The organism is Thioalkalivibrio sp. ALJ24, from assembly GCF_000377785.1.
Taxonomy (GTDB): domain Bacteria; phylum Pseudomonadota; class Gammaproteobacteria; order Ectothiorhodospirales; family Ectothiorhodospiraceae; genus Thioalkalivibrio.
The window spans coordinates 225,250-279,267 of sequence record NZ_KB898724.1; the positions used below are offsets into that span (position 1 = coordinate 225,250).

The following is a 54,018-nucleotide window of genomic DNA, read 5'->3' on the forward strand; positions in this document are numbered from 1 at the left end:
GGAGGTGGAGACCCCGGCGATCAATCGCATCCGCGCGTCGATGCGCGAGCGTGCCCCGCAGCTGGCCCCGCACTTTCGCAGCGGGGCGATCGGCTTCGGCGAAGAGGGCGAGGTCGCCATCCGCGATCTGTCCGAGGTGCCGCTGCGCGAGCGCAGCGATGTCCAGCGGCTGGTGAGCGAGGAGAACTCGGACCGCAGCTCGCTGTACCGCGAGATCGCCCGCGCCAACGACCGTCCGGACTGGGAAGACCGGATCCGCGATACCTTCGCCCGGGTCTGGGTGGAAGAGGCGCCCGCCGGTTACTGGTACCGCTCCGGCGGCGAATGGCGGCAGAAATGATGCCCGCGGCACGCGCGCGAGGGCCCGGCCTTGGGGGATAACGCCAGCCTGGGGGTGCGTCTGGAGGCCCGCCGGCGGCAGCTGGAACGCCTGGTGCTGGAGAGCGACCTGGCGGCCATGCCGCGCTGGAGGGCACTGGGACTGGGCATCCTGCGCGGACTGTACGGGCTGGTTCGCGAGGCGGCCGAGGGCCAGCTGACCCTGCGGGCGATGAGCCTGGTGTACACCACGCTGCTGTCGATCGTCCCGCTGCTGGCGCTGTCGTTCTCCGTGCTCAAGGGCTTCGGCGCGCACAACGCGGTGGAGCCGGTATTGCTGGAATTCCTCGAGCCGCTGGGTGAGCAGGGCGAGGAAATCGCCCAAAACGTGGTCAACTTCGTGGACAACATCCAGGTGGGCGCACTGGGCGCGGTGGGGCTGGTCTTCCTCGTGTACACCGTGGTGGCGCTGGTGCAGAAGATCGAGGCCGCGTTCAACACCATCTGGCGGGTGGAGACCCAGCGCAGCCTCGCGCAGCGCTTCACCAGTTATCTGTCGGTGATCATGATCGGGCCGCTGCTGGTCTTCGCGGCCCTCGGGATCACCGCCACGGTGATGTCCTCCGAGGCGATGCAGGCGCTCGCGGGCGTCGAGCCGTTCGGCCTTCTGATCACCGAGTTCTCGCGTCTGGTCCCGTATCTGCTGATCATCGCGGCGTTCGCCTTCATCTACATGTTCGTGCCGAACACGCGGGTACGGCCGGGTCCGGCGCTGGTGGGGGCGGTGGTCGCAGGCGTGCTGTGGCAGAGCATGGGCTGGGTGTTCGCCAACATGATCACGGAGTCGACCCGTTACGACGCGATCTATTCCGGCTTCGCGATCATGATCCTGCTGCTGATCTGGGTCTATCTGGCGTGGCTGATCCTGCTGATCGGGTCCAATGTCGCGTTCTATGTGCAGCACCCGGAATACATGAACGTGCGCGGGCGCCGGCCGCGGCTGTCGGCGGCGGCGCATGAGCGCCTGGGGCTCAATCTGATGCAGGTGGTGGCCCGCCATTTCGTGGAAGGGCGCACGCCGCCCACGGTGGATGGCGTTGCGGAGGCCCTGTACGTCCCGGGCAATGCCCTGGGCGGGGTCGCGCGGGCGCTGGAGGCAGCGGGGCTGCTGCGGCGGACCGAGGAACATGGTCTGCTGCCGGGGCGCGATCTCGACCACATCCCGGTCGCGGAGGTCCTGCAGGCATTGCGCGAGGATCAGGACGACCCGGCGCTGCGGACCCTGCATGGTGATCCGGCGGTGGAGTCGACCCTGGGGGAGCTGGACTCGGCGCGCCAGCGGCACCTGGGCGAGCGCACGGTCCGGGATCTGCTGGAGAACGGGAGCGGGGCCGCAGACAGGGCGGGGACCCGGGATTCAGCCGCGGAGGAACCGCTGGCCTCGTGACCCCTCCCAACCCAGGGCCCGGCGACGGGCTCGGCGGGATCAGGCGTCGGAAGAGTCCGCCTCCGCATCCAGGCGCTGCTGGGCGCGCTCCATCAGCTGGCCGGAAACGCGCTCCACCAGCGAACCGGCCGCCTTGCGGACCGCGGCCTCCAGCAGCGGATTGCCCAGCCGGTATTCCAGCTCGAATTCCACCCGGGTCAGACCCTCTCCGGCCGGCTGCAGCCGGTAGCTGCCGCGGTTGTGGACACCGCGGATCGAGCGCCAGGCAAAATGCTCGGGCTCGATCGCGCTGCAGACCTCGACATCGAAATTCATGGTGATGCCCGCCGCCACGATCGTCCAGCGATACTGTTCCTCGCCCAGCGGTTCGATGGTGCGGACGTGATCGCACAGATCGACGAAGTTGGGGACATGGCTGAGCAGGGCGAAGACCCGCTCGGGTTCGGCCTGCAGGGATGTTTCGTGGGTGATCCGGCGCATGCTGGCGACTCGACTCGATAAAGCGTGGGTTCGGGGAGTGAGATCCCCCGGAAAGCCCGCGGGTTCCCCGGATAATACGCGCCGGCCGTTCGCCCTGCATGCGGTTGTAGCCCCGAGTACGGCGTTCTACCATGTCGCCCGACCTCGCCGGAACCACCCAAGAGCCCCGTATGAGCTTTGCCCGAGATCACCGGCCGGACCCCGATGCCGGCTTCATGGAACGCTACGAGGCCGGTGCGCTGGGCGTCCTGCACTGGGAACAGCTGGACGCGTTGTGGGCCACGCTGCGCGCCGGTGCCCGCGACGCTGAATGGTATGTCTACGCGGTGGGGGAGAAGGTGCCTGAAGAACCGGTCAGCGCGGCCGAACTGGACCGTTTCCTCGCCGAGGTGGATGCCCTGCTGCGCGCCGATCACGACGAGAGCTACTGCGGCATCGTCTACGTGGACGACCGCGAGAACCCGCGCTTCGTGAAGATCTTCGACCCCAACAACCTCGGCTCCTCCTGCGGTTCGTCGGGCCTGCGGGTGCTGCCGGGCTGGATCCTGTCCACCGTGCCGCCGGAAGACCTGCAGGCGGCCATGCCCCCGCCGAACAGCCGCCGCCGCTGGTGGCAGCGGCTTTTCCCCCGCGCCGGTGCCGACCAGGAAGGGGCCGGGCGACCGGCGCTGTCACGGGCGAAATCCGGTACCCGGTAGGGACACGGGAGACGCCCCCGGGATCCGCGGTTCCGGATCCGGGTTCAGGCCCCGATGATGCCCTCGAGGCGTTTCAGGCATTCGAGATACTGCGCCTCGTCCGGCGGCTGGCCGCTGCGCTGGCTCTCCCACAGGGCCTGACCGAGACACTCCATCATCCGGTGTTCGGCGTCCAGTTCGCCGTAGCGGGCGCACAGCCGGTGGTGCAGGTCGCGGATGCCGGCCGGACGGTCGGTGGCGGCCTGCTCGCGCAGGCCCATGTGCATCGACATGTGCAGGAACGGGTTGGTGGCCCCCGATTCCGGCGGGAACTCCGCTGTCAGGGCCTTCTCGCGGTCGTTCAGCAGCGCATGGTATTCGGGGTGGTCGCGGATGATGCCGACCAGCACCTGTTCCATGTCGCTCAGGGGTTCCTCGTTGCGGGCCTTCTGCCAGGCATCCAGGAACTGGGTTCGCATGCGGTCGCGGTCGCCGTACATTGCATCAGGCCTCGGTCTTGTCCTTGTATTCACACAGATCGCGGATCACACACTGCCCGCAATCCGGCCGGCGTGCGCGGCACACGTACCTTCCGTGCAGGATCAGCCAGTGGTGGGCGTCGCGCAGGAACTCCTTCGGAGTGAATTTCAGGAGCTTCTTCTCGACCTCCAGCACGGTCCTGCCGGGGGCCAGTCCGGTGCGGTTGGCCACGCGGTAGATGTGCGTGTCCACCGCGATGGTGGGTTCGCCGAAGGCCGTGTTGAGCACCACGTTGGCGGTCTTGCGGCCGACCCCGGGCAGGGCCTCCAGCGCCTTGCGGTCGCGCGGCACCTCGCCGCCGTGGAGTTCCACCAGCATGCGGCAGGCCTTCATGATGTTCTCGGCCTTGGCGTTGTACAGGCCGATGGTGCGGATGCATTCCTTCAGGCCGTCCAGTCCCAGGTCGAGGATGGCCTGCGGGGTGTTCGCCACCGGGAACAGCCGCCGGGTCGCCTTGTTCACGCCCACGTCGGTCGCCTGCGCGGACAGGATCACCGCCACCAGCAGCTCGAACGGGGTGTTGTATTCCAGCTCGGTGGTGGGCTCGGGATTCGCCGCCCGCAGGCGTTCGAAGATCTCGCGGCGCTTGGCGGCATTCATGGGGCGGGGCTTCCGGCGGTTTCAGGGGACTCAAACGAAACCGGCCCCGCGAACGGGGCCGGACAATGCGCGGGACTGCGGCGCGATCGTGATCAGACGTGGCGGTACACGCCCACATCCGGCGCCGGCTCGCGCGGCTTTTCTTCCGCTTCCTTCGCGAGGTCGGCCAGCAGCTTGGAGTGCTTCTCCTCGAGATCGTGCATCGCCTTCTCGTCCATCTTGGGGAAGATGATGTCGCGGACGAACGAGCCCAGCTCGGCCATGCACTCCGCCCAGTACTTGTCGTTCAGGTGGAACGAGTGCTCGGCGTGGGTACCCATGGGGTAGCTGTTGAACCGGGTGATCATGGTGACGGACAGGTCGCTGTCCTTCTCGACGAAATCCTTGGCGAAGTCGTACCACCACTTGTAGTACTTCTCCTGCAGCTCCTCACCAAAGCCGTGGTTCTCGAAGAATGCGGCGATGGTGCCGCGCGGGGCCTGGCCGTAGCGCGTACCGCGCTTGCCGGCGAACGGGAAATGTCCAGCCATGCCTGCTCTCCTGGGACGATTGGAATTTTTGTAGCGACGGCAGTGTACCCGCTGGGCGCCGGGAATCAAGGCCGGGGCGCCGGCGCGGCCCCGGGGACTCCGGTGATCGGGCGCGCGACGGCCTGTGTCGCAGGCGCTCCCGCGCTACACTTCTCACCCGATCCCCACCGCCTGGAGCCCGCATCATGGCCGACCCCGATCCCGCCCGTCCGCAGGACCGCGAGACGGACACCGGGCGCGACGAATACACCCCGCTGCCGCGAAGCTTCCTGATCGGCTCGCTGATCACGCTGGCCCTGTTCATCTGGGGCGTGAGCCTGCTGTGGCCGCACATGGAGGACTGGCTGGCCGAGCTGTCGATCCTGCAGATCGGCCTGCTGGCCAGCTTCGTCGCCGGGCTGTTCACCGCCGTCGGGGCCATCCCCATCTTCTTCCTGCGGCGTCTGAAGCAGTCGGTCGAGGACGCGATGATGGGGTTTGGCGCCGGGGTCATGCTCTCGGCGACCGCCTTCGAGCTGGCGTTGCCGGCGGTGGAGCAGGCCGAAGCCCAGCACGGCAGCGTGGCCATGGCCATCTTCGTGATGGCCGGCGGCATTGCCCTGGGCGGGGGCTTCCTGCTGCTGCTGCACAAGGCCGTGCCGCACGAACACTTCGTGATCGGCCCGCAGAGCGGCGCCGACCCGGCGAAGATCCGCCGGGTGTGGCTGTTCATTTTCGCCATCGCCCTGCACAACCTGCCCGAGGGGCTCGCGGTGGGCGTGGGCTTCGGCGGCGACGACGTCAGCGACGGCATCGCCCTGGCCGTGGCCATCGGCCTGCAGAACATGCCCGAGGGGCTGGTGGTGGCCATCGCCCTGCTGTCGCTGGGCTACAGCCGGGCGGCGGCCTTTGGCGTGACCCTGCTGACCGGTCTGGTGCAGCCGGTCGGCGGGCTGATCGGTGCCGGTGCCATCACCCTGATGGAGTTCCTGCTGCCCTGGGGCCTGGCCTTCGCCGCCGGGGCCATGCTGTTCGTCATCAGCCACGAGATCATCCCTGAGTCCCACCGCAAGGGCCACGAGGCCCAGGCCACCACCGGGGTGCTGGTCGGTTTCGTGACCCTGCTGGCCATCGACCTGGCGCTTTAGGGCATCCACGTGCCGCTCCGCGTTCAGTGCGGGGCGGGTCCTGCATCCCCGAACCCCTCCGTTTGAAGGGGGCGGGTCGAGCGAAAAGACGGCACCATTCGGATGTTGCTGAATACGGACCTGCTTCACGTCGGCGCCGAAATCACCTACATTGAGAACCGGTTCGCAAACCGGCAATGCAGGCTTTCGCCCTTTCACCATGACGTCCCATCCGGAGGAACCTTATGCACAATCTGAAACGCTCCATCCTGCTGGCTTTAGGTGGCGCTTCTATCGTTGGAGCGGGGCCCGTAGTCGCAGAGACTTTGGAAATCGAGGCGAAGGGAGAACGTTGGGAACTCACTACAACTGACGAGTTGAACTTCGGATTGCTTGAACGTCAACCGTGGTGGGACGATGACGATGCTGCCAGCGACTTTGCGGAAGCGGAGCGGGGAAGACTTCCTGGTGACGCCCATTTCGCTTTTGAGGATCTAGGTGACGGTTTGTTCGACATGAAATTCTGGGATTCCAGAATTGAGGACGATACTCGTCCGTTTGTTGACTCTGAAGACGAGGGCGTGGTGACGGAGGGCGTGGAGAGGGATGTTTGCATTGCGGCCCCGCAGCCGACATCCGATGGAGCCTCCCTAAGCCCTGAAGAGGTGAGAGCTTGCTCGTTCGCGATTGCAGAGCGGATGATATCGCTGGCGTCGGTCTCGGAGAGTCTGGAGTCCAGCGGCCGCGCGGTGGCGGGGGCGCTGACCGCCAGCATGCTCAATCTGCATGGGGCGCACGGTCGGCCGATGACGCGCCTCACGGATGCCGGGCAGACGACCGCCTGGGTGCTGGGGGACTACGGCATCCGCTCGCATGGGCCGGCGGACGGATACAGTGGGGTGTTCGGCGTGGGCGCCGGGCATAACTTCGGTCCGGTACAGCTGAACGCGACGGTCGGGCAGTCGCGCACCCGGGACGATCTGGTCTTCGGCGGGCGCGTACGCAATCAGAGCGATTTCGTGATGCTGGAGGGCATCGTGCCGCTGCTTGAGGAGCGCGGGCTGTTCCTCACCGTGAACGGCTATCACCAGTGGGGTGACGTGGAAGTGCGCCGCGGCTACCTCGACAGCGCCGGCCAGCAGGATGCCTCCAGCGCCTCGCCCGATCTGCACGGCTACGGCGTGCGTGCCCGGGTCGACTGGGTGGATGCGTGGGAAGGCTCCAGCGCCCGCCTGAGCCCTTACGCCGATCTCAGCTACTCGCGCGTGCGTCTGGACAGCTACCGCGAGGCCGGTGGCTCGCTGCCGGCGGAATTCGACCGTCGGCGGGACAGCGTGACCGAGGTGCGCGCCGGCTCCGAGCTGGCCCTGCCCATCCCCGACTCGGTTTTCGAGGTCACGGCGCTCGCTGCGGTTGCCCATCGCTTCGACAGCGACGGCGCCCGCACCAGTGGCCGCATGGTGGGCAATCCGTTCGTGGAGAACGATTTCGACCTCGACGGCCGTGACTACGACCAGACCTGGGTGCGCGGCGGGATCGGCATCGAGGGCCCCATGGGCCCCGGAGACTTCTCCGTGATGCTGAACGGGACGACCACCGGTGAGATGGAATCCGGCTGGCTTGCCGCGTCCTACCGCGTCGATTTCTAGTCACTACCGTCCAGATCGGGTCGGCGACATCCGTCGCCGACCCGGCATGTCCGCTTGTCCCCGTCTCTTGCCCGCCTGACTTTTCTGACCTTCGCCGCTCGCGCGGACTCTCCATCAATTCCCCTGCCTGCTGTCGGTGGCGGCATCGCCGCCCATGCGCCCAAGCTATGTTGTGCCATTGCAACAGCGGTCCATCCTGGCACCCTCGGTCGCCAGTTGTTGCGCATTCGCAACACGCGGCACTGCGTGCCGCAAGCCCGATCAAACGCGTTTGCTCGGGGTTTTCCGTCTGCACCCGTGGGTAACCCCCGGCCCGTGTCTGGTCTGCCATATCGCGTCAAGAAGCGATTTGAAATCAGTGACTTGTGTGTTTTCTTCGGCACCCGGCGGCATGCCGACCTTTCCGGCCTCGGCCCGCAACCGACTGCCCGAGTTCACGAATACCGCATTTTTTCCGCCACAAGGGTTGAAATGCGACACCGTGGCGTATATAAAACACAGGACATCGCGGGGCCGACGGGTTCCGGGATGCAACTGACAGCAAGAATTCACCTCCTGGGAGAAGCATCATGAAGAAAAAGATCCTTGCAGTGGCCGTTGCCGGCGCCTTCGCCGTCCCGGCCTTCGCGCACGCCGATTCCTCCGTGACCCTGTCCGGCACCCTGCAGACGCAGGTCGTGGGCTATGGCTCGTGGGGCGACGCGGACAGCAACGTCGAAATGGCTGACGCGGGCGGCATCGTTGCTCGCGGCGACGGTGCTGGCCCCAACCGCATCACCTTCGACGTGAATCATGATCTGGGTGGCGGCCTGTCCGCGATCGCCCGGTACAACACCGATCTGAACGTCAGCAGCGCCGGTGGCCTGTCCGATCGTGACACCTACGTCGGTCTGAGTGGCGACTTCGGTACCGTCACCGTCGGCCGTCAGGCCACCCCGTTCAACACCGCCGGTCGGGATCCGCTGAACGCGACCTTCCTCCAGGCCCGCATGAACGCCGGCCGCACCGGCCCGCTGGGCGGTCTCGGTAACGGTGGCTTCCTGGATGACGCCATCGCCTACTCCAACGACTGGGGCATGGTGAACTTCGCCGGCGCTCTGGTCCTGGATCCGGCGGATGATTCCGATACGGCCCTGTCCGCACGCGTGGGCTTCAACGTGATGGATGGCCTGGAGATCTACGGTGCCTACACCCACGCCGATGATCACTCCTTCGTGGCGAACCAGCTTGACGGCAACGCCGGCGAGTTTGTCGATCTGATTCGCGGTTGGGCGGATATTATTGGTGTGAGTGGCGCGCTTGATGACCTCGACGGCGACGGTACGAGCATCGAAGACGCTCTTCTGGTAGGTGCCGGTGATGCGCGCCTCGGCAAGATCGGTGCGGACTGGAGCCAGGGCCCGTTCCGTGTGGTCGGTGAAGTCGAGCATGTCGACATCGAAACTGCCGCCGGTAACACGGTTGCGGATTACGAGGCCTACTTCCTCTCGGGTAGCTACACCATGGGTCAGCTGGACTTTGTCCTGAACCTGGGTCACACCGATAACACCGGTGGCAGCAACGGTCGCGACTACGTCGGTTTTGCCACGAAGTACAACTTCAGCAACAACGTGATGGCCTATGCCGGCGTTGGTTACCTCGACGATCGCGGCTTTAATGACGGCGAAGGTGAGGACACCACCTCCGTGGGTGCCGGTATGCGCGTCAGCTTCTAAGAGTCTCGAACTCTGAAGCAAGCGTTATAACAACGGGCGAAAGCCCGTTTTGCGGGGCCCTCCGGGGCCCCGTTTTTTGTGGAGGGCCGCGCATTGCGCGGCCTTTCGCGTTTGGGTATGAGGTTGGGGTGATGACACCCGAATGGCTACGATGGACCGGTCGAAGAGTTCTACCGAACGAAAGAGGGGGGCAACATGAAGATCGAAGTGGAGCATCGGCCGGCAAGCGAACGGCTGGAGGCACTGGGTGTGTTCGACTGGCCGGTGTGGGAGAAGGAGGCGTCCAGTTTCCCCTGGCATTACGACGAGACCGAGGTGTGCTACATCCTCGAGGGCCAGGTAACGGTGACCCCGGAAGGTGGCGAGCCGGTGACGGTGGGCGAGGGGGATCTGGTCACGTTCCCGGCGGGCATGGACTGCACCTGGGAGATCCACCGCGATATCCGCAAGCACTACCGTTTCGAATAGGCTCCGGCACGGGCATTCACCCGGGAAACGGATACAGGAACGGCCCTGGCCGCGAAGATCGGGGCCCGCAGGCAAAGGGGGGTGCGTGCGAGCACGCGGTGGGGGTGTCAAAAAAGAGAAAAGACCGAACAACATCCCTGTTGAACGGCCTTTCGGCAGGAACTTCCCTGTTCCTGATTGGGGATATTATCCGTGCCTCCGGGGTGAAACAATATTGATTGTGTGTTTTTGTGATTAATACCACAAAAAATGGATTGGAATCAGTCTAAATGTTCGGCAAAATCAACGAGGATAGGGATAAAAAGACCGAATAAACAGAAGTCTAGGAGGTCTTGCGCCGCGCCTCGGGTGGAAGTCTTGCGCACACGGGGCGGGGTGGTTCAACGGGCGAGCCACTGGGCGTCCAGCCGCGTGTCGAAGGTCTCCTCGACCCGGCGCAGGTAGTACATCATGTCCACCGGCAGGTTGATGCCATCGTGCATCTGCAGCGGGTAGAGATCGGCGGCGATCACGCAGTCGGCGATGGACGGGTGGCCGAGATAGAAGCCATTGGCGGCCAGGTGACGGGCGAGTTCGGGCAGGCGGCTGAGCCGGGCCAGTTGCTGGTAGCCGTCGTAGCGGTCGTTGGCGAGTTCTTCCAGGGTCATGCCGAAGCGGTGTTCCACGTTCGCCTTGAAGTCGGCGAGGGCATCGGCGTCCTGGCCGATGCCGTGGTAGCCGGGGGCGAGCGGGGCGTACAGGCGCTCGAGTACGACGTCCACGCGGGCGCGCCAGTCGAGCAGGGCCTGCCAGGCGTCTTCGGCGATGATCCCCGCGGACAGCGGTTCGCCGCTCGGGAACAGCTCGTCGATCGCGCGCAGGGCCGCCGTGGTGTCGGTGTACAGGGCGCCGTCTTCGGTGGCGAGCACCGGTGACTGGCGCGCGATGCCCAGCTCGAAGAAGGTCTCGTCGTCGAACCAGTCCACCGCGCGGGTCTCGAGTGCCGCGCCCTTGTAGCCGCAGGCCAGGCGGATCCGGTCGGCCTTCGGGTCGTGGGCGAAGTGGTAGAGGGTCGCCATCAGGCCGAACCCCCGTTGGTTCTGCCCTGAGCCTGCCCGCGCGTGGCGTGGGCGAGGATGAAGTCCCACTGGTCCTCGGTCAGCGGCATCACCGACAGGCGGTTGCCGCGGCGCACCAGCGGGCTGTCGGCCAGCTCGGGCTGCTGCTTGAGCCAGTCGAGGGTGAGGATGTCGTCGAATTTCTCCTCGAAGGCGACGTCCACCCGCAGCCAGCGCGGGTTGTCGGGATCGCTCTTGGGGTCGTAGTGCTTGTCCTCGGGGTCGAAGGCGCAGGAATCCGGGTAGGCCTCTTTCTCGATGCGCATGATGCCGACGATGCCCGGCGGTTTGGCGTTGGAGTGGTAGAAGAAGGCGAGATCGCCCTTCTTCATCTCGTCACGCATCATGTTGCGCACCTGGTAGTTGCGGATCCCGTCCCAGGGCTCCACGCCCACGCGTTCGAGATCGTCGATGCCGAACTCGTCGGGTTCGGATTTCATCAGCCAGTAGCCCATGTCGTCGCGTTCCTTGAATCAGTCGTTGTCAGGTGTCTGCAGGGTAGCGGTGGCCTGTCCGTGCCGGGGGAAGACATGCCAGCCGGTCTCGGTGACCACGGCATCCAGCGGCACGTCCCAGGGCTGGACCGGCAGGGCCTCGACCTGCTGCAGGTCATGGGCCACGCCGATCAGGCGCGGGCGGTGGATGCCGAAGCGCCGCCGGGCGAAGTAGCGGTCGTAGTAGCCCGCGCCCATGCCCATGCGGTTGCCGTCGCGGTCGAAGGCGACCAGCGGCATCAGCACCACCTGCATCTCGCGGCGCCAGACCCGGGGTGCCTCGGGGCAGGGCTCGGCGATGCCGAAGCCATTGGGGCACAGGCGGTCGCCGGGGCGCCACTGGTGGAAGCGCATGCGTCCCGGGCGTCGGGTGTCCATCACCGGCAGGGCGATGCGCGTGCCGCGCCGGGCGAGGGCATGGGTCAGGGCGGTCAGGTCGACCTCGCCGCGCAGGCCGCGGTAGGCGCCCACGCAGTGCGGCTGCCAGCGCTCCAGCCAGGCCAGCAGACGGCCGCTGATGGCCGCGTTGTGGGCATCCAGCCGGGCATCGGACAGGGCCGCGCGCCGGCGCCGGAGCTCGCGCCGCAGGCCGCGAGCGTCTTCGCGCGCAAGGGTGTCGGGATCGGGCGTATTCACCGTGGTGGACATGGCCGTGGGGACATGGGAGCGGCAGGAAATAAGAGGACGCGCCCCGCGGGCGCCGTCGTGACCTTCGACCTTGAACCAGCGGTTCAGGTGGGAGAAGTCTCCGAATCTTTAGGCTTTCCGCTCGGCGGCGGACCTGCACAGCGAAACGGAAGAACTCGGTCCCTGGGTGTTGCATTAAGGCTCAAGGGTACCACCCGGCCACGTTCGAACGCCGCAGCGACGCGTCCGGTTCCATTATGAACCAGATGGCCGGGGATTGCTCAAGCCGGCGCCCGGTTTTTCAGGAATTCCGGTGCGCGTCGCCGGTTCCGGAGCCGGCTTCGGGACCCGGCTGCGGTTCGCGCCCGAGGTTGCGCTCGATGTGGTCGGCCAGCGCGTGCAGGCGCTCCGGGGCGGCGCCACCGTGCTGACGGGCTTGCTGCAGTTCTTCCTTGCACTCCAGCATCTCGTGAGCGAGGTTCAGTGCCACCATCACCGCGATGCGTTCCGCGCCGACCACGCGTCCGCCGTCGCGCAGTTCGCGCATGCGCTCGTCGATCAGCGAGGCCGAGGCGAACAGATCGGCGCGTTCCTCCGGCGGGCAGGCGACGTGGTACTCCTTGCCCATGATGGTGATGCGGACCGGTTCGGACTGGCTCATTCGGACTGCTCCATCGACCGCAGGCGGGCGATCATGGTCTCGACCCGGTGCCGGGCCTGTTCATTGCGTTCGCGGTAAGTCGCACGTTCGGTCCGCAGCTGGCGGACCTGTTCATGCAGGGCCCGGTTCTCCTCGCGCAGTTCGGCGTTTTCGTCCAGCAGCCGCAGGATCGCGGTCTCCAGGCGGTCGAGCGCATCGGGTTCCGGATTGCCGGGAGCATCGTTCTCGGACATGGCGGGGCGGGCCTCGGGCATGAGAAAGGGGAGCGAAGTCCCTGAATCCCGGAGTCTAGGAGGGGGTTGCCGGAACCGTCAACCGGAACACCGCCGGGTTGTGTTGCGACCGGTGCGGGGGGTGGCCAGAATATGGTGCATGACACAGCCTCCCGAACCCGCACCCGACGCCACGATCATCGAAGGCACGGCCCACAACGGCAAGCCATGCCGAGTGGTGGACAACACCGGCACGATCCCGCGCGGCGAACTGGAACAGCTGCTGGAGGATCTGATCCGCGAAAAGCGCTTCGGCCTGACCGCGCTGTCCTCCGTCGGTTCCAGCGAGATCCGCCTGGGCGAGCCGCAGTTCACCCATCTGCAGCTGGGCGACGGCCTCTACCGCTTTCTGCTGTTTCCCTACGAAGCCCGTCTGGAGGCCTTCTGATGGCGCAGTCCCGGGAAGAACGCCTGGCCCACGGCCTGCGCACCATGGGGTTCGCGCAGACCCCGGCCTCGGCCCACGGCCTGATCACCGGCTGCCTGGTGGCCGATCCGGATGCCGGCAACGACCTGCTGATCAACGCCCTGGGCGAGGCGCGGCCGCTGACGGACAACCCCGCCACCGACTTCGAGTCGCTGGTGGATGAACTGCGCCGGCACCTGCTGGCGCAGCTGTACGACATCGAGCTCGGTTTCGGTCCGCTGGTGCCGGATGATGCGGAGATCGAGGCGCGTGCCCAGGCGCTGTCGGAATGGGCCGACGGCTTCATCAGCGGCCTGGGGCAGACGCCGCGGCTGGGCGGGCTCAAGCCCTCGGCCGAGTCGGCGGAGATCCTGCGCGACCTGGCCGAGATCGCGCGTCTGGATCCGGAGCCGGAAGACAGCGAGGCCTCGGAAAAGGACTTCGAGGAGCTGCTGGAATACGTGCGCGTGGGGGTGCTGCTGATCGCCGACGAGCTGGCCCCCGAGAACCCGACCCGGATCCCGATGCAATGAGCCGCGCGCCGCAGATCCCTGCCGGTGAGCTGGCCCGCCGTCGCCAGCGCCTGATGCGCGCGGTCGGGCGCGATGCCCTGATCGTGATCCCGGGCGCGGTGGAGACCACCCGCAACCGCGACGTCGAATACCCGTTCCGGCAGAACTCCGATTTCCTCTATCTGACCGATTTCGAGGAACCGGACGCGATCGCGGTGCTGGCCCCGGGGCGCGAGGCTGGCGAATACATCCTGTTCTGCCGCGATCGGGACCCGAAGATGGAGACCTGGACCGGGCGCCGCGCGGGGCCCGACGGGGCGATGGAACACTTCGGTGCCGACTGCGCCTTCCCGGTGGACGACATCGATGAGATCCTGCCCGGTCTGCTGGAGAACCGCCGCGAGCTGTGCGCGCCGTTCGGCCGCGACGAGGGCTTCGACCGGCGGCTGTTCGGCTGGCTGCAGCAGGTACGCCGGCGCGCGGCGCGCAGCGGAGTGCCGGTGCCGCACGAGTTCGCCGCGCTGGAGCACCACCTGCACGAGCAGCGCCTGTTCAAGAAGGCCCCGGAGCTGAAGATGATGCGCCATGCCGCTTCGATCTCGGTGGGGGCGCACAAGCGCGCGATGCAGGCCTGCCGCCCGGGCATGACCGAATACCAGGTGGCCGCCGAGATCACCCACGAGTTCCATCGCCACGGCACCGAGGCGGCATACCCGTCCATCGTCGGCGGCGGCGAGAACGGCTGCATCCTGCACTACATCGAGAACCGCGACGTGCTGCGCGACGGCGATCTGCTGCTGATCGACGCCGGCTGCGAGCACCGCGGCTACGCCTCGGACATCACCCGCACCTTCCCAGTGGGCGGGCGCTTCGGCGGGCGTCAGCGCGAGGTCTACGAGATCGTGCTGGACGCGCAGCGCGCCGCCATCGACGCGGTGCACCCCGGAAATCACTGGAACGACCCGCACGACGTCGCGGTGCGCGAGCTGACCCGCGGGCTGCGGGATCTGGGCGTGCTCGAGGGTGAGCTGGATGCGCTGATCGAGGACGAGGCGTATCGCCCGTTCTTCATGCACCGGACCGGTCACTGGCTGGGGCTGGACGTGCACGACGTGGGCGAGTACCGCGTGGGCGAGGCCTGGCGGCAGCTGGAACCAGGGATGGTGATGACCGTCGAGCCCGGACTGTATTTCGGCCCGTACTGCGAGGCCCCGGAGGACCTGCGCGGGATCGGCGTGCGCATCGAGGACGACGTGGCGGTGACCCGCGACGGGCACGAGGTCTTGACCGAGGCCTGCCCCAAGACCGTGGAGGCCATCGAGGCCTGCATGGCCGAAGGCGCCGCCGGACGCCGCTGAGAAAGGGAACGCATGGAAGCCACCGTGAATCACGAGGCGCAGACCGATATCGCCGTGGTCGGTGGCGGGCCGGTGGGCGGCCTGATGGCCTGCACGCTGGCGCGCGCCGGTTACACGGTCAGCCTGTTCGAGCGCGGACCGGCGCCGGAGCCGGGCGCGTCGCGCGCGGACACCCGGGGCTACGCCCTGGCGGCCGGCTCGGTGACCTTGCTGGATGACCTCGGCTACTGGGCGGAACTGGCCGCTACCGCCGCGCCCATCCGCCGCATCGTGGTCAGCCGCCGCGGCGGGCTGGGGCGGGTGCGCATGGATGCCGCCCGGATGGGCTTCGAGGCCCTGGGGCAGGTGGTTCCGGCCGCGGCGCTGGATCCCCTGCTGGCGCGGGCCCGGGATGCGGCGGGGGTGGAGAGTCATCACGCCACCACCCTGGTGGATGCGGAGGCGGCCGCGGACGGCGCGCGCCGCCTTTACCTGGAGGGGCCCAACGGGGCGTGGTCCTGCCGCGCACGGCTGCTGATCGCCGCCGACGGCGTGGGCTCGCCGACCCGCGAGGCGCTGGGGATCCCGGTGCAGCGCCACCGCTACGATGCCGATGCCCTGGTGTTCGACGTGCGGCCCTCGCGTGCGCACGACGGCGAGGCCTTCGAACGCTTTACCGACGAGGGGCCGCTGGCGCTGCTGCCGCAGGCCGACGGGCGCATGAACGTGGTCTGGGTCGCCCCGACGGAGGTCTGTGACGCCCGCCTGGAGATGGATGAACCGGCGCGCATGGCCGCGCTGCAGGAACGCTTTGGCTGGGCACTGGGACGGCTGCACCCGGCGGGCGACGTGCTGCGCTTCCCGCTGCAGCGGATGCATGCGCCGCAGCCGTTCGCCGAGCGCGCGCTGCTGCTGGGCAACGCCGCCCACTCGGTGCATCCGGTGGCGGGGCAGGGGCTGAACCTGGCGCTGCGCGACGTGGCCGATCTGCTCGGTGTGCTGCGCGATGGCGCGCAGCCCGACGGACGCCCCGCGTTCGTGGCCGATCCCGGCGGGCGGCACGTGCTGGAGGCCTGGGCGCGCCGGCGCGAGGGCGACATCCGCCGCATCGTCGGGGTGACCGATTTCCTCGCCCGCGGGATGCGCCATGTTGACGGGCTGCTGGGCCATGCCCTGGGGCTGGGCATGATGACGGTCGACCGGGTGCCGCCGCTGCGCGATGCCTTCGCGCGCGGGGCGATGGGGCTGCGGCCGGTGCCGCGGCATACCCTGTCGCGGCTGCCGGGGGCGCGGGCATGACGCGCGCCGGCGAGCCGCTGGACGTGCTGGTGGTGGGCGGTGGCGCCACCGGCCTGGCTACCGCCCTGGGCTGCGCCCGCGCGGGCATGCGGGTGGCGGTGCTGGAGCGCGGACCGGCACCGGCGTTCGATCCGGCGACTGCCCCGGTGACCCGGGTGGTCACGCTCAACGCCGCGGCCATGGGCCTGCTGGATCGCCTGGGGGTGCAGGAGGCCCTGGCGGCGAACCGCGCCCATGCGTTCTCCGGCATGCAGGTGTGGGACGCGCACGGACCCGCGCATATCCGCTTCGACGCGGATGATATGGGCGTGCCCGAACTCGGCTGGACGGTGGAGAACGCGGCGCTGGAGGCGGTGCTGTGGCAGGCCCTGCGCGAGCGCGGCGTGGCGCTGTGGCAGGAGACCGCGTGGCGCAGCGTGGACCCGCGGCCCGATCGGGTGGATATCCATGCCGAGGGGCATGCGCCGCTGGCCTCGTCGCGCCTGGTGGTGGCGGCCGACGGCGCACGTTCGGCCCTGCGTGAACGCGCGGGCATCGCCGTGAGCGAGCGCCCGTATCACGCGCGCGGGGTGGTGGCCACGGTGGAGACCGCGCAGGGGCATGGCGACACCGCCTGGCAGCGCTTCGACGACGAGCGCATCCTGGCCTTCCTGCCGCTGGCCGACGGGCGCTGCTCGATCGTCTGGTCGCTGCCGGAGCTCGAGGCCGATGACGTGATGGCGATGGATGACCCGACCTTCATCCGCGAGCTGTCGGGCGCGATCGACGGCGGGCCCGGTCCGGTGACGGGGACCTCGCCGCGTGCCAGCTTCCCGCTGGTGGCGCGCCACGCGCGCGATTACTTTTCCGGGCGGGTGGTGCTGGTCGGGGACGCGGCGCACACCATCCATCCGCTGGCGGGGCAGGGGCTCAATCTGGGGCTGGCGGACGTCGACGCGCTGCTGCGCCAGCTCGCCGGCCCCAACCGGCGTGACCCCGGCGATCCGCGCGGGCTGCGTGCCTACACCCGTGCGCGGCGCCCGGAGAATGCGATGATGCAACGCGCGATGGACGGCTTTCGCCTGCTGTTCGGTGCCCGCCGCGCCGGTCTGCCGGAGCTGCGCGGGGTCGGGGTGCGGCTGGTGGACGGGCTGCTCCCGGTCAAGCGCCAGCTCGCGCTGCGCGCGTTCGGTCTGGACGGCATCCGTCGCTGATCCATGGGCCCGATCCCATGTACCCGGCGTGAACCGGGGCATTGGGTTCCGGCGGCTGATCGCCTATAATCGGAAACACGTCAGCGGAGCCGAATCTCCGCACATCGTCCTGGAAGAGTTCTGCCGCGCTGCGCCTCGGGCGCGCGCCGCAGACGCCGAAGGCGCAACATCCGCCCGGAATCGCTCAGGCTTCAGGACCGGGATGATGAAACGACGGACTCTGGAGAGCGGCCGGCAGACGGCCCACCGAAGGGGGCGATCGCCCGGGTCCACAGGACCGCGGGGCGCGCAAACTCTCAGGTTTCAGGACAGAGGGGCGGTCGGCAGTAATCCTGCCGGCCGCCCTTTTTTTATGCGCGGATGACCGCGACGCCATCGACGCCGGAACAACTGCAGGACGAAAAGCATGACGCTGAAGAAAACCCCGCTCCATGCCGCCCACGAACGCGCCGGCGCCAAGCTGGTCGATTTCGCCGGCTGGGAGATGCCGCTGCATTACGGTTCGCAGATGGAAGAGCACAAGAAGGTGCGCGCCGGCGCCGGCATGTTCGACGTTTCGCACATGCGCGTGGTCGACATCCATGGACCGCAGGCGCAGGCCTTCCTGCGCTACCTGCTGGCCAACGACGTGGCCAAGCTCAAGACCGAAGGCCGCGCGCTGTACAGCTGCATGCTGAACGAGCGCGGCGGCGTGATCGACGACCTGATCATCTACTGGCTGGGTGGTGACGCCTACCGCGCGGTGGTCAACGCCGCTACCGCCGAGGGCGACATCGCCCACATGCAGTCCGTGGCGCAGGACTTCGACGTGCGCGTGGAGCCGCGTCCGGAGTTCGCGCTGATCGCGGTACAGGGCCCCGAGGCGGTCGCGAAGACGCTGCCGCTGCTGCCGGAAGACCTGCGCGGCGCGGGCGAGCTCAAGCCGTTCTCCGCGCTGTGGAACGACCAGTGGTTCGTTGCGCGCACCGGCTATACCGGCGAGGACGGCTTCGAGGTGATGCTGCCGGCCGCGGAGGCCGAGGGTTTCTGGCAGGCGCTGCTGGACGCCGGGGTCGACCCGGTTGGCCTGGGCGCGCGCGACACCCTGCGCCTGGAGGCGGGGATGAATCTCTACGGCACCGACATGGACACCGAGATCAGTCCGCTGACCGCCAACCTCGGCTGGACCGTGGCGCTGAAGGACGCCGAGCGTGATTTCATCGGCCGTGCGGCCATCGAACGCGAAAAGGCCGCGGGCGTGCAGCAGCGCCTGGTCGGCGTGGTCCTGGAAGGCCGCGGCGTGCTGCGCGGCGGGACGCGCATCGTGACCGACGCCGGCGACGGCGAGGTGACCTCGGGCAGCTTCGCGCCCAGCCTGGGCGTGTCCGTCGGCTTCGCCCGGGTCCCGGCGGCCGCGGCCGATGCCGAGCGCCTGGAGGCGGAGATCCGCGGGAAGCGCCTGCCGGTGCGTGTCGTGCGCCCGGTGTTCGTGCGCAACGGCGAGCCGCAGATCGAACTGCCTTCCGCCTGACGCGGACCGTACAATTGCAGTGCGCAGTGGCTACACTGCGTACCCGGGTTTCAACGCTATAAGGATGAAGTCATGAGCGAAGCACCGAAGGACCTGAAATACACCAAGAGCCATGAATGGGTTCGTACCGAGGACGATGGCACCGTGACCGTCGGCATCACCGACCACGCCCAGGAACTGCTGGGGGATCTGGTGTTCGTCGAGGCCCCGGAGGCCGGCAGCAGCGTGGAGGCCGGTGCGGCCTGCGCCACGGTCGAGTCGGTCAAGGCCGCCTCCGACATCTACGCCCCGATCGCGGGTGAGGTGACCGAGGCCAACGAGGAGCTGGCCGACAGCCCCGAGAAGGTCAACGAGTCGCCCTTCGATGAAGGCTGGCTGTTCCGGATGAAGCCGGCGAACGCCGGGGATCTGGACGGCCTGATGGACGCGGACGCCTACGCCGCGCACGTCGAAGCCGAATCCTGAAGCCACCGGCGGCGGTCGGACCCCGGTGCCGGTGCGGCATCGGGGCGCCGCCGAAGAACTTCGCGTCAGCGAAAGCGAGAAAGTCATGCCGTTTATCCCGCATACCGAAGAAGACATCCGTTCGATGCTCGAGTCCATCGGCGCCGACTCCGTGGAGGATCTGTTCGACGAGATCCCGGCCGGTCTGCGCGCGCCACCGCTGGACGGCATCCCCGAGGGTCTCAACGAAATGGGGATCTCCCGCCTGATGCAGGAGCGGGCCGCCCGTGACGGCATGCCCTCGAATTTCATCGGCGCCGGGGCGTACGAGCACCACATCCCGGCGGCCGTGTGGCAGATCGCCACCCGCGGCGAGTACTACAGCGCCTACACGCCCTACCAGGCGGAGGCGTCGCAGGGCACGCTGCAGCTGATCTACGAATACCAGACCATGATGGCCCGCCTGACCGGCATGGAGGCCTCCAACGCCTCGCTGTATGACGGCGCGTCCGCGCTGGCCGAGGCCGTGCTGATGGCGGTGCGTGTGAACCGCCGCTCGAAGAGCAAGCGGGTGCTGGTCCCGGGGGCGCTGAATCCGGTGTACCGCCGCGTGATCGACACCCTGATCGGCAACCAGGGCATCGAGCTGATCGAGGTCCCGTTCGACGAGACCACCGGCCAGACCCCGGTGGAGGCGCTGGCCGCGCACGCCGACGACGACATCACCGCGATGATCATCAGCCAGCCGAACTTCTTCGGCATCCTCGAGGACGTGGACGGCCTGACCGGCTGGGCCGAGGAGCGCGAAGTCCCGGTGATCGGCGTGGTCAATCCGGTCTCGCTGGCGCTGCTGAAGCCACCGGGCGAGTGGGGCGGCAACGGCGTCGACATCGTGGTGGGCGAGGGCCAGCCGCTGGGCGCGCCGTTGTCCTCCGGCGGGCCGTATTTCGGTTTCATGACCACGCGCAAGAAGCATATCCGGCAGATGCCGGGGCGCATCGTCGGTCGTGCCGAGGATGCCGACGGCAAGTCGGGCTTCGTGCTGACGCTGCAGGCCCGCGAGCAGCACATCCGCCGCTCCAAGGCCACATCCAACATCTGCACCAACCAGGGGCTGGTCGTGACGGCCGCGACCATCCACATGTCCATGCTGGGCGACGAGGGCCTGACCCGGGTGGCCGAGGCCTGCTACGCCAACACCCATGCACTGGTGGAAAAGCTCGCCGCGAAGGGCATCAAGCCGCGTTTCACCGGCGAGTACTTCCACGAGGTGGCGCTGGATTTCGGTGGCGATGCCGCCGGGCAGCTGCAGGCAATGGCCGATGCCGGCGTGCTCGCCGGGCATGACCTGGGCCGGGACTATCCGGCGCTGGACGGCTGCGTGCTGGCCTGCGTCACCGAGACCAAGAACGAGAACGATCTGGAGCAGTACGTGGCTGCCTGCGAGAAGGCCCGCGCGGCCTGAGCGGGGAGCCATTTCACGCGACGTGCAATACCCCAACCGCCGAGGAGGCTGACATGGCCGAGACCAAGCTGCAGGGCAACACGATCCACACCAACGGCGACCTGCCCCACGTGGGCTCGCCGGCTCCGGACTTCAAGCTGACGGGCAAGGACCTCAACGATGTCACGCTTGCCGATTTCGGCGACAAGCGCAAGCTGATCTACATCGTGCCCAGTCTCGACACGCCGGTGTGTGCCGAGTCGACCAAGAAGCTCAACCAGTTCGTCGAGCAGCGCCCCGACGTGCATGCGCTGATCGTCTCCGCCGACCTGCCCTTCGCGATGGACCGTTTCTGTTCGGTGGAGGGGCTGGAGCGCGTCACGGTGCTGTCGATGATGCGTGATCGCAACTTTGCCAAGGACTACGGCGTGCTGATCCAGGACGGTCCGCTGGCCGGGGTCACGGCCCGCGCGATGCTGGTGCTGGATGCCGACAACCTGGTGATGCATGCCCAGCTGGTCCCCGAGATCGGCGACGAACCCGACTACGACGCGGTCTTCGCCGCGCTGGACGACCGGGCGACGCTGAGCCCGACCCAGTAACGCGACAGGCCTCCGGCGCGCCCCGCGCGGTCGAGATCCGCCGGGGCGCGCCGTCTACCCGAATACCGAAGCGAGAAACCGCCATGAACACCACGGAAACCAAGCTGATCTTCGAACATTCCCACGCCGGTCGCTCCGCCGTGGCCCAGGCCCCGCAGGCGCACGCGGCCACGGCCATCCCCGCGCACCTGCGGCGGAAATCGGCGCCCGGCCTGCCGGCCGCCTCGGAGCTGGACGTGGTGCGTCACTACACGCGGCTGTCGCAGAAGAATTTCTCCATCGACACCGAGTTCTATCCGCTGGGCTCGTGCACGATGAAATACAACCCGCGCGCCTGTAACAGCCTCGCGATGCTGCCCGGGTTCCTGAACCGTCATCCGCTGGCCCCCGCCAGCCACAGCCAGGGCTTCCTGCAGACCATGTACGAGCTGCAGGAGATGCTGCGCGAGGTCACCGGGATGCAGGATGTGTCGCTGGCGCCGATGGCGGGCGCGCAGGGCGAGTTCACCGGCGTGGCCATGATCCGCGCCTATCACGATGCCCGGGGCGACACCGAGCGTCGCGAGATCATCGTCCCCGACGCCGCGCACGGTACCAACCCGGCCACCGCGATCATGTGCGGCTACGAGGTGCGCGAGATCCCCACCGACGAGACCGGGGACGTGAACCTCGAGGCACTCAAGGAGGCCGTCGGTCCGCAGACCGCCGGTATCATGCTCACCAATCCGTCCACCGTGGGCGTGTTCGAGCGCCGCATCGAGGAGATCGCGAAGATCGTGCACGACGCCGGCGGCCTGCTGTACTACGACGGCGCCAACCTCAATGCCATCCTCGGCAAGGTGCGCCCGGGCGACATGGGCTTCGACGTGATCCACATGAACCTGCACAAGACCTTCTCCACGCCGCACGGCGGGGGCGGTCCGGGCTCCGGCGCGGTGGGCGTGGGCGAGCGGCTGCTGCCGTACATGCCGGTGCCGCACGTGGAGCAGGACGGGCAGGGTGGCTACCGCCTGGCCGACGAGGCCGACCGGCCCGAGACCATCGGCCGGCTGTCGGCGTTCATGGGCAACCCGGGGGTGCTGCTGCGCGCCTATGTGTACATGCGCATGCTGGGCCGCGAAGGCATGGTGCGGGTGTCGGAGTTCGCCACCCTCAATGCCAACTACCTTGCGCGAGAGCTGAAGGCCGCCGGCTTCGATCTGGCCTATCCGGAACGCCGTGCGACCCACGAGTTCATCGTCACGCTGAAGAAGCAGGCGAAGGAGACCGGCCTGACCGCCGGAGACGTGGCCAAGCGGCTGCTGGATCACGGGTTCCATGCGCCCACCACCTACTTCCCGCTGCTGGTGCCGGAATGCCTGCTGGTGGAGCCGACCGAGAGCGAGTCCAAGGAGACCCTGGACGCCTTTGTCGAGGCGATGGCCTGCATCCTGGCCGAATCGGCGGACGACATCGACACCATCAAGTCGTCGCCGCACAACCTGCCGAACCGCCGCTTCAACGAGGTGGCGGCGGCCAAGGCACTCGACCTGGTGTACCAGGAACCTGCGGACGACTCCGCCGACGCACAACCGCGCAGCGGTACCCACGGCTGACGCGCCCGGTTTCTGCGGTCGATGTCACGAGAACGCCCCCGATCCGGGGGCGTTTCTGTTTGCGCGCGTGTCGGTGCCTCAGTGCCATGCTAGGGTAAAAGACCGAGGAGACTGAGCAGGAAGGTACCGATTCGGTGATCCCGCAAGCCGAAACCGTGACTCCGGAGCCGGACGCGTTCGCACGGGCAGCCGTGGGTCTGGTGGTGCTGGATGCGGCGGGTCGTATCGACCGTGCGAATCCTCGGTTTGCGGCCTGGCTGGGGCGTCCGGCCGGGGATCTGGTCGGATGCCCGCTGGGGGAACTCGTCCGGCCCGTGGAACGGGAACGACTGGAAGAGGCCCTGCGGGAGGTCCGGCACGATGGCGCAGCCGAAAGGGACCTGCAACTGCGCCTCGCCACCGAGGATGACGATGCCCTGGCCGTGCGGGTAACCTTGACCCGCGGGGGACACGAGGGGGTGCTGGCCACCGTGCAGCGCACGGGCGAGCCGCCCCTTCCCGAGGACCCGCCCGCGGCCGGCGAGCATCATCCCACCGGTGTCCTTGAGGGCCGTCTGTTGCAGAGCCTGGAGGAAGGGGTGTTCGGGGTCGACCGCGGCGGCCGCTACACCTTTCTCAATCCGGCGGCCTGTCGACTGCTGGGATTTGCCTCGGAGGCGCAGGTGCTGGGACGCGATTCCCACGCAACCTCGCATCATTCTCACCTCGACGGTTCTCCCTACCCCCACGAGGAATGCCCGATCCATCGGGTATTGCGCAGCGGAGAACCGGTGGAGGCCTGGGAGGACACCTTCTGGCGCGCGGACGGGAGCCCGTTTCCGGTGCGGGTGTACGCGGCGCCACTGTGGGGCGTGCACGGTGCAATCGAAGGCGTCGTCGTCTCGTTCCAGGACGAAACCGTGCGCCAGGAGCGGGAGGGCCGTCTGGCCAAGGCGGCGCGCAACCTGCCCGGTGCGATCTTCCAGTACCGCCAGTATCCCGACGGCCACGCCGTCTTTCCGTACGCCAGCGACGGGGCGCAGCAGGTCTTCGGTGTGAGCGCGGAGCAGGTGATGCGCGACCCGGCGGTCGCGTTTTCCCGCGTGCACGACGACGACCTGGTGCAGGTGCAGGCCAGCATCGCGGCCTCGGTGCGCGAGATGCAGCCCTGGCACGTCCGCTTCCGCGTACGCCACCCGGCGAATGGCTGGATCTGGGTCGAGGGGCGCTCCACCCCCGAGGCCCTGACGGACGGCAGCGTGCTGTGGCACGGGGTGATGATCGACATCAGCGAGAGGATGGCGGCGGAACAGGCCCTGCGCGAGCGCGAGCGGGAACTGTCCGAGGCGCAGGCCATGGCGCATGTGGGCAGCTGGGTGTGGGAGCTGGCGGAAGACCGGATGTACTGGTCGGACGAGGTGTACCGCATCCTGGGCCAGACCCGCGACGAGCAGGGGGCGAGCCTGCAGCGCTTCCTGGACGCGGTGCACCCGGACGATCGCGCGCGGGTGGATGCAGCAGTGCGGGCAGGTCTGGAAGGCGAACCCTATGACCTCCACTTCCGCGTGCAGTGTCCGCACGGCGCCGAGCGACAGGTGCACCTGCGGGCTGCCGTGGAGCTGGACGAGCACGGTCGGCCGTCACGCCTGGTGGGGACCGGACAGGATCTGACCGAATGGTTCGAGCTGGAAGAGAACCAGCGCCGGTTGATCGACATCCTCGAAGGTACGCCGGACGTGGTCGCGATGCATGACCCCGACGGCGCGATGCTGTTCATGAATGCGGCGGGCCGGCATCTGTTCGGGCTGCCGGAGGCGCCGGCGGAGCCGTGGTGCTCCGGGACGGGCTGGGATACCCGTGGGCTCCCCGGTGAGGAGGGGCTGGAGGCCACGGTCCATCGCTTCCAGCCGCCGTGGGCGGCGCGCAGGACCCTCGAGGAGGCGATGCCGGTGGCATTGCGGGACGGCGTGTGGGAGGGCGAGACCGCGGTGGTGGACCGAGACGGGCGCGAGGTGCCGGTGTCGCAGGTCATCGTCGTGCGGCGCGACGACCGCGGAGAGGTAAGCCAGATTTCGACCATCATTCGGGACATTTCCGGGCGCAAGGCGATCGAGGATGCCCTGCGCGAGAGCGAGACCCGCTTCCTCCAGCTGGCCTCCAGCGTCGAGGAGGTGTTCTGGCTGCGCGAGGAGGACCGCCTGCTGTACGTGAACCCGGCTTTCGACGCCCTCTGGGGTCTCAGTCGGGAGCGGCTGTATGCTGAACCTGAAGCGCTGCTGGGCCCGGTGCATGCCGATGATCGGGCCCACGTCGCCGACGTGATCCGCACGCAAACCGGGCGACGGACGGGCGGAGAGGAGACCTTCCGGCTGCTGCGCCCCGACGGCGACGTTCGCTGGGTCCGTCTGCGCTGCTATCCGGTGGCCGATGTCGAGGGCAACGTGACGCGCAGCGCGGCGACCGCGGTGGATGTGACCGAACTCAAGCACACCCAGCAGCAGCTGGAACACGCGAACGCGGAACTCGAACGCCAGGCGTTCTTCGACCGGCTGACGGGGGCCGCCAACCGGCGCTATTTCGAGAGCCTGCTGGATCGCGAAGCCGAGCGAGCGGAGCGTTACGGGACACCGTTTGCGCTGGTGATGTTCGACCTCGACCACTTCAAGCGGGTCAATGACACCTGGGGCCACGATACCGGCGACGTGGTGCTGCAGGAGGTCGCGCGGATCGCGGATGAGCGCCTGCGCGAGCCGGATGTGCTGGGGCGCTGGGGTGGCGAGGAATTCATGATCCTGCTGCCCGGGGATTCCGTGGCGCAGGCCGGAGTGGCGGCCGAGGCGGTGCGGGCGCGGGTCGCGGAACACGGGTTCCCGCAGGTCGGACAGGTCACCATCTCGCTCGGCGTGGCCGGCCACCGTCCGGGCGAACCCCGCAAGGAGCTGCTGCGCCGGGTGGACGAGGCGCTGTACCGCGCCAAGCGGGAGGGGCGCAACCGGGTGGTGATGGCCGGCGACGGGTTCGATACCGCCGACGGTTGTACGGGACACGGCGCCGAGTAACGAGCCTGCCTGCGCGCGGGCGCCTTGCGACGCGGGTTTATTCGCGCTTCATGCAGTCCAGGAAGCCGTCCGCCAGATCCTCCATCAGTTCGAACCAGGCCTCCGGGCCGGGCCGGATGTCCACGCCGACCGGGTCCAGTTGCCCCAGGCGCGTCGCGTGACCTTCCACGATGGTCTCGGCCAGCGCCGGGCGGAACTGCGGCTCGGTGAACAGGCAGGTGACATCGTCCCCGGACAGGCGGTCGCGCAGTTCGCTGATGCGCCGCGCCCCCGGACTGCGGGACGGGTCGATGGTGATGGAGCCGGCCGCGTTCAGGCCGTAATGCGCCTCGAAATACTGGTAGGCGTCGTGGAACACCACGAAGGGCTCGTCACCGACCGGCTCCAGGCGCTCCTTCAGTTCGGTATCGAGCGCGTCGATGCGTTCCAGCATGCGGTCGCGGTTGTCTTCCAGAGCGCCGGCCTTGTCGGGGAAATTCTCGCTGAGTCGGTCGGCAAGCTGCGTCACGATCGCCCGGGCGTTGTCGGGTGACAGCCAGATGTGGGCGTCCTGGTGGCCATGTGCGTGATCATGCCCATGGTCGTGGTCATGTCCGTGGTCGTGGTCATAGTCATGGTCATGCCCGTGATCATGGTCATCGCCAGGCCCTTCTTCGTGGGTCTCGTCATGCGCCGCATCATGGTCGTGATCGTGGTCATGCGGTTCCCAGACCCCGCCCGAGCGCGTGGGCAGCAGATCGAGCTCCATGTCCTCCATCAGGGTGACGACCGTGGTACCTTCTCCCCGATTGCGCAGGGGTGATTCGAGGAAGGTTTCCAGATCCGGGCCGACCCAGACCACCACGTCGGCGTTCTGCAGGCGCCGGGCCTCGGACGGGCGCATGGAGTAGCCATGCGGGGAGGCATCGGGCGGGAGCAGGACATCGGCCTCCATCACGTCGTCGACCAGTCCCGCGACCAGTCCGTGGATCGGGAGGATGCTGGTAACGACCCGCGGACCGTCCGCCTGTGCCGGGGCGGCCAGTGTGGCGCTGGCGAGCAGGGTGCCGGCGAGCAGGGGGAAACGTTGGCGCATCATGACCGGGGCTCCGTCTGGGATCTGGATGTTATACAATACCACCATGTTTGCGAACGTCCACAACTGGTTGCGCGGCGAGCGTGCAGGCCGCCACCCCCGGCCACGCCCGGCGCGCGGTTCCGGGCCGCTGGTAGGGGCCCGCGAGGTGACGGTGCAGCGGGGCGGGCGGACGATCCTCGACCGCGTGTCGATGGCCGTGCACCCGGGCGAGGCGGCGATGATCATCGGGCCCAACGGGGCGGGCAAGACCAGTCTGCTGCGCGTGCTGATGGGGCTGTGGCAGCCGGATGGCGGTCGGGTCGAACGCGCCCCGGATCTGCGGGTCGGGTACATGCCCCAGCGGCTGCAGATCGAACCGGTGCTGCCGCTGTCGGTCAATCGCTTCCTGCGCATGCGCCAGCGACTGCCGCGGCGTGAACTGCTGGCCAAGCTGGAACGGGTGGGGGTCGGACACCTGATCGATTCGCCGATCCAGTCCCTGTCCGGCGGCGAGACCCAGCGGGTGCTGCTGGCGCGGGCATTGCTGGGCGAGCCCGATCTGCTGGTGCTGGACGAACCGGCCCAGGGGGTCGACGTGGTCGGGCAGGGCGACGTGTTCGCGATGCTGGACGACATTCGTCGCGAAACCGGCTGCGGGGTGCTGATCGTCTCGCACGACCTGCATTTCGTGATGGCCGGTGCCGAGACGGTGATCTGCCTGAACCAGCATGTCTGCTGCACCGGAAACCCCGAGGAGGTCTCGCGTCATCCGGAATACCGGCGCCTGTTCCCCAGCGTGGACCTGCGGGGCCTGGCGGTCTACACCCATGATCACAACCACGTGCACGGCCTGCACGGCGAGGTGCGCCCGCTGGATGGAGAGGGCACGGACGCCTCCTGCGACGATCCGCAACATGGTCCGGGGTGCCGCCACTGATGGACATCGCCGGCTGGCTGGACGACTTCCTGGTGCGGGCCGTGCTCGCGGGGCTGATGGTGGCCGCCGTGGCCGGGCCGCTGGGGGCCTTCGTGGTGTGGCGGCGCATGGCCTATTTCGGCGACACGGTGTCGCACTCGGCACTGCTGGGGGTGGCCCTGGGTTTCCTGCTGGGGCTCAATCTCAACCTGATGGTGACGCTGGTCTGCATCGCCATCGCGGTGCTCCTGGTGATCCTGCAGCGCTATCAGGAGCTGGGCTCGGACACCCTGCTGGGGATCCTCGCGCACAGCGCGCTGTCGCTGGGGATCGTGGCCGTGGCCTTCGTCGAGGGGCTGCGGGTGGACCTGATGGCCTATCTGTTCGGCGACATCCTCGCGGTGGGGCGCGACGACCTGCTGGCGATCGCCATTGGCGGGCTGATCGCGCTGGTGCTGCTGATCGCGCTGTGGCGGCCTCTGCTGGCGCTGACCGTGCACGAGGAACTGGCGCGGGTGGAGGGCGTGCGGGCCCTGCCGGTGCGCCTGGGCATGATGCTGCTGATCGCGCTGGTGATCGCGGCGGCGATGCAGGTGGTGGGCGTGCTGCTGATCACGGCGCTGATGATCATCCCGGCGGCCACTTCACGACGCTTCGCCCGCACCCCCGAGCAGATGGCGATCCTCGCCGGGGTCCTGGGCATGCTCGCGGTGGGCGCCGGGATCGCGGGGTCGTTCCACTGGGATACCCCCACCGGGCCGAGCATCGTGGTCGCGGCCCTGCTGGGGTTCATCCTGGTGCAGCTGCTGCCCGCGCGGCTGCTGCCGCGCTTCGGCACGCGCTGATCCGGCTCAGCGCCGCTCCAGACGCTCGAAGGTGAACGCGCAGGCGTGGTGCTCGTCGGCCGGGTGGTATTCCGACTCGGTCAGCGTCCATTCCGCGGGATCGATGGCGGGGAAATACGTATCGCCGGGATGGCGTTCGTGCACCCGGGTCAGGTGCAGGACCCGGGTGCGCGGCAGGGCCTCGGCGAACAGCCCGGCACCGCCGATGACGAACGCCGGCCCCGAATCGATATTCGCCAGCGCTTTGTCCAGGTCGGGAAAGACCTCGACGCCCTCGGGTTGCTGCCAGTCGGTCTGTCGGGACAGGACCAGGTTGCGGCGCCTCGGCAGCGGTCGGCCGATGGATTCGAACGTGCGCCGGCCCATGATCACCGGATGGCCGGCGGTCACCCGCTTGAAGTGCCGCAGGTCGTCCGGCAGCCGCCACGGCAGGTCGTTGTCGCGCCCGATCACGTGATCCGGGTCCAGCGCCACGATGATATGGATCTCGGGTCCCCGGGCCTCAGGCTGCATCGATTCGCACGGTTTCGCTGGAATGGTGCGGTTCGGGAATCGGCTCGCCTTCGTCGTGCAGGGCTTCCAGGTGCATGGTGATCGCCTCGCGAATCGCGGCCATGACTTCCTCGCGGCTGTCACCGGTCGCGATGCAGCCGGGAAGATCCGGCACATAGGCTCCCCAGCCGCCGTCGCCCTGCTGGATAATGACCGTGTATTGTTTCATGGTCGCCTCCCGGTCCTCAGAACCAATCTAGCGCATGGCTGGCTAGATGGCGATGGGGGCGCGGATGGCGGGGTGGGACTGGTAGTCGCGGACCTCGATGTCGTCGAAGCGGAACGCGAACAGGTCGCGCACCTCCGGGTTGAGGTGCAGGGTCGGCAGCGGCAGCGGGTCGCGCTCCAGCAGGGTGTCGACCTGCTCGGCGTGGTTGGCGTAGAGGTGCGCATCGCCCAGGGTATGGACGAATTCGCCCGGCTCCAGGTCGACCACCTGCGCGATCATGTGGGTCAGCAGGGCATAGCTGGCGATGTTGAAGGGCACGCCGAGGAACACGTCGGCACTGCGCTGGTAGAGCTGGCAGGACAGCCGGCCGTCGGCCACGTAGAACTGGAACAGGGCGTGGCAGGGGGCGAGGGCCATGCGGCCCTCGGCCGCGTTCTCCTGCGGGGCGCGGGTCTCGTCCGGCAGTTCGGCGACGTTCCACGCGGATATCACGTGGCGCCGGGAGTGCGGCCGGGTGCGGAGGTTGTCCAGCAGCTCCGTCAGCTGATCGTGGGTGCCTCCGTCGGGCAGCGGCCAGGAACGCCACTGGGCGCCGTAGATCGGGCCCAGTTCACCGCCCTCGGTGGCCCATTCATCCCAGATGGTTACCTTGTTGTCGCGCAGGTAGCCCACGTTGGTGTCCCCCGCGAGGAACCACAGCAGCTCGTGGATGACCGAGCGCAGATGGGTCTTCTTGGTGGTGACCAGGGGGAAGCCCTGCGCCAGGTCGAAGCGCATCTGGTAGCCGAACACCGAGCGCGTCCCGGTGCCGGTGCGGTCCGGGCGGTCGCTGCCGTGGTCGCGGATGTGGCGGACGAGGTCCAGATATTGCCGCATGGTGCGTCCTCAGGGCTTGCCGGAGGTGTCCGGGCGGGGTTCGGGCAGGGGGTTGCGGCGCGACCATACGATCAGGCCGAGGCCGAACAGGATCACCGGCAGTGACAGGACCTGGCCCATGGTGACCCAGCCGAAGGCGAGATAGCCGATGTGCGCGTCCGGTTCGCGCACGAATTCCACCACGAAGCGGAACGCGCCGTACAGAGTCAGGAACAGGCCCGAGATCAAACCGGTCCGCCGCGGCTGGCGCGACACCAGCCACAGCACCACGAACAGGATCACGCCTTCGAGAAAGGCCTGGTAGAGCTGCGAGGGATGACGGGGCACGTAGTCGGCCGCGGGGAAGACCATCGCCCACGGCAGGTCGGTGGGCTTGCCCCACAGCTCGCCGTTGATCCAGTTGCCTACGCGGCCGGCACCCAGCCCAATGGGGATCAGCGGGGCGACGAAATCGGTCAGGCGGAAGAACGGCTGGTGCAGATGTCGGGCGTACAGCCAGGCGGTGACCAGCACGCCGATCAGCCCGCCGTGGAAGGACATCCCGCCCTCCCACAGCCGGATCAGGCTGACCGGATCGGCCAGCACGCCGTCGAGGTTGTAGAACAGCGCATAACCCAGGCGGCCGCCGATGATCACGCCGATCGCGCCCCAGAACAGCAGGTCGCCGACCTGGCGCGGCTCCAGCGGATCCCAGTCACGCGAGCGCGCGCGCCAGACCCCCAGCCCCCAGAAGGCCAGGAATCCGATGACGTACATCAGCCCGTACCAGTGGATGCTGATCGGGCCCAGGGAGAACGCGACCGGATCGATAAACGGGTGAGTGGGCATGGGCGCTTGCGATGGCCGAAAGAGCCGCACATCCTACCGGTCCTGCAGGGCATTCGCACGCATCGGGACCGTCTCCGTCCCGGCTTTCGCCACCCATCTTTCCAGGGAGGTCGCCATGAACCGTCTCGCCGGCGCCAGCAGCCCGTATCTGCAACAGCACGCGGACAATCCGGTCGACTGGTATCCGTGGGGCGAGGAGGCCCTGGAGCGGGCGCGGACCGAGGACAAGCCAATCCTGCTGTCGATCGGGTACTCCGCCTGCCACTGGTGCCACGTGATGGCGCATGAATCCTTCGAGGATCCGGCGACCGCCGAGGTCATGAACCGCCGTTACGTGAACATCAAGGTGGATCGCGAGGAGCGTCCGGATCTGGATCGCATCTACCAGAACGCGCACATGCTGCTGGCGCAGCGCCCGGGCGGCTGGCCGCTGACGGTGTTCCTGACCCCGGACCAGGTGCCGTTCTTCGCCGGGACCTACTTCCCGAATACCCCGCGGCACGGCCTGCCGTCGTTTGTCGACCTGCTCAACCGTGTGGCCGATTTCCTCGCCGAACACCCGGAGGAGATCCGGCGCCAGAACGATTCGCTGCAGCAGGCGCTCACGCGGATCTACAACCCCGAGGGCGGCAGCATCCCGGCGCTGAGCGTGGTGGACAAGGCCCGCGCGGAACTGGCGCAGAGCTTCGACGCGGAGCATGGCGGTTTCGGCGATGCGCCCAAGTTTCCGCATCCGGCCTCGCTCGACTGGCTGGCCTGGCATGCGGCCCGCCACGGCGACGGCGAGTCCCGCCGCATGCTGGACACCACCCTGGACGCGATGGCCGCTGGCGGGCTGTTCGACCAGGTCGGCGGCGGTTTCTGTCGCTATTCGGTGGACACCCGCTGGATGATCCCGCATTTCGAGAAGATGCTGTATGACAACGGGCCGCTGCTGGGGCTGTACGCCGAGCGCGCGGCACGCGGCGACGCCCGTTCGCGGCGGGTCGCGGAGCAGACGGTGGCATGGCTCGAGCGCGAGATGCGGGATGCCAGCGGGGCCTTCTGTTCCAGCCTGGACGCCGATTCCGAAGGCGAGGAAGGGCGCTTCTACGTCTGGGACCCGGAGACCGTGGAGGCGCTGCTGCCGGCCGAGGAATGGGCGGTCGCGGCGCGCGTGTGGGGTCTGCAGGGGCCGCCCAACTTCGAGGGCCGCTGGCACCTGCATGAAGTAGCGCCGCCGGACACCGTCGCGGATGCCCTGGGGATCGCCCCGGAGGAGGCGGCGTCCCGCCTGGACCGGGCGCGCGAACGACTGCTGCAGGCACGCGAGGAGCGCATGCGCCCGCATCGCGACGACAAGCTGCTGGCGGGCTGGAACGCGCTGATGATCACCGGTCTGGCGCGCGCCGCCCGCGCGCTGGATCGCCCCGACTGGCTGGCGCTGGCACAGGACGCAATGGCGGCTGTGCGGCGCCTGCACTGGCACGACGGCCGCCTGTACGCCAGCTATCGCGCGGGGGCGACCTCGGCCATGCCGCGCGCCTGCCTCGACGACTATGCCGCGCTGCTGGAGGCGACCCTGGCGCTGCTGGAGACCGAATGGGACAGCGAGCTGCTGGACTGGGCCGTGACCCTGGCCGGTACCCTGATGGAGGACTTCCACGATGACGCCAGCGGCGGCTTCTTCTACACCGCGCGCGACCACGAGGCCCTGATCCAGCGGCCCAAGGTGTATTCCGACGACGCCATGGCCGCCGGCAACGGGATCGCCACGCAGTGCCTGATCCGGCTGGGGCACCTGCTGGCCGAGCCGCGCTACCTGGAGGCGGCCGAGGGCACCCTGGCCAATGCCGGACCGATGATCGAACAGGCGCCGATGGGCCACATGAGCCTGCTGGTGGCGCTCGACATGCATTATCACGCCCCGCCGCTGGTGGTCCTGCGCGGGCAGGGCGAGGCGCTCGCCGAGGCGCACCGCACGCTGGCCGGCGCGGATGGCGCGGCGCGGGTGTTCCCGATTCCCGACGACGCCACCGGCCTGCCGGAGGCACTGGCCGGCAAGGCCCCGCGCGCGGGCGGGCCGCGCGCCTGGCTGTGCCGCGGTCTGCACTGCGAACCCCCGGTGGACGACCCCGCGACGCTGGCGCAGCGTCTGGCGGCGGGTGAATGACGCCCCCGGAGTAACACTGAGCCGGAGAAACACTGAGCTTGAAATCGGCGGCGAAGCCCTCAAACTGCAAGGGTTATCCAACCGTCAAAACTTCACCGAACAAAAGGAATGCCCCATGAGCGAAAAGCTGATGAAGGACTTCGTCGCCGCGGCGCGCGAGAACATCCGTGAGATCTCCCCGGAGGAGCTGCACGAGGCGCGGCAGAAGGGCGAGGACTGGACCCTGGTCGACGTGCGCGAGCCCTACGAATACGAACGCGCCCACGTGCCGGATTCGCTGCTGATCCCGCGCGGCCTGCTGGAAGGTGCCGCCGACCCCAATACCCCCCATCGCATCGAGGCGCTGTACTCCGCGCGCGAAAAGCCCGTCGCCATCATCTGCGCCACCGGCGGCCGCGCCGCCCTGTCGGTGCTGCGCCTGCAGGAGATGGGCTTCACCAACGTGGTCAACGTCGCCGGCGGCATGAAATCCTGGGAAGGCGAGGACCTGCCGGTCGAATCCGGCGCCTACACCGGCCAGCTGCCGTAGGCCCGAGCCGCCCTTTCCTGCCCGACCGGGCCGCTGCAGCCAGCCGGCGGTTGCCTCCGGCCCGGTCACCCAAACGTCACGCGCCGGTCAAGGCGCTGCAAGCCGATGGCCGTAGTCTCCCGAGGCATGACCCGTGGAGACTTCGCCATGTCCGATTCGCCCCTTCATGCGACACATTCCGCCGATCCCGGTTACGAATGGCGCGTGGCCCGTGACCGCGAAGAACTGAGGGCAGCCCAGCGTCTGCGTTTCCGGGTCGCGGCGGAGCATCGCGGTCGCTACCTGCCGGCGCGTCTGGCCGGGCTGGATCGTGACCCGCTGGATGCCTGGGGCCACCATCTGCTGGTATTCGCCCGCGGCACGCGCGAACCGGTGGCCTGTGCCCGTCTGCTGGTGGAGGAGACCGCGGCTGCGGCGGGCGGCTTCCCGGGCCTCGAGGACTTCGATCTCGGCCCGCTGATGGCCCTGTCCGGTCGCGGCGCGGAGCTCGATCGCGTCCGTTTCCTGCCCGGGTTCGAGGAGCGTGAAGCAGCGGTCGCCGCGCTCTGGCGCGGGGTGACCCGTCTGCTGGAAAGCCTCGACTGCCGCTACCTGATCGCGCGCACGTCGCTGCCTCTGGATCGCCATACGCCGGCCAGCCTTGCCTGGTTGCGCAATTTCCGTCGCACCCCGTCGCGGTGCCGCGTGGGCCCGCGCAAACCGCTTCCCAATGCCCTGACGATCTGGCACGGCATGCCGTCGGCGGAGGGCCTGCCGCCGCTGGCCCGGTCGTGGCTGGCCTTCGGGGCGAAGGTCGCCGGCGAGCCATCGCGTGACGTCAGCGGAGATGCGGCCAGCCTCCTGATGCTGCTGCGGCGCGCCGATATCCCCGCACGCTTTCGCTCGGCGGAGCCGTGGCATTCTGGGGCTGGCAGCGACGCCGCCGGCCCGGGGCGTTTCGCCTCGGGGGAATGGTGATCATGGCGGCGAGCCCGCGCGTGGCCGTGGTGACCGAGACCTGGCCACCCGAGATCAATGGCGTGGCCCTGACCCTGCACCGCCTGGTGGAAGGGATCCGCGAAGGTGGCTGGCAGGCCGGGGTCGTGCGTCCCCGCCAGGCGGTGGACCGGGCGCGCGGTCCGCAGCCGGTGGCGGAGGAAGACGAATACCGGGTACCGGGGTTGCCGCTCCCGGGCTATCCGGGCCTGCGCATGGGGTTGCCGGTGCGTCAGCGTCTGCTGCGACGCTGGTCACGCCTGCGGCCCGATGTCGTGCATGTGGCCACCGAGGGCCCGCTGGGGCACGCGGCACTGAGCGCCGCCCGTCGCCTCGGCATCCCCGTCAGTTCGGCCTTTCACACCCGATTCGATGGCTACGCCCGGCATTACGGCATGCGCTGGGCCGAGCCTCTGGCGCTGGAGATGCTGCGGCGCTTTCACAATCGTTGCCATGCCACCCAGGTCCCGACCCGGACCCTGGCCAGAGAACTGGAGTCGCACGGCTTCCACGGTGTACGGGTGCTGGCGCGGGGGGTGGATTCTGCGATGTTTCACCCCGGCCGGCGGTCGTGGTCCCTGCGCCAGGAATGGGGTGGCGGCGTGGACGCGCCGGTGCTGATGAGCGTGGGGCGGCTGGCGCCGGAGAAATCACCCGAAGACGTCATTCGCGCCTGGGAAGCGGTCCGCACCCGCCTGCCGAATGCGCGTCTGGTTATGGTCGGGGACGGACCGTCGCGTCCCGCCCTGGAGGCCCGCCACCCCGAGGTGATCTTTGTCGGCATGCGTACCGGCGAGGACCTCGCGGCCCATTACGCGAGCGCCGACCTGTTCGTGTTCGCCTCACGATCCGAGACCTTCGGTAACGTGGTGATCGAAGCGATGGCCAGTGGTCTGCCGGTGCTGGCCTTTGACCGCGCCGCGGCGCGCGAACACCTGCGCGACGGCGAGAACGGCGTGCGGGTGCCGGTCAGCGGTCATGCGGATCGGGACAGCGAGGCGTTCGCCGGTGTGGCACTGCGTCTGGCGGAAAAGCGTCGGCGTGACCGCCTGGCCTGGAAGGGCATGGGCGAGGCCGCCCGCCTGCGGGCCGAGGGACTGGACTGGTCCTGCATCGTGGCCCATTTCGCCGCCCAGCTGGAAGAACTCCTTGCGGAGGAGGGGCGCCATGCGTCTGCTGCAGCGGGTTGACCATCTCGACGGCCGTGTCGCTCGCCGCTGTAACCGGTTCGCGCGGCATCCGCTCGTCAGTCGGTTCTTTGCCGTCGTCTCGCGACTGGGCAATGGCGGGGCCTGGTACGCGATCATGCTTGCACTGCCGGCGATCCATGGGTACTGGGCGTGGACGGTCAGCCTGCACATGATGGCCGTGGGTCTGGTGTCGATGCCGCTCTACCGGGTACTCAAGCAGGGGGCCGGCCGGCCGCGGCCTTACCGGCGCCACGATGATCTGTTGCCGGGGGTGCCTCCGCTGGACGAGTTCAGCTTTCCGTCCGGGCACACCATGCACGCCGTGGGTTTCACGGTCGTGCTGGTGGCCTGGCTGCCGGCCTGGGCCTGGCTGGTGGTGCCGTTCGCGCTGCTGGTGGCCATGTCGCGCCTGGTGCTGGCACTGCACTATCCCAGCGACGTGGCGGTGGGGGCGCTGATCGGCGCATTGATCGCCGGTGCCAGCCTGGCGCTGGTTCCGTGGTTGCCTCTGCCGGTTCCGGTCTGAGGCGCACGGGCGAGCGCGCTCAGGCGCCCGTGCGGTGTTCGCGGCCGAAGCGCTGGTGGAGATAGGCGGTGGCCAGCAGGACCAGACCCAGGCCCATGAAGGACAGTGCCCGCAGTACGCCGGAAAGACCGGCAAGGTCGATCAGGAAGACCTTGAGGATCACCACCACCAGCAGGGTCATGCCCACTCCGTAGATCTCGCGACTGGCATAACGGATGCCCCCGGCCAGGCCGGCCAGGGCCATCAGCAGCCAGGCCAGCGAGTGGCTGTAGAGTTCACCACCCGGCAGCCCCGCGCTGTAGTGCACGGTGCCGTGCCACAGATGGCGAACCTGCAGGGTCACGAACAGCCAGCCGCCCACAGCAGCGGCCACGCCCAGCAGTATCCTCCATGCAGCATCGAACCACTGGCGCCCCCGGCAGCCACAGCAGCGCCGGTAAGGCATAGGCCCGCCACAGGAGGCCGGGGCCTGCCGACGGTGGGCGTGAACCGGACGGTGCAGCGGGGCGTGCCCCTGCGGATGCGGGGTGCCGGGGCGGGCTCGGTGTCGGCCGTGGTGGTTCCCGCGGCCTGCGGGGCGTGTGCCTCCAGCGTCGTCAGGCGGGCCTCCAGCGCGCTCACGCGTTGGCGCAGCCGCCAGGCGATCACGGTCGCCACCGGGCCCAGTCCCGGCAGCACGATCACGCCGAGCAAAAAGAGTCGTTCCATCCAGTCGAGCACGCCGCACTCCCTGCCGCACCCGGGCCGGGATCCCGGGATCGGGCTCATCCTAAAACGCTTCGGCAAGGCCTGCAGTCCCCCGGCGCGGACGGGTCTCGTTTACCATGGGCGGCGCGATCGGGGCACGCGCAATCCCGCGGTGGTCCCGCAACACAAGGGACGGGCATGAGAGGTACGGCAAGAGGGGTATTTCGGCTGATTCGGATCGTGGGGCATCTGCTGTTTGGCGTCTGGATCACCTGGCGGCTGCAGCGACGGCAGGCGGGCCTCGAGGCGCATTCGCAGGTACGGCGGGCCTGGTACCGGCGCGCGCTGCGGCTGGCGGGGGTGCAGTTCGAGGTTACCGGGACGGCGCCGGGCGCGCCCTCGCTGGTGGTCGCGAATCACGTGTCCTGGCTGGACATCCCGTTGCTGGGAGCCGCGCTGGATCCGTGTTTCCTGTCCAAGGCGGAGATCGCCCGCTGGCCGGTGATCGGCTGGCTGGCGCGGCGCCACGGGACCCGGTTCATCCGGCGTGGCGCCCACGAGGCGCGCGCCCACGTGGACGCGATGCGCGAGGGACTGGATGCGGGGCGCCACTTCGCGGTGTTTCCGGAGGGGACGACCACCCGGGGCCACGGCATGCGGCGCTTCCACCCGCGGCTGTTCGCCGCGGTCACCGACACCGCACACCCGGTGCAGCCGGTGGCGCTGGATTACGAGACCCGCAACGATGGCGTGGTGCCGGTCTCGTTCGCCGGTCCCGACCGTCTGGTGCCCAACGTGTGGCGACTGCTGTGCCGACCGTCCACCCGGGTGACGGTGCGCGTGCTGGACCCACTGGAAGGCGGGGAGCGGCCCCGAAGGGAGCTGGCCGAGCGCTCGCGCGCGCAGATCGTCGAGGCGCTGGAGCTGCCCGCCGAGCCGATCCAGGACCCGCGGCCGGGACAGGGCTGACCCCCCGGGTCGCGCTCAGATCCCGATCATGTCGCGGGGCAGGTGACCCGTTCGACGGGCGCGGTCTGCGGCGTGGCACCGTCCAGACGTGCCAGGCTCATCGCGTTCCCCCATACGCAGCCGCTGTCCAGCGCCAGCCAGTCGGGGCCGCGGCGGTGACCCAGCGCGGCCCAGTGGCCGAACACCACCGGGGTGCCGCGGCTGCGTCGCCCGGGGTGGTCGAACCACGGTACCAGGCTGGTTGGCGCCTCCTCGGGCGGGCCATTGCTGGCGAACTCCAGCGTGGCGTCGGCGTCGGCCCCGACCATGCGCATGCGGGTGAAGCCGTTGATGGTGAAACGCAGGCGATCGAAGCCCGCGAGAGTCGGGTCCCAGCGCGTCGGCGTGTCGCCGTACATCACCTCCAGCAGGGCGCGGCGCCGGTCGCGGTCGCGCAGCTCGGCCTCCACCCGCCGGGCCTCGGCGGCGGCGGTCTCCCGGTCCCATGCCGGCGGGATGCCGGCGTGCACCAGGTTCCAGCCGCTGGCGGAATCCGTGTGCAGCAACGGCCGCGTGGCCACCCATTCCAGCAGCTCCGCGGCATCCGGGGCGTCCAGCACGTCGCGCAGGGTGTCACGGCGGCCCGGTTCGCGCAGCCCATCGGCGGCGGCCAGCAGGTGCAGGTCGTGATTGCCCAGCACCGTCGTCGCGGCCGCGCCCAGCGAGCGCACGCGCCGCAGGCAGCCGGCCGAATCGGGGCCGCGGTTGACCAGATCGCCGACCAGCCAGAGGTGATCACGGGCGGGATCGAATCCTACGCGTTCCAGCAGGCGTTCCAGCGGATCCAGGCAGCCCTGCAGGTCGCCGACGGCGTACAGTGCCATGGGCGCTCAGTGCAGCGCGCGCGGTACGGACAGGGTGAAGGGCGGGATCGGGGCCTCGAAGGTGTGGCCCTGTTCGTCCTGCATCTCGTAGCTGCCTTCCATCATGCCTACCGGGGTCTCGATCACGGTGCCGCTGGTGTATTCGAAGGACTCGCCGGGGGCGATGTGCGGCTGTTCCCCGACCACGCCTTCGCCGCGTACCTCCTGGGTCTGGTCGCGGCCGTCGCGGATGATCCAGTGGCGGTTGAGCAGCTGCACGCTGCGTTCGCCGGCGTTGCGGATCACCACGTGGTAGGCGAAGACGTAGCGGTCTTCCTCGGGTTCCGACTGGTCTTCGACATAGGCGCTGGAGACCTCGATCTCCACCGGCTGTTCCTGTTGCATCGTCATGGGGCAGGGGCTCCGTGGTCCCGGGCCCGGGAAGCGGCCACCGCCGCCCCCAGCAGACCCGGCTCGGGATGGATGATCAGTTCCACCGGCAGGCGTTCCAGCAGGTCTTCCATCGGCGGGCGTGCGCGGAAGGCCTCGCGGAAGGCCGGTGCGAGAAAATGGTCGGCCCAGCGCGGGGCAATGCCGCCGCCGATAAAGACGCCGCCGCGTGGCAGGGCCGTCAGGGCCATGTCGGCCAGCTGGCCGGCATACAGGGTCACGAAGCGGCGTATCACCGCCAGCGCGGCCGCGTGGCCGGTGTCGGCCAGCGTGCTGATTGCGGCGGCGGGCTCGGCGGCGGCCAGCGCGCGCCCCAGCTCCGGGTCGTCACGGCGCTCCAGCTCGAAGCGCCCGATGCGCGCGATGCCGCGCCCGCTGAGCAGATGTTCCCGGGTGCAAAGGCCGGCCTCGGCGGTGACGAAGGCAGCCAGTTCGTTCTCCTCGGCATCGGCCGGGGAGAAACGCGCGTGGCCGCCTTCACCCGGATGGATCGCCGGCGGAACGGGTTCGCCGTCTCCGGTCGTGTTCGGGGTTACCAGACAGGTGCCCAGCCCGGTGCCCGCGCCGGTGACCAGCCGCGGTCCGCTCGGATCCGCTTCGCCCTGCTGCAGGATCAGCCGGTCTTCCGGCGTCAGGGCCTCCAGACAGGCGCCGACCGCCGCGAAATCGTTGAGCAGGGCGACCGGCACGCCGGCGCTCGCCGCCAGGTCGCTGGCGGTGAGCGCCGGCCAGTCGAGGTTGGTGACGCGCGCGTGTTCTCCGTGCACCGGACCGGCCACCGCCAGTCCGGCACCCCGGAACTGCACCCCGGCCTGTTCCGGCCGCGCCAGCCAGTCCGCGAGGATCGCGTCCGGTCCGGGGTACTCGCGGCTGGGGTAGCGGGTGATGGCGTGCAGGTGCCAGGTTCCGTGCGCGTACTCGGCCCGCGCCAGGCGGGTGTTGGTCCCGCCGACGTCGGCGACGATCAGCTGCATGCGTTCCCTGCCGGTCATGGCTCCATGGTAACGCGAACGTCCCTCGCCGGGAGAAAGACGGATGCGGCGCGGGGCCGTGCAGGTGCCCGGGTGTATGTGCTCGGGTCACTCGGCCGGGTCGGGGGCGGGATCGCGGGTGCGCCGGGCGAGGGCATCGAAGCCGGCGATGTCCACGGTCTCCGGGCGCTGGCCCGGATCGAGGCCGGCGGCCTCGATGTCCGTGGCCTCCAGCAGGCCGGCGAGTCCGCGGCGCAGGGTCTTGCGCCGGCTGGAGAAGGCGCGGTTGACCAGGGCGGCGAAGGCCGGCAGGCGGTCGGCCGGTACCTGCGGCTCAGTGTCGGGGACGATACGCACCACCGCGGAGTGCACCTTCGGCGGCGGGCGGAAGGCCCCCGGCGGGACCCCGAGAAGTTCGGTGGCGCGGGCGCGGGCGGCGACCATCACGCTCAGGCGCCCGTAGCGCTTGCTGCCGGGGCCGGCGGTGATGCGTTCCACCACCTCGCGCTGCAGCAGGAAATGCATGTCGCGGATGCGTTCGCTCTGCCCCAGCAGGTGGAACAGCAGCGGGGTCGAGATGTTGTAGGGCAGGTTGCCGACTACCCGCCAGCCATCGTGCGGGGTCTCGCCGAGATCCGCCAGGTCCAGCGCCAGGGCGTCGCCGGTGTGCAGGATCAGGCGTTCGGGCGGAAAACGTTCGCGCAGGGCAGCGGCCAGGTCGCGGTCGATCTCCACCGCCTCGAGCCGTTCCAGCCGTTCCAGTAACGGCCCGGTCAGGGCTCCGCGCCCGGGGCCGATCTCCAGCATGCGGTCCTGTGGCCGTGGATCGATCGCGCGCACGATGCGCTGCAGGATCGCCGGGTCGTGCAGGAAGTTCTGCCCGAAGCGGCGGCGCACCGGCCCGGGTGCGTCTTCGGAGACGGCTTCGCGCCGGGAACCGCGGCGCCGGCTCACCGGGCGCCCCCCGCGGCCAGCCGGCAGGCCAGCGCCTCGGCGGCCGCCAGGCTGCCGGGGTCGGCGTGGCCGGTGCCGGCCAGGTCCAGTGCCGTGCCGTGATCCACGGACGTGCGCACGAAGGGCAGGCCGAGGGTCACGTTGACCGCCTCGCCGAAGCCGGCATGTTTGAGCACCGGCAGTCCCTGGTCGTGGTACATCGCGAGCACTGCATCCGCCGTGGCCAGCGCGCGCGGGGTGAAGGCGGTGTCGGCCGGCAGCGGGCCGACCAGCTGCATGCCGCGCTCGCGCAGGCGGTTGAGTACCGGCTCGATGACGTTCTGTTCTTCCTGCCCCAGCACGCCGCCTTCGCCGGCATGCGGATTGAGGCCGAGCACGGCGATGCGCGGCCGCGCGAGGCCGAAATCGCGGCGCAGGTCGTGGTCGAGGATATGCAGGGTGCGTTCCAGGGCCGGCGCGGAGATCGCGTCGGGGACCTCGCGCAGGGGCAGATGCGTGGTCACCAGGGCGACCCGCAGGTCGCCGGCAACCAGCATCATCACCGGGCGGCCCGATCCGGCGCGCTCGGCCAGCCATTCGGTGTGACCGGTGAAATCGTGGCCGGCGCGGTGGATCACGCCCTTGTGTACCGGTGCCGTGACCATCGCGTCGAACCGGCCCTCAAGGCAGCCGTCGGCAGCCGCGGCCAGCAGAGCCAGCACGTGGCCGGCGTTGGCCGGCTCCAGCTGTCCCGGGACCACGCGGGCCTCCACGGGCTGTTCCAGCAGCTCGAGGGTGCCGGCGGGGGTGGCCCGGCGCGGGGCCTCGGGGTCGAAGCCGCGCAGGGTCAGGTCGATGCCGAGTTCGCGCGCGCGCCGCTCGAGCACGCCGGGGTCGCCGATGGCGACCCGCTGGGCGTTGCCCGCGGAGCGTGCCAGCATGGCCAGCAGGTCGGGCCCGATACCGGCGGGTTCGCCGGCGGTCAGGGCCAGCCGCGGGACGGGTTCGGTCATTCGTTCAGGATGCGAGTTCGTCGACGCGATATTCGACGTAGGCGCCTTCCCGCAGGCGGCGCAGCCACAGCTCCATCTCGTCTTCGCGCTTGCGGTTCTGCAGTACTTCGCGGGCGCGGGCGCGGATCTGCTCGCGGGTGGTGTCCACCTCGCGGCGGTCCAGCACCTCGATGATGTGCCAGCCGAATTCGCTCTGCACCGGCTCGCTGATCTCGCCCGGCGGCAGCTGGTTCATGGCCTGTTCGAAGCCGGGGACCAGCTCCCCGGGGCTGATCCAGCCCAGACGGCCACCCTGGGCCGCGGAGCCCGGGTCGTCGGAGTTGCCGCGGGCCAGGTCGCCGAAGTCGTCGCCCTCCTGCAGACGGTTGTACAGCGAGCGGATCTGACGTTCGGCCTCTTCCTCGCTGCGCACCTGATCGGGGCTGATGAGGATGTGGCGTACCTCGGTCTGCTGCACGGTGGTCTGGTCACCGCCCTCGCGGTCTTCGAGGCGGATGATGTGGAAGCCCTGAGGCGAGCGCAGCACGTCGCTGACCGCGCCGGAACGCATCAGGATCGCCTGGCGCGCGAGCAGTGCCGGCAGTTCGGCCGGTTCGCGCCACCCGAGGTCACCGCCTTCCATGGCCGCCGGGCCGTCGGAGGCCTCGGTTGCGACGACGGCGAAGTCCTCGCCTTCACGCACCCGGCGGCGCAGCTCCTCGGCCTTTTCGCGGGCCTCGCGGATCTCGCTGCTGGAGGCGTCCTGCGGGACCGCCACCAGGATGTGCGACAGGCGGTAGCGCACGTCGCGGTCGATGGCCCCGCTCTCGGAGGCGATCAGGTCGTCGATCTCCTGATCGGAGACCCGCACCTGGCGGTCCACCTGGCGGCTGCGCAGCTGGTTGATGGTCAGTTCCGTGCGGATCTGTTCGCGGAAGGCCTCGAAGTCCACGCCGTCCTGCATCAGGGCCTGGCGCAGCTGCGGCAGGGTCAGCCGGTTCTCGCGGGCGATGCTCTCCATGGCCCGGTTGAGGGTCATCTCGTCGATGTTGATGCCGATCCGGCGGGCTTCCTGCAGCTGTACGCGTTCGGTCACCAGCTGTTCCATCACCTGCCGCGCGAGGGTGTTCTGGTCCGGGGGTTGCTGTCCCTGTTCGGACATCTGCTGGGCGACCAGATTCATGCGCTCCACCAGCTCGCGCTGGGTGATCACGTCTTCCTCGACAATGGCGAGGATGCGGTCGGTGAACTGATCTTCTTCCGGCGGGGTGATGGCCGGGGCGGGGGTCCCCGCATCGCTGGCGGCGCCCGGGGTGACCGGTGCCTGCACGCCGGCATCGGGTGCGGCGGCCTCGCCCGCCCCGTCATCGGGCATCGACAGCGGCGCCTGCTGGGCGTGGGCCAGCGGGGAAAGGGTCAGGGCCAGTCCGGCCAGCAGCAGGGGGCGGGCAAGCATGCCCGCACGGCGACCGACGGTTCTAGCGGTCGGGATGTGCATCATATCCGGCAATACCTTCGCTCAGGATGCTGTCGACTCCACCGTCGAAACGGGCCAGTCCGTCCAGCGTGATCTGGAAATGGATCGCGTTGTCGTAGTTCAGGTCGGAATCCAGCGAACGTCGGGCGACCACCCGCAATCCATAACAGCAACTACGATACTGGAGACCGGCCAGAAGTTCGAGATCGCGCTCGCTGCGCAGGCTGTAGTTCCAGCGGCCGATCAGATCGATCCGGTCGCCCGCGGGCCACAACACGGAGACATCGGTCTGTTCCAGCTGGTCGGCCCGCTGGCGGTAGCCGAGGTTGATGTGGCGCCGTTCGTCGGGGTTCCAGGAGACGCTCAGGGCGGCCAGGGAGGTGTCCTCTTGCTCGCGGTTGTAGAGCACCGAACCCCGCCCGTCCCAGGCGTCGCCGACCCGCAGGCGGCCCTCGACCGCCAGATCGGAGTGGCGCTCTTCCAGTGCGGGGTCGCCGGGGTTGCGGCGGACCTCGCGGTCGCGGAAGTAGCGAATCTCGCCGATCGAGAGTTGCGCGCGTTCCTGACCGCTGGCGGTGTCCAGGATGCGGCTGGTCAGCGCAGCGGTCAGCTGATGGGTGTCGCCCACCCGGTCGGCGCCGGTGAAACGGTCCAGACTGAACAGGTTGTCGAAGCTGAATTCGCGTTCGCCGGTGTCGAAAACCGGGATGTCGTCCTGATCACGAAAGGGCACATAGCCGTAGAAAAGCCGCGGCTCCAGGGTCTGCAGCCGTTCGCCGTCGGCCAGGTCGCGTTCGAAGATCAGGCCGCTGTCCAGCGAGGCATGCGGCACGGTGCGGCGGATGGACTCGGGGCCGGGTTCGCCCCGGCGGTCCAGGTCGTATGCGGTGTAGCGCACGCCGGCGCTCGGCTCGACGAACAGCCCGCCGGTGTCGTAACGCCAGGCCACCTTCGGGTCGAGGTCGAAGCGCGTGCCCGTGGGCCGGTCCGAGACCCGCTCCTGGCGGGCGAAGCGCACCAGTTCAGCGTCCAGGTCCCAGGTGACTCCCCCGCCGGCCCATTCGCCGGCGTACTCGCCGGCCTCGAGCGTGATCTGGGGCAGGCGCTGGTAGGGTTCGCGGCGCTCGGCGACGTCGGTGTCGACGATCTGGTAATCCTCGATACGGGTGCGCAGGCGATACTGCGGCCGGTTCCAGGTCAGGTCGGCGCGCCGGCGCAGGTCGCGCACCGAGCCGGAGTAGCGGTCGGCGGAGCCGAAATCGCGGAAATAGTCGGGATCGGAGACGTCCGCGGCGTCGATGTCCAGCCGCAGGTCCGAGGTCAGGCGGGTGCGGTGTTCCCAGGCGACGAACTGGCGATCCTCGCCGGTCTCGCGATCGTCCGGCAGGTAGCGGAAATCGATCATGCCCTCGTGTGACGGTCGCAGGTAGCGGAACTCGGTACCCAGCTTGACCCCGCGGTCGGCCATGATGCGCGGCGTGAACGTGGCGTCGTAATTGGGGGCGATGTTCCAGTACCACGGCAGGGACAGATCGGCACCGGTGCGCCCGCCGGTGCCGAAACTGGGCAGCAGGAAGCCGGACTTGCGCCGGTCGTCCAGGGGGAAATCGATATACGGGGTGTAGGCCACCGGGACGTTGCGCACGCGCAGCACGGCGTGGCGGGCGACGCCCCGACCGCTTTCCTGGTCGAGATCGAGGCGGGCCGCGTCCAGGCGCCAGGAGTCGCGGTCCACCGGGCAGGTGGTGTATTGCGCCTGCTCGAAGCGGTGACGGTCACGATCGAGCTGCATGCCGGTGCCGGCCTCGCCGCGTGCCGGGACCGAACGCACCATGTAGTCGATGCGGGTCAGCTCGCCGGTGTCGTCGTCGATGCCGAAACGGCCGTCCTCGCCCTCCAGCAGCAGGTCGCCGTCGAACAGCCGGACCGCACCTTCGGTACGGGCCACCCCGCGTGCGCGGTCGTAGTCGAGGACCTCGGCATCCAGACGCTGGCGGTCGCGGAACAGCCCCACGTCCCCCTCGGCGCGGACCCGGTCGCCTTCGCGCAACACGTGATCGGCATCGATCTCGCGCACCCCGGGCGGCAGCTCGCGCAGCTCGGGCCACACGGCCTCCGGGGCAAAGGCGCAGCCGGGCGGGCGTTCACCGCCGAACGCGGTGTCCGCCGCGCCGGCTGCCGGTGCCGCTGCCATCAGCAGCAGGGACACGGCCGCGGCGCGCGCCGGCTGCATCGCGATTCAGGCCAGCAGGCCGCGGATTTCGTCGAAGATCAGCTCCATGTCCCGCGTGCCGTCGATGTGCCGGAGCAGGCCATTCCCGTCGTAGTACTCGATCAGCGGGCGGGTCTGTTCCTCGTAGACCTTGAGACGGTTGACCACGGTCTCTTCGGTGTCATCGGCACGATGGATCAGGTTGCCGCCACACTGGTCGCAGACGCCTTCCTTCTGCGGCGGGAAGGTGTGGGTGTTGAACACCGCACCGCAGCTCTCGCAGGAGACCCGGCCGGTCAGACGCTGCTTGAGTTCGTCGAACGGCACGTCGATCTGGATCGCGCGGTCGAGCGGGCGCTCGATGTCGGCCAGCATGCCGTCCAGGGCCTCGGCCTGGGCGCAGTTGCGCGGGAACCCGTCGAGGATGAAGCCCTTTTCCGCATCGGGCTCCTGCAGACGGTCGCGGATCAGGCCCAGCACCAGGTCGTCGGGGACCAGCTGGCCGGCGTCCATGGCGCTCTTCGCCTTCAGGCCCAGCTCGGTCTCGGCCGCCACCGCCGCGCGCAACAGGTCGCCGGTGGAGATCTGGGGGATGCCGAAGTGGCTGACCATCTTCTTGGCCTGGGTGCCCTTGCCGGATCCGGGGGCGCCCATCAGGACGATTCGCATAATTGACTCCTGCCGTGTGCCGCACGAGTGGACCGCGCCGGCACGTGGATTGGGTATCGAAAACGCAGGCGGACTTATACCGACTGACCGGAGGCCTCGCAAGCGAGCACCGGGAACCGTTCACCTGTTGCGCAGTCCCGTTATAATGCCGCGCCAACCAATCAAGCGGAAAGAGACGATGGATCTGAATCAGATTGAAGCCGGGAAGGATCTGCCCGATGACATGAACGTGGTCATCGAGATCCCCGCCCATGGCCAGCCGGTCAAGTACGAGGTGGACAAGGACAGCGGAGCGCTGATGGTCGACCGTTTCATGACGGTGGCCATGTTCTATCCCTGCAACTATGGCTTCGTGCCGCAGACCCTGTCGGAGGACGGCGACCCGGTGGACGTGCTGGTGATCACCCCGGTGCCGCTGCTGCCCGGTTCGGTGGTGCGTGCGCGTCCGGTGGGCGTGCTGCAGATGTCCGACGAGGCCGGTCCGGATGCCAAGATCCTGGCGGTGCCGCTGACCAAGCTGCATCCGGGGTACGAGAGCGTGAAAGGGCCCGAAGATGTGTCGCAGGAGCTGCTCGACAGCATCAAGCACTTCTTCGAGCACTACAAGGAGCTCGAGGCCGGCAAGTGGGTGAAGGTCGAGGGCTGGGCGGACGCCGAGGCCGCCAGGACGGAGATTCTTGCCAGCCACAAGCGTTTTCAGAAGAGCAAGATCTGAAGCAGGCCGCGCGCCCGTTGGCCTGCGCGGTGCGGACCGGGGGGATGCTGCCCCCCGGTCCGCATGCGCGCGTGCGGCGCACCCCGGGGTGGCCCTGATGGCCGCAGGCGGGTGCGTGCATGGATGAGCGCGATGCCTACGGCAAGGAGCAGTTCGATCGCCAGCGGTATGTGACGCGGGTCGTGCTGGCCCTGGTGCTGCTGGCGGCCATGCTGGGCGCGATCGGCTGGCACACGGCCGGCCTGCAGATGGGCGCTCACGAGCACTTTACCACCCTGTCCGAGAACAACCGGCTGCGCATCGAGCCCATCCCGCCCAGCCGCGGCGTGATCCGAGACCGTAACGGCGTGCTGCTGGCCGGCAACCGGGCCTCCTATCAGCTGGAGATCACGGTGGAGCAGGCGGGGGATCTGGATGCCCTGCTGGAACGGCTGGAAGATTTTGTCGAACTGTCCGACGCGGACATCGAGCGGTTTCACCGCGGGGTGGGGCAGCGTCGCCCGTTCCAGCCGGTGCTGCTTAAGGCCGGGCTGGATGACGAGACCGTGGCCCATCTGTCGGTGGCGCGCCACGAGCTGCCCGGCGTCGAGGTGGAGGCGCGCCCCCTGCGCTACTATCCCGCCGGCGAGGCCTTCTCGCATGCCGTGGGCTATGTCGGCCGGATCACCCGCGAGGATCTGCAGCGCGTGGATCGGCGGGCCTACGCCGCGACCTCCCATATCGGCAAGACCGGCATCGAACGCTACTACGAGGACCTGCTGCATGGCCGTCCCGGATATCGGCAGGTGGAGGTCAACGCCCAGGGGCGGACCATCCGCGAGCTGGAGGTGACCCCGCCCGAGCCGGGGACCGATATCCATCTGACCCTGGACTACAACCTGCAGCTGGCGGCCCGTCGTGCGCTGGGAGACCAGCGCGGGGCCATCGTGGCGATCGAACCAGCCACCGGTGACGTGCTTGCGATGGTCAGCGCCCCGGGCTTCGACGCCAATCCGTTCGTGAAGGGTCAGTCGCAGGAGGAATTCGCTACCTTGCGCGGCGACCCCATGCGGCCGTTGTTCAACCGGGTGCTGCACGGACGCTATCCCCCGGGTTCCACCATCAAGCCCATCGTGGCGCTGGCGGGGCTGCACGAGGAGGAAACCACGGCGGAGCGCGAGATGTTCGCCCGCGGCTACTACCAGTTGCCGGGCGACGACCGGCGTTTCCGCGACTGGCGGCGTGAGGGCCATGGCCGGGTGGACATGTCGCGGGCGATCGCGGTGTCCTCGGACGTCTATTTCTACGACCTCGGCCATGAACTGGGCATCGACCGGATCACGCCCATGCTGGAGGCCTTCGGCATCGGCGAGCCCACCGGCCTGGACATCATCGGCGAGAGCACCGGCATCCGGCCGGGACGTGACTGGAAGCGCTCCACCCACGGTACCGTCTGGTACCCGGGCGAGACGCTGATCACCGCCATCGGGCAGGGCTACATGCTCAGCACGCCGCTGCAGATGGCCGATTTCACGACCACCCTGGCGAACCGGGGCACGCGTCTGCGCCCGCGCCTGCTGCAGGCGATGGGCGATGGCCGCGACGACGCGATGGCCGAGACCCTGCTGCCGCGCGAACGCGCCCCGGTGGAGGTGGAACCGCAGCACTGGGACGTGATCCACGATGCCCTGGTGGAGGCGGTACACGAACCGCATGGCACCGCATGGGGCAGCATCGGCAGCACGCGTCCGGAATACACCATCGCCGGCAAGACCGGGACCTCGCAGGTCTTCGGTCTGGAGCAGGACGAGGAGTACGACCAGGACGAACTGCCGCGGCACCTGTGGGACCACGCGCTGTTCACGGGCTACGCCCCGGCGGAGGATCCGCAGATCGCGGTGGCCGTGCTGGTGGAGCATGGTGGCAGCGGCGGCCGGGTGGCCGCGCCCAAGGCGCGCGAGGTGATGGATGCCTGGCTGCTGCGCGGCGGCGGTCTGGGAATCGAGGACGCGGTCGCGGACGCGGCCGAGGATCCGGATGACGAGGGGGACGGGGAATGATCAGCGTGACCGGGCGCGAACTTTCGGTCGGGCAATGGGCCCTGCGCAGCCTGCGTCTGGACGGGGCCCTGCTGCTGCTCCTGATCCTTCTGCTGCTGCTCGGGCTGGTGGTGCTGTTCAGTGCCACCGGCGAGAGCCTGGCCGCGCTGGAACGGCAGGTGCTGCGGATCGGTTTCGGGGTGGCGGCGATGCTGCTGATTGCGCAGGTGCCGGTACGGGTGCTGCGCGCGCTGGCACCCTGGCTGTTCGTCGGCGGCCTGGTGCTGCTGGTGGCGGTGCTGTTCTTCGGCGAGATCGGCAAGGGCGCGCGGCGCTGGCTGGACGTGGGGCTGGTGCGCTTCCAGCCCTCCGAGATCATGAAGCTGGCGGTGCCGATGATGGTCGCCTGGTACCTGTCGCTGCGGCAGGAGGCCCCGCGCGCGCGGGATCTGCTGGTGGTGGTGCCGATGATTCTGGTTCCGGTGTGGCTGATCATGGAACAGCCGGATCTGGGCACCGCGATGCTGGTGGCGGCGGCCGGCCTGCTGGTGATCTATCTGGCCGGTCTTTCCTGGCGCTGGTTCGCCGGGCTGGCCGTGGCCGCGGCCGCGGCGGCCCCGGTGCTGTGGCTGCAGATGCACGACTACCAGCGCCAGCGGGTGCTGACCCTGTTCAATCCCGAGTCGGATCCGCTGGGGACCGGCTACCACATCATCCAGTCGCAGATCGCGATCGGTTCCGGGGGACTGTACGGCAAGGGCTGGCTCAACGGGACCCAGTCGCAGCTGGATTTCCTGCCGGAGCGGTCCACCGATTTCATCTTCGCGGTGTATGCCGAGGAGTTCGGCTTTATCGGCGTGGTGCTGATGCTGGCCCTTTACTTCGCCATCGTCGGGCGCGCGCTGTGGCTGGCGGCGCTGGCGCAGGACCGGTTCGCCCGTCTGCTGGGCGGCAGCATCGCCCTGACCTTCGCGGTCTACATGGTCGTCAACATCGGCATGGTCACCGGATTGTTGCCGGTGGTGGGGGTTCCGCTGCCTCTTGTGAGCTATGGCGGAACATCACTGGTGACGCTCATGGTGGCCTTCGGTATTCTCATGAGCATTGCCTCCGAAAAACGTCTGGTGAACCGATGAAGCCCCTTGATCCACGCCGCCCGCTGGCGATCGTTGCCGCCTGTGTGCTCGCCCTGTCCGCGTCGGCCGCGGCCTCCGAATACCGGGCCGGCGAGACCCCTTATCTTGAACGTTCGGAGGTCCGGGACTTCATCGACGAAAAGGTCGAGGCGGGCTTTGAACGCGAATGGCTGGAAGAACTGTTCGAGGAGGCGCAGCCGCGCCAGGACATCATCGACAGCATCTCCAGCCCGGCCGAAGCCCTGCCGTGGAAGGACTATCGGCCGATCTTCGTGAACGAACGCCGGGTGCGCCGCGGGCGCGAGTTCATGGAGGAGCAGGCGGAATGGCTGGAGCGCGCCGAGGAGCGCTTCGGCGTCGAACCGGAGATGATCACGGCGATCATCGGCATCGAGACCGATTACGGACGCAACACCGGCAGTACCCGCGTGCTGGATGCCCTGGTGACGCTCGGGTTCGACTACCCGCCGCGGGCGGCTTTCTTCCGCAGCGAGCTGGGCCACCTGCTGGAGCTGGTGGAGGAGGAAGACCTCGAGATCCTCGAGCTGAACGGTTCCTATGCCGGCGCAATGGGCTACGGCCAGTTCATCTCCTCCAGCTACCGCCATTACGCGGTGGATTTCGATGACTCCGGGCGGCGTGATCTGCTGGGCTCCTGGCCCGACGCGATCGGCAGCGTGGCGAACTACTTCGCCGAGCACGACTGGCGCTGGGGGCAGCCGGTGGTGGTCCGCGCCGAGGTCGACGATCATCCCGAGGAGCTCGTCGAGCAGGGCTACACCGCCCGCTTCGACCTGAACGAGCTGGCCGAACACGGCGTGCGCCCGGCCGACCCCGACTCGGTCGATCCGGACCGTGATTATTCGCTGGTCCATCTGGAGGCCGACGAGGGCGACGTCTATTATCTGGGCTATCCGAATTTCTACGTGATCACGCGATACAACCGGAGCCCGCTGTATGCGATGGCCGCCCATGAGCTGGCGCAGGCACTGTACGACTGATCCGCGCGTTGCAATGCGGTTCGGTGCCGGCGGGGCAACGCTGGCGCTCGGGCTGATCCTCGCCGGCTGTTCGGGGACCCCGGATCGCGACCGTCCGCTGGGAGATGCGGCCTACGACAGCTATCCCGAGCCCGACGAGGTCCCCCGCGATCTGGCACTGCTCCCGGATGCCGAGCCCACCGACGAACCGCCCAGCCGGTACGGCAATCCGCCCGAATACGAGGTCTTCGGCCAGCGTTACGTGACCCTGTCCTCCGCGGACGGCTTCGAGGAGGAGGGAGTGGCCTCCTGGTATGGCACGAAGTTCCACGGCCGCCGTACTTCCAGTGGCGAGCCCTACGACATGTACGCGATGACCGCCGCGCACAAGAAGCTGCCGCTGCCAAGTTTCGTGGAAGTCGAGCACCTGGAGAACGGGAATCGGGTAGTGGTGCGGGTGAATGATCGTGGCCCGTTCGTGGACGACCGCATCATCGACCTTTCCTATGCCGCGGCCCATCGTCTGGGCATGACCGACGAGGGCGTGGCGCCGGTGCGGATCCGCGCGGTGGGGCCGGGCGACGTGAACGGCGAGCCGCAGGTCGCGGAGCAGGAGGCGTCCGAGGCCGAGGCGCCGGAACGGGTGGCGGAGCCGAACTCGCGCCAAAATACGGGTCGCAACGAGGCGACCGGGACCCGGCAGGTCGCGGCGGTGCCGGATGACGCGTCGATCGGTAACGGGGCGGCGCGTTATATCCAGGTCGGGGCCTTCGGCGAGCGCACGAGCGCACAGCGGCTGCGCGAAAGCCTGCAGGCGGAGGGTTTTCGCGTCAGCGAGATCGGGCGAGTGGAGACCGCGGCCGGGCAGGAGCTTCATCGCGTGCGCGTCGGCCCGCTGCATGATGACAAGGCGGTCCGGGAGACCGCCCGGAAACTGGAGTCGGTGGCGCCCGGCGATCTGCGTATCGTGACCGATTAGGGACCCCGGTGGCGCGCGGGTCTGGTATCTTGGGGACCCCTGCGACCCACCATCGGAGATCACGTCGGTTCATGAAGGCATTGATTCGCATCATCCTGGTTTTATCTGTTTTCGCTCTGGTTTTTCCGCTGGCGGCCAGTGCCGTCGAGCTGGAGCTGCCGCGGCCCGGTAGCGGCCCCTCGGCGCCGGGCAGCATCCCGTCCCCGCCGTCCGATGTCACGGCGTCCAGTTATGTGCTCAAGGACTTCGAATCGGGGGCGGTACTGGCGGAGCGCAATGCGACCGAGCGGCGCGAACCGGCCAGCCTGACCAAGCTGATGACGGCGTACGTGGTCTTCGGTGAGATCCGTGACGGGCGCATGTCGCTGGACGAAGAAGTGACCATCAGTGAACGCGCCTGGCGTACCGGCATGCAGGGTGCGTCGCGGATGTTCATCGAGGTGGGCGAGGAGGTCGCGGTCGAGGACCTGCTGCGCGGCATGATCATCCAGTCCGGCAACGATGCCTCCACGGCGCTGGCGGAACGGGTGGCCGGCTCGGAGGGTGCGTTCGTCGACATGATGAACAACCAGGCCCGGCGCCTGGGCATGCGCGACTCCTATTTCGCCAACCCGCACGGCTTGCCGGAGGAGGAGTCCCAGTACACCACCGCGGCCGACATGGCGGTCCTCGCACGGGCGCTGATCCGTGAATTCCCCGACCTCTACGGCCTGTATTCCGAGCGGTCCTTCGAATATGCGGATATCGAGCAGAGCAACCGCAATCTCCTGCTGTGGCGGGATGCCGGTTTCGACGGGTTGAAGACCGGCTGGACCTCGGCGGCCGGCTACAACCTGGTGTCCTCGGCCGACCGCAACGACCGGCGGCTGGTGTCGGTGGTGATGGGCATCGAGGCCTCGGATCACGCGACCGGCGGTACGCGGCGCGCGAATGAATCCCAGGCGCTGGTGAACTGGGGCATGCGCTTTACCGCCACCCGGCAGCTGTTCAACGGGGGCGAGGCACTGGGGACGCCAAGGGTGTACCGCGGCAGCGAACAGGAGGTCCCGGTTGGACTGGCGGAGGATTTCTGGGTGGTGATCCCGCCGGACGAGGGCGAAGAGCTGTCGGCCACGATGGAAATCGATCACCCGCTGGAGGCGCCCCTGTCCGCCGGCCAGAGGGTGGGTCGCGTGGTCGCCACTCTGGACGGGGAAACGGTGCACGAGCAGCCTCTGATCACGCTGCAGGACGTCGACACTGGCGGTTTCGTGCGGCGTGGCTGGGACGGCGCGGCGCTGTGGGTGCAGTCGGTGTGGCCGTTCTGAGGCAG

Annotated in this window: 56 protein-coding genes, 1 other RNA gene and 2 riboswitches (1 of these 59 only partly in view); of the genes, 32 read left to right on the plus strand and 25 right to left on the minus strand. The window is 68.8% G+C overall.

The window, feature by feature from the left end; all coding sequences use genetic code 11:
• Together D571_RS0101045 and D571_RS13485 are read left to right on the plus strand one after the other, a co-directional pair.
• Positions 1-340 carry the 3' portion of a YdbL family protein gene (locus D571_RS0101045; protein WP_018934821.1) on the plus strand. 314 nt of this gene lie to the left of the window's left edge, so 340 of the gene's 654 nt are visible here — the last part of the coding sequence; the start codon falls outside the window, past its left edge; the stop codon is at positions 338-340.
• A 30-nt stretch (positions 341-370) separates the two neighbouring features.
• Positions 371-1,765 carry a YihY/virulence factor BrkB family protein gene (locus D571_RS13485; protein ID WP_018934822.1) on the plus strand — a complete coding sequence of 465 codons (1,395 nt, stop codon included), beginning with the start codon at positions 371-373 and terminating at the stop codon, positions 1,763-1,765.
• Between the two features lie 39 nt (positions 1,766-1,804).
• Here D571_RS13485 and D571_RS0101055 read toward each other — a convergent pair whose 3' ends face one another.
• On the minus strand, positions 1,805-2,245 hold the full coding sequence (locus D571_RS0101055; protein WP_018934823.1) for an SRPBCC family protein: 441 nt from the start codon (positions 2,243-2,245) through the stop codon (positions 1,805-1,807).
• A gap of 170 nt (positions 2,246-2,415) precedes the next feature.
• Between D571_RS0101055 and D571_RS0101060 the strand changes: the two genes are divergently transcribed.
• Positions 2,416-2,943: a hypothetical protein gene (locus tag D571_RS0101060; protein ID WP_018934824.1), complete on the plus strand. Its 528-nt coding sequence runs from the start codon at positions 2,416-2,418 to the stop codon at positions 2,941-2,943.
• Positions 2,944-2,987: 44 nt separating this feature from the next.
• Here the strand turns inward: D571_RS0101060 and D571_RS0101065 are convergent, their stop codons facing one another.
• From D571_RS0101065 to D571_RS0101075, 3 genes are all read right to left on the minus strand, one after another.
• Positions 2,988-3,422: a DUF1841 family protein gene (locus D571_RS0101065; protein WP_018934825.1), complete on the minus strand. Its 435-nt coding sequence runs from the start codon at positions 3,420-3,422 to the stop codon at positions 2,988-2,990.
• Positions 3,423-3,426: 4 nt separating this feature from the next.
• Positions 3,427-4,062: an endonuclease III gene (gene nth / locus D571_RS0101070; RefSeq protein ID WP_018871455.1), complete on the minus strand. Its 636-nt coding sequence runs from the start codon at positions 4,060-4,062 to the stop codon at positions 3,427-3,429.
• Between the two features lie 92 nt (positions 4,063-4,154).
• Complete coding sequence (locus D571_RS0101075; protein WP_018934826.1) at positions 4,155-4,592, minus strand: hypothetical protein; 438 nt, start codon at positions 4,590-4,592, stop codon at positions 4,155-4,157.
• 185 nt (positions 4,593-4,777) lie between these two features.
• Here D571_RS0101075 and D571_RS0101080 point away from each other — a divergent pair, with 185 nt between their 5' ends.
• The 4 genes from D571_RS0101080 to D571_RS0101095 all read left to right on the plus strand — a co-directional run bounded on the left by D571_RS0101080 (position 4,778) and on the right by D571_RS0101095 (position 9,530).
• Positions 4,778-5,719 (plus strand): ZIP family metal transporter, encoded by a 942-nt coding sequence (locus D571_RS0101080; protein ID WP_018934827.1) that lies wholly within the window; start codon positions 4,778-4,780, stop codon positions 5,717-5,719.
• Positions 5,720-6,396: 677 nt separating this feature from the next.
• Entirely contained in the window at positions 6,397-7,347 is a 951-nt protein-coding gene (locus tag D571_RS0101085) for an autotransporter outer membrane beta-barrel domain-containing protein (RefSeq protein ID WP_018934828.1), read from the plus strand.
• A gap of 569 nt (positions 7,348-7,916) precedes the next feature.
• A complete protein-coding gene (locus tag D571_RS0101090; protein ID WP_018934829.1) occupies positions 7,917-9,062 on the plus strand; it encodes a porin in 1,146 nt (381 codons plus the stop codon).
• Positions 9,063-9,257: 195 nt separating this feature from the next.
• Entirely contained in the window at positions 9,258-9,530 is a 273-nt protein-coding gene (locus D571_RS0101095) for a cupin domain-containing protein (protein WP_018934830.1), read from the plus strand.
• 380 nt (positions 9,531-9,910) lie between these two features.
• Here D571_RS0101095 and D571_RS0101100 read toward each other — a convergent pair whose 3' ends face one another.
• The 6 genes from D571_RS0101100 to zapB all read right to left on the minus strand — a co-directional run bounded on the left by D571_RS0101100 (position 9,911) and on the right by zapB (position 12,642).
• On the minus strand, positions 9,911-10,588 hold the full coding sequence (locus tag D571_RS0101100; RefSeq protein WP_018934831.1) for a glutathione S-transferase N-terminal domain-containing protein: 678 nt from the start codon (positions 10,586-10,588) through the stop codon (positions 9,911-9,913).
• Positions 10,588-11,082 (minus strand): EVE domain-containing protein, encoded by a 495-nt coding sequence (locus D571_RS0101105; RefSeq protein WP_018934832.1) that lies wholly within the window; start codon positions 11,080-11,082, stop codon positions 10,588-10,590. The genes D571_RS0101100 and D571_RS0101105 overlap by 1 nt, the downstream gene beginning before the upstream one ends.
• A gap of 18 nt (positions 11,083-11,100) precedes the next feature.
• Positions 11,101-11,769: a 5-formyltetrahydrofolate cyclo-ligase gene (locus D571_RS0101110; RefSeq protein ID WP_018934833.1), complete on the minus strand. Its 669-nt coding sequence runs from the start codon at positions 11,767-11,769 to the stop codon at positions 11,101-11,103.
• 37 nt (positions 11,770-11,806) lie between these two features.
• Positions 11,807-11,992: non-coding RNA, 6S RNA (ssrS, locus tag D571_RS13990), on the minus strand.
• A gap of 57 nt (positions 11,993-12,049) precedes the next feature.
• Positions 12,050-12,409 carry a cell division protein ZapA gene (locus D571_RS0101115; protein ID WP_018934834.1) on the minus strand — a complete coding sequence of 120 codons (360 nt, stop codon included), beginning with the start codon at positions 12,407-12,409 and terminating at the stop codon, positions 12,050-12,052.
• Positions 12,406-12,642, minus strand: a complete 237-nt coding sequence (zapB, locus tag D571_RS0101120; protein ID WP_026287475.1) for a cell division protein ZapB — start codon at positions 12,640-12,642, stop codon at positions 12,406-12,408. Before zapB ends, D571_RS0101115 begins: the two co-directional genes overlap by 4 nt.
• A 139-nt stretch (positions 12,643-12,781) precedes the next feature.
• Between zapB and D571_RS0101125 the strand changes: the two genes are divergently transcribed.
• The 11 genes from D571_RS0101125 to D571_RS0101175 all read left to right on the plus strand — a co-directional run bounded on the left by D571_RS0101125 (position 12,782) and on the right by D571_RS0101175 (position 26,061).
• A complete protein-coding gene (locus D571_RS0101125; RefSeq protein WP_026287476.1) occupies positions 12,782-13,069 on the plus strand; it encodes a hypothetical protein in 288 nt (95 codons plus the stop codon).
• The gene (locus D571_RS0101130) at positions 13,069-13,620 is read left to right on the plus strand and encodes a UPF0149 family protein (RefSeq protein ID WP_018934837.1); all 552 of its coding nucleotides are present in this window, start codon (positions 13,069-13,071) and stop codon (positions 13,618-13,620) included. The genes D571_RS0101125 and D571_RS0101130 overlap by 1 nt, the downstream gene beginning before the upstream one ends.
• The gene (gene pepP / locus D571_RS0101135; protein WP_018934838.1) at positions 13,617-14,957 is read left to right on the plus strand and encodes a Xaa-Pro aminopeptidase; all 1,341 of its coding nucleotides are present in this window, start codon (positions 13,617-13,619) and stop codon (positions 14,955-14,957) included. Before D571_RS0101130 ends, pepP begins: the two co-directional genes overlap by 4 nt.
• 12 nt (positions 14,958-14,969) lie before the next feature.
• Positions 14,970-16,235: an FAD-dependent monooxygenase gene (locus D571_RS0101140; RefSeq protein WP_018934839.1), complete on the plus strand. Its 1,266-nt coding sequence runs from the start codon at positions 14,970-14,972 to the stop codon at positions 16,233-16,235.
• Positions 16,232-17,428 carry an FAD-dependent oxidoreductase gene (locus tag D571_RS0101145; protein WP_018934840.1) on the plus strand — a complete coding sequence of 399 codons (1,197 nt, stop codon included), beginning with the start codon at positions 16,232-16,234 and terminating at the stop codon, positions 17,426-17,428. Before D571_RS0101140 ends, D571_RS0101145 begins: the two co-directional genes overlap by 4 nt.
• A gap of 100 nt (positions 17,429-17,528) precedes the next feature.
• A riboswitch (glycine riboswitch) is annotated at positions 17,529-17,638 on the plus strand.
• A riboswitch (glycine riboswitch) is annotated at positions 17,639-17,750 on the plus strand.
• An 84-nt stretch (positions 17,751-17,834) separates the two neighbouring features.
• Entirely contained in the window at positions 17,835-18,938 is a 1,104-nt protein-coding gene (gcvT, locus tag D571_RS0101150; RefSeq protein ID WP_018934841.1) for a glycine cleavage system aminomethyltransferase GcvT, read from the plus strand.
• Between the two features lie 72 nt (positions 18,939-19,010).
• Positions 19,011-19,403 carry a glycine cleavage system protein GcvH gene (gene gcvH / locus D571_RS0101155; RefSeq protein WP_018934842.1) on the plus strand — a complete coding sequence of 131 codons (393 nt, stop codon included), beginning with the start codon at positions 19,011-19,013 and terminating at the stop codon, positions 19,401-19,403.
• Between the two features lie 85 nt (positions 19,404-19,488).
• Positions 19,489-20,847: an aminomethyl-transferring glycine dehydrogenase subunit GcvPA gene (gcvPA, locus tag D571_RS0101160; protein WP_026287477.1), complete on the plus strand. Its 1,359-nt coding sequence runs from the start codon at positions 19,489-19,491 to the stop codon at positions 20,845-20,847.
• A 53-nt stretch (positions 20,848-20,900) separates the two neighbouring features.
• Entirely contained in the window at positions 20,901-21,428 is a 528-nt protein-coding gene (tpx, locus tag D571_RS0101165; protein WP_018934844.1) for a thiol peroxidase, read from the plus strand.
• An 83-nt stretch (positions 21,429-21,511) separates the two neighbouring features.
• Positions 21,512-23,023: an aminomethyl-transferring glycine dehydrogenase subunit GcvPB gene (gene gcvPB, locus D571_RS0101170; protein WP_018934845.1), complete on the plus strand. Its 1,512-nt coding sequence runs from the start codon at positions 21,512-21,514 to the stop codon at positions 23,021-23,023.
• A 134-nt stretch (positions 23,024-23,157) separates the two neighbouring features.
• Entirely contained in the window at positions 23,158-26,061 is a 2,904-nt protein-coding gene (locus D571_RS0101175) for a PAS domain S-box protein (protein WP_018934846.1), read from the plus strand.
• Positions 26,062-26,098: 37 nt separating this feature from the next.
• Here the strand turns inward: D571_RS0101175 and znuA are convergent, their stop codons facing one another.
• Positions 26,099-27,139: a zinc ABC transporter substrate-binding protein ZnuA gene (gene znuA, locus D571_RS0101180; protein WP_018934847.1), complete on the minus strand. Its 1,041-nt coding sequence runs from the start codon at positions 27,137-27,139 to the stop codon at positions 26,099-26,101.
• 25 nt (positions 27,140-27,164) lie between these two features.
• Between znuA and D571_RS0101185 the strand changes: the two genes are divergently transcribed.
• Positions 27,165-28,055, plus strand: a complete 891-nt coding sequence (locus D571_RS0101185; RefSeq protein WP_232196920.1) for an ATP-binding cassette domain-containing protein — start codon at positions 27,165-27,167, stop codon at positions 28,053-28,055.
• Positions 28,055-28,879 carry a zinc ABC transporter permease subunit ZnuB gene (znuB, locus tag D571_RS0101190; RefSeq protein ID WP_018934849.1) on the plus strand — a complete coding sequence of 275 codons (825 nt, stop codon included), beginning with the start codon at positions 28,055-28,057 and terminating at the stop codon, positions 28,877-28,879. The genes D571_RS0101185 and znuB overlap by 1 nt, the downstream gene beginning before the upstream one ends.
• A 6-nt stretch (positions 28,880-28,885) precedes the next feature.
• Here the strand turns inward: znuB and D571_RS0101195 are convergent, their stop codons facing one another.
• The 4 genes from D571_RS0101195 to lgt are packed head-to-tail and all read right to left on the minus strand — an operon-like array spanning position 28,886 to position 31,304.
• Positions 28,886-29,392, minus strand: a complete 507-nt coding sequence (locus tag D571_RS0101195; RefSeq protein ID WP_018934850.1) for a dihydrofolate reductase — start codon at positions 29,390-29,392, stop codon at positions 28,886-28,888.
• Positions 29,382-29,600: a type II toxin-antitoxin system HicB family antitoxin gene (locus D571_RS0101200; RefSeq protein ID WP_018934851.1), complete on the minus strand. Its 219-nt coding sequence runs from the start codon at positions 29,598-29,600 to the stop codon at positions 29,382-29,384. The genes D571_RS0101195 and D571_RS0101200 overlap by 11 nt, the downstream gene beginning before the upstream one ends.
• A gap of 42 nt (positions 29,601-29,642) precedes the next feature.
• On the minus strand, positions 29,643-30,476 hold the full coding sequence (locus D571_RS0101205) for a thymidylate synthase (RefSeq protein WP_018934852.1): 834 nt from the start codon (positions 30,474-30,476) through the stop codon (positions 29,643-29,645).
• Positions 30,477-30,485: 9 nt separating this feature from the next.
• The gene (gene lgt, locus D571_RS0101210) at positions 30,486-31,304 is read right to left on the minus strand and encodes a prolipoprotein diacylglyceryl transferase (RefSeq protein WP_018934853.1); all 819 of its coding nucleotides are present in this window, start codon (positions 31,302-31,304) and stop codon (positions 30,486-30,488) included.
• 115 nt (positions 31,305-31,419) lie between these two features.
• On the opposite strand from lgt, the gene D571_RS0101215 reads away from it, so the two are divergent.
• From D571_RS0101215 to D571_RS0101235, 5 genes are all read left to right on the plus strand, one after another.
• Complete coding sequence (locus D571_RS0101215; RefSeq protein WP_018934854.1) at positions 31,420-33,456, plus strand: thioredoxin domain-containing protein; 2,037 nt, start codon at positions 31,420-31,422, stop codon at positions 33,454-33,456.
• A gap of 115 nt (positions 33,457-33,571) precedes the next feature.
• The gene (locus D571_RS0101220; RefSeq protein ID WP_018934855.1) at positions 33,572-33,985 is read left to right on the plus strand and encodes a rhodanese-like domain-containing protein; all 414 of its coding nucleotides are present in this window, start codon (positions 33,572-33,574) and stop codon (positions 33,983-33,985) included.
• Between the two features lie 147 nt (positions 33,986-34,132).
• Positions 34,133-34,942: a GNAT family N-acetyltransferase gene (locus D571_RS0101225; RefSeq protein ID WP_026287480.1), complete on the plus strand. Its 810-nt coding sequence runs from the start codon at positions 34,133-34,135 to the stop codon at positions 34,940-34,942.
• Complete coding sequence (locus D571_RS0101230) at positions 34,936-36,150, plus strand: glycosyltransferase family 1 protein (RefSeq protein ID WP_018934857.1); 1,215 nt, start codon at positions 34,936-34,938, stop codon at positions 36,148-36,150. Before D571_RS0101225 ends, D571_RS0101230 begins: the two co-directional genes overlap by 7 nt.
• Entirely contained in the window at positions 36,128-36,676 is a 549-nt protein-coding gene (locus D571_RS0101235) for a phosphatase PAP2 family protein (RefSeq protein ID WP_018934858.1), read from the plus strand. The genes D571_RS0101230 and D571_RS0101235 overlap by 23 nt, the downstream gene beginning before the upstream one ends.
• A gap of 19 nt (positions 36,677-36,695) precedes the next feature.
• On the opposite strand, the gene D571_RS0101240 is transcribed toward D571_RS0101235, so the two are convergent.
• Positions 36,696-37,049, minus strand: coding sequence for a DUF2339 domain-containing protein (locus D571_RS0101240; RefSeq protein WP_198003758.1), 354 nt, complete (start codon positions 37,047-37,049; stop codon positions 36,696-36,698).
• Positions 37,016-37,396, minus strand: a complete 381-nt coding sequence (locus D571_RS14410; RefSeq protein ID WP_018934860.1) for a hypothetical protein — start codon at positions 37,394-37,396, stop codon at positions 37,016-37,018. Before D571_RS14410 ends, D571_RS0101240 begins: the two co-directional genes overlap by 34 nt.
• A 198-nt stretch (positions 37,397-37,594) precedes the next feature.
• On the opposite strand from D571_RS14410, the gene D571_RS0101250 reads away from it, so the two are divergent.
• On the plus strand, positions 37,595-38,332 hold the full coding sequence (locus D571_RS0101250; RefSeq protein ID WP_026287481.1) for a 1-acyl-sn-glycerol-3-phosphate acyltransferase: 738 nt from the start codon (positions 37,595-37,597) through the stop codon (positions 38,330-38,332).
• 26 nt (positions 38,333-38,358) lie between these two features.
• On the opposite strand, the gene D571_RS0101255 is transcribed toward D571_RS0101250, so the two are convergent.
• The 8 genes from D571_RS0101255 to D571_RS0101290 form a co-directional block, all read right to left on the minus strand.
• Complete coding sequence (locus tag D571_RS0101255; protein ID WP_018934862.1) at positions 38,359-39,195, minus strand: symmetrical bis(5'-nucleosyl)-tetraphosphatase; 837 nt, start codon at positions 39,193-39,195, stop codon at positions 38,359-38,361.
• 6 nt (positions 39,196-39,201) lie between these two features.
• Entirely contained in the window at positions 39,202-39,585 is a 384-nt protein-coding gene (apaG, locus tag D571_RS0101260) for a Co2+/Mg2+ efflux protein ApaG (protein ID WP_018934863.1), read from the minus strand.
• Positions 39,582-40,598 carry a glucokinase gene (locus tag D571_RS0101265; protein WP_026287482.1) on the minus strand — a complete coding sequence of 339 codons (1,017 nt, stop codon included), beginning with the start codon at positions 40,596-40,598 and terminating at the stop codon, positions 39,582-39,584. The genes apaG and D571_RS0101265 overlap by 4 nt, the downstream gene beginning before the upstream one ends.
• Positions 40,599-40,703: 105 nt before the next feature.
• Positions 40,704-41,549 carry a 16S rRNA (adenine(1518)-N(6)/adenine(1519)-N(6))-dimethyltransferase RsmA gene (rsmA, locus tag D571_RS0101270; RefSeq protein WP_018934865.1) on the minus strand — a complete coding sequence of 282 codons (846 nt, stop codon included), beginning with the start codon at positions 41,547-41,549 and terminating at the stop codon, positions 40,704-40,706.
• Positions 41,546-42,541: a 4-hydroxythreonine-4-phosphate dehydrogenase PdxA gene (gene pdxA, locus D571_RS0101275; protein ID WP_018934866.1), complete on the minus strand. Its 996-nt coding sequence runs from the start codon at positions 42,539-42,541 to the stop codon at positions 41,546-41,548. The genes rsmA and pdxA overlap by 4 nt, the downstream gene beginning before the upstream one ends.
• Before the next feature lie 4 nt (positions 42,542-42,545).
• A complete protein-coding gene (locus tag D571_RS0101280; protein WP_026287485.1) occupies positions 42,546-43,895 on the minus strand; it encodes a peptidylprolyl isomerase in 1,350 nt (449 codons plus the stop codon).
• Positions 43,896-43,998: 103 nt separating this feature from the next.
• Positions 43,999-46,230 (minus strand): LPS assembly protein LptD, encoded by a 2,232-nt coding sequence (locus D571_RS0101285; protein ID WP_018934868.1) that lies wholly within the window; start codon positions 46,228-46,230, stop codon positions 43,999-44,001.
• Between the two features lie 6 nt (positions 46,231-46,236).
• Positions 46,237-46,878 carry an adenylate kinase gene (locus tag D571_RS0101290; RefSeq protein WP_018934869.1) on the minus strand — a complete coding sequence of 214 codons (642 nt, stop codon included), beginning with the start codon at positions 46,876-46,878 and terminating at the stop codon, positions 46,237-46,239.
• Positions 46,879-47,056: 178 nt separating this feature from the next.
• Between D571_RS0101290 and ppa the strand changes: the two genes are divergently transcribed.
• From ppa to D571_RS0101320, 6 genes are all read left to right on the plus strand, one after another.
• Positions 47,057-47,593, plus strand: a complete 537-nt coding sequence (ppa, locus tag D571_RS0101295; RefSeq protein ID WP_018934870.1) for an inorganic diphosphatase — start codon at positions 47,057-47,059, stop codon at positions 47,591-47,593.
• 119 nt (positions 47,594-47,712) lie between these two features.
• Positions 47,713-49,632, plus strand: a complete 1,920-nt coding sequence (gene mrdA, locus D571_RS0101300) for a penicillin-binding protein 2 (RefSeq protein ID WP_018934871.1) — start codon at positions 47,713-47,715, stop codon at positions 49,630-49,632.
• Positions 49,629-50,747 carry a rod shape-determining protein RodA gene (gene rodA / locus D571_RS0101305; RefSeq protein ID WP_018934872.1) on the plus strand — a complete coding sequence of 373 codons (1,119 nt, stop codon included), beginning with the start codon at positions 49,629-49,631 and terminating at the stop codon, positions 50,745-50,747. Before mrdA ends, rodA begins: the two co-directional genes overlap by 4 nt.
• A complete protein-coding gene (mltB, locus tag D571_RS0101310; protein WP_018934873.1) occupies positions 50,744-51,748 on the plus strand; it encodes a lytic murein transglycosylase B in 1,005 nt (334 codons plus the stop codon). Before rodA ends, mltB begins: the two co-directional genes overlap by 4 nt.
• Complete coding sequence (locus D571_RS0101315) at positions 51,720-52,706, plus strand: septal ring lytic transglycosylase RlpA family protein (RefSeq protein WP_083916855.1); 987 nt, start codon at positions 51,720-51,722, stop codon at positions 52,704-52,706. The genes mltB and D571_RS0101315 overlap by 29 nt, the downstream gene beginning before the upstream one ends.
• A gap of 71 nt (positions 52,707-52,777) precedes the next feature.
• The gene (locus tag D571_RS0101320; protein WP_026287487.1) at positions 52,778-54,013 is read left to right on the plus strand and encodes a D-alanyl-D-alanine carboxypeptidase family protein; all 1,236 of its coding nucleotides are present in this window, start codon (positions 52,778-52,780) and stop codon (positions 54,011-54,013) included.
• Positions 54,014-54,018: the final 5 nt, after the last annotated feature.

Excerpts from the sequence above, each read along its gene's own strand:
- D571_RS0101055 (WP_018934823.1), bottom strand. The coding sequence starts at position 2,245 with ATGCGCCGGATCACCCACGAAACATCCCTGCAGGCCGAACCCGAGCGG.
- D571_RS0101060 (WP_018934824.1), top strand. The coding sequence starts at position 2,416 with ATGAGCTTTGCCCGAGATCACCGGCCGGACCCCGATGCCGGCTTCATG.
- D571_RS0101065 (WP_018934825.1), bottom strand. The coding sequence starts at position 3,422 with ATGTACGGCGACCGCGACCGCATGCGAACCCAGTTCCTGGATGCCTGG.
- nth (WP_018871455.1), bottom strand. The coding sequence starts at position 4,062 with ATGAATGCCGCCAAGCGCCGCGAGATCTTCGAACGCCTGCGGGCGGCG.
- D571_RS0101075 (WP_018934826.1), bottom strand. The coding sequence starts at position 4,592 with ATGGCTGGACATTTCCCGTTCGCCGGCAAGCGCGGTACGCGCTACGGC.
- D571_RS0101080 (WP_018934827.1), top strand. The coding sequence starts at position 4,778 with ATGGCCGACCCCGATCCCGCCCGTCCGCAGGACCGCGAGACGGACACC.
- D571_RS0101085 (WP_018934828.1), top strand. The coding sequence starts at position 6,397 with ATGATATCGCTGGCGTCGGTCTCGGAGAGTCTGGAGTCCAGCGGCCGC.
- D571_RS0101090 (WP_018934829.1), top strand. The coding sequence starts at position 7,917 with ATGAAGAAAAAGATCCTTGCAGTGGCCGTTGCCGGCGCCTTCGCCGTC.
- D571_RS0101095 (WP_018934830.1), top strand. The coding sequence starts at position 9,258 with ATGAAGATCGAAGTGGAGCATCGGCCGGCAAGCGAACGGCTGGAGGCA.
- D571_RS0101100 (WP_018934831.1), bottom strand. The coding sequence starts at position 10,588 with ATGGCGACCCTCTACCACTTCGCCCACGACCCGAAGGCCGACCGGATC.
- D571_RS0101105 (WP_018934832.1), bottom strand. The coding sequence starts at position 11,082 with ATGGGCTACTGGCTGATGAAATCCGAACCCGACGAGTTCGGCATCGAC.
- D571_RS0101110 (WP_018934833.1), bottom strand. The coding sequence starts at position 11,769 with ATGTCCACCACGGTGAATACGCCCGATCCCGACACCCTTGCGCGCGAA.
- D571_RS0101115 (WP_018934834.1), bottom strand. The coding sequence starts at position 12,409 with ATGAGCCAGTCCGAACCGGTCCGCATCACCATCATGGGCAAGGAGTAC.
- zapB (WP_026287475.1), bottom strand. The coding sequence starts at position 12,642 with ATGTCCGAGAACGATGCTCCCGGCAATCCGGAACCCGATGCGCTCGAC.
- D571_RS0101125 (WP_026287476.1), top strand. The coding sequence starts at position 12,782 with ATGACACAGCCTCCCGAACCCGCACCCGACGCCACGATCATCGAAGGC.
- D571_RS0101130 (WP_018934837.1), top strand. The coding sequence starts at position 13,069 with ATGGCGCAGTCCCGGGAAGAACGCCTGGCCCACGGCCTGCGCACCATG.
- pepP (WP_018934838.1), top strand. The coding sequence starts at position 13,617 with ATGAGCCGCGCGCCGCAGATCCCTGCCGGTGAGCTGGCCCGCCGTCGC.
- D571_RS0101140 (WP_018934839.1), top strand. The coding sequence starts at position 14,970 with ATGGAAGCCACCGTGAATCACGAGGCGCAGACCGATATCGCCGTGGTC.
- D571_RS0101145 (WP_018934840.1), top strand. The coding sequence starts at position 16,232 with ATGACGCGCGCCGGCGAGCCGCTGGACGTGCTGGTGGTGGGCGGTGGC.
- gcvT (WP_018934841.1), top strand. The coding sequence starts at position 17,835 with ATGACGCTGAAGAAAACCCCGCTCCATGCCGCCCACGAACGCGCCGGC.
- gcvH (WP_018934842.1), top strand. The coding sequence starts at position 19,011 with ATGAGCGAAGCACCGAAGGACCTGAAATACACCAAGAGCCATGAATGG.
- gcvPA (WP_026287477.1), top strand. The coding sequence starts at position 19,489 with ATGCCGTTTATCCCGCATACCGAAGAAGACATCCGTTCGATGCTCGAG.
- tpx (WP_018934844.1), top strand. The coding sequence starts at position 20,901 with ATGGCCGAGACCAAGCTGCAGGGCAACACGATCCACACCAACGGCGAC.
- gcvPB (WP_018934845.1), top strand. The coding sequence starts at position 21,512 with ATGAACACCACGGAAACCAAGCTGATCTTCGAACATTCCCACGCCGGT.
- znuA (WP_018934847.1), bottom strand. The coding sequence starts at position 27,139 with ATGATGCGCCAACGTTTCCCCCTGCTCGCCGGCACCCTGCTCGCCAGC.
- D571_RS0101185 (WP_232196920.1), top strand. The coding sequence starts at position 27,165 with ATGTTATACAATACCACCATGTTTGCGAACGTCCACAACTGGTTGCGC.
- znuB (WP_018934849.1), top strand. The coding sequence starts at position 28,055 with ATGGACATCGCCGGCTGGCTGGACGACTTCCTGGTGCGGGCCGTGCTC.
- D571_RS0101195 (WP_018934850.1), bottom strand. The coding sequence starts at position 29,392 with ATGCAGCCTGAGGCCCGGGGACCCGAGATCCATATCATCGTGGCGCTG.
- D571_RS0101200 (WP_018934851.1), bottom strand. The coding sequence starts at position 29,600 with ATGAAACAATACACGGTCATTATCCAGCAGGGCGACGGCGGCTGGGGA.
- D571_RS0101205 (WP_018934852.1), bottom strand. The coding sequence starts at position 30,476 with ATGCGGCAATATCTGGACCTCGTCCGCCACATCCGCGACCACGGCAGC.
- lgt (WP_018934853.1), bottom strand. The coding sequence starts at position 31,304 with ATGCCCACTCACCCGTTTATCGATCCGGTCGCGTTCTCCCTGGGCCCG.
- D571_RS0101215 (WP_018934854.1), top strand. The coding sequence starts at position 31,420 with ATGAACCGTCTCGCCGGCGCCAGCAGCCCGTATCTGCAACAGCACGCG.
- D571_RS0101220 (WP_018934855.1), top strand. The coding sequence starts at position 33,572 with ATGAGCGAAAAGCTGATGAAGGACTTCGTCGCCGCGGCGCGCGAGAAC.
- D571_RS0101225 (WP_026287480.1), top strand. The coding sequence starts at position 34,133 with ATGTCCGATTCGCCCCTTCATGCGACACATTCCGCCGATCCCGGTTAC.
- D571_RS0101230 (WP_018934857.1), top strand. The coding sequence starts at position 34,936 with ATGGTGATCATGGCGGCGAGCCCGCGCGTGGCCGTGGTGACCGAGACC.
- D571_RS0101235 (WP_018934858.1), top strand. The coding sequence starts at position 36,128 with ATGCGTCTGCTGCAGCGGGTTGACCATCTCGACGGCCGTGTCGCTCGC.
- D571_RS0101255 (WP_018934862.1), bottom strand. The coding sequence starts at position 39,195 with ATGGCACTGTACGCCGTCGGCGACCTGCAGGGCTGCCTGGATCCGCTG.
- apaG (WP_018934863.1), bottom strand. The coding sequence starts at position 39,585 with ATGACGATGCAACAGGAACAGCCGGTGGAGATCGAGGTCTCCAGCGCC.
- D571_RS0101265 (WP_026287482.1), bottom strand. The coding sequence starts at position 40,598 with ATGCAGCTGATCGTCGCCGACGTCGGCGGGACCAACACCCGCCTGGCG.
- pdxA (WP_018934866.1), bottom strand. The coding sequence starts at position 42,541 with ATGACCGAACCCGTCCCGCGGCTGGCCCTGACCGCCGGCGAACCCGCC.
- D571_RS0101280 (WP_026287485.1), bottom strand. The coding sequence starts at position 43,895 with ATGCCCGATGACGGGGCGGGCGAGGCCGCCGCACCCGATGCCGGCGTG.
- D571_RS0101285 (WP_018934868.1), bottom strand. The coding sequence starts at position 46,230 with ATGCAGCCGGCGCGCGCCGCGGCCGTGTCCCTGCTGCTGATGGCAGCG.
- D571_RS0101290 (WP_018934869.1), bottom strand. The coding sequence starts at position 46,878 with ATGCGAATCGTCCTGATGGGCGCCCCCGGATCCGGCAAGGGCACCCAG.
- ppa (WP_018934870.1), top strand. The coding sequence starts at position 47,057 with ATGGATCTGAATCAGATTGAAGCCGGGAAGGATCTGCCCGATGACATG.
- mrdA (WP_018934871.1), top strand. The coding sequence starts at position 47,713 with ATGGATGAGCGCGATGCCTACGGCAAGGAGCAGTTCGATCGCCAGCGG.
- rodA (WP_018934872.1), top strand. The coding sequence starts at position 49,629 with ATGATCAGCGTGACCGGGCGCGAACTTTCGGTCGGGCAATGGGCCCTG.
- mltB (WP_018934873.1), top strand. The coding sequence starts at position 50,744 with ATGAAGCCCCTTGATCCACGCCGCCCGCTGGCGATCGTTGCCGCCTGT.
- D571_RS0101315 (WP_083916855.1), top strand. The coding sequence starts at position 51,720 with ATGAGCTGGCGCAGGCACTGTACGACTGATCCGCGCGTTGCAATGCGG.
- D571_RS0101320 (WP_026287487.1), top strand. The coding sequence starts at position 52,778 with ATGAAGGCATTGATTCGCATCATCCTGGTTTTATCTGTTTTCGCTCTG.